The 54838-nt window shown below is 58.7% G+C and carries 60 protein-coding genes and 2 pseudogenes (2 of these 62 cut by a window edge); 33 read left to right on the top strand and 29 right to left on the bottom strand.

Going from position 1 to position 54838, the window contains the following annotated elements:
* A protein-coding gene (locus ACR0MV_RS05040; protein ID WP_480701165.1) for a cobyric acid synthase crosses the window boundary here: on the bottom strand, window positions 1–995 show its 5' portion. 463 nt of this gene lie to the left of the window's left edge; only the first 995 of its 1458 coding nucleotides appear in the window; it begins with the start codon at window positions 993–995; its stop codon lies off the left edge, out of view.
* A 60-nt stretch (window positions 996–1055) separates the two neighbouring features.
* Between ACR0MV_RS05040 and ACR0MV_RS05035 the strand changes: the two genes are divergently transcribed.
* Window positions 1056–1625, top strand: a complete 570-nt coding sequence (locus ACR0MV_RS05035) for a cobalamin biosynthesis protein CobQ (protein WP_480701164.1) — start codon at window positions 1056–1058, stop codon at window positions 1623–1625.
* 67 nt (window positions 1626–1692) lie between these two features.
* Here ACR0MV_RS05035 and ACR0MV_RS05030 read toward each other — a convergent pair whose 3' ends face one another.
* Window positions 1693–2013 carry a DUF6280 family protein gene (locus ACR0MV_RS05030; RefSeq protein WP_037310273.1) on the bottom strand — a complete coding sequence of 107 codons (321 nt, stop codon included), beginning with the start codon at window positions 2011–2013 and terminating at the stop codon, window positions 1693–1695.
* Between the two features lie 218 nt (window positions 2014–2231).
* On the opposite strand from ACR0MV_RS05030, the gene efp reads away from it, so the two are divergent.
* Window positions 2232–2795 (top strand): elongation factor P, encoded by a 564-nt coding sequence (efp, locus tag ACR0MV_RS05025; RefSeq protein ID WP_170426521.1) that lies wholly within the window; start codon window positions 2232–2234, stop codon window positions 2793–2795.
* Window positions 2796–2849: 54 nt separating this feature from the next.
* Here efp and ACR0MV_RS05020 read toward each other — a convergent pair whose 3' ends face one another.
* Together ACR0MV_RS05020 and ygfZ are read right to left on the bottom strand one after the other, a co-directional pair.
* Window positions 2850–3794, bottom strand: coding sequence for an ABC transporter transmembrane domain-containing protein (locus ACR0MV_RS05020; RefSeq protein WP_170426520.1), 945 nt, complete (start codon window positions 3792–3794; stop codon window positions 2850–2852).
* Window positions 3795–3901: 107 nt separating this feature from the next.
* Complete coding sequence (ygfZ, locus tag ACR0MV_RS05015) at window positions 3902–4639, bottom strand: CAF17-like 4Fe-4S cluster assembly/insertion protein YgfZ (RefSeq protein ID WP_170426519.1); 738 nt, start codon at window positions 4637–4639, stop codon at window positions 3902–3904.
* A gap of 74 nt (window positions 4640–4713) precedes the next feature.
* On the opposite strand from ygfZ, the gene ACR0MV_RS05010 reads away from it, so the two are divergent.
* Window positions 4714–5388, top strand: a complete 675-nt coding sequence (locus ACR0MV_RS05010; protein ID WP_170426518.1) for a TIGR04283 family arsenosugar biosynthesis glycosyltransferase — start codon at window positions 4714–4716, stop codon at window positions 5386–5388.
* Between the two features lie 7 nt (window positions 5389–5395).
* Here ACR0MV_RS05010 and ACR0MV_RS05005 read toward each other — a convergent pair.
* Together ACR0MV_RS05005 and ACR0MV_RS05000 are read right to left on the bottom strand one after the other, a co-directional pair.
* A pseudogene (locus tag ACR0MV_RS05005) lies at window positions 5396–6142 on the bottom strand (hypothetical protein); the annotation flags it as partial.
* A 77-nt stretch (window positions 6143–6219) separates the two neighbouring features.
* Window positions 6220–7089 carry a MurR/RpiR family transcriptional regulator gene (locus ACR0MV_RS05000; RefSeq protein ID WP_475202285.1) on the bottom strand — a complete coding sequence of 290 codons (870 nt, stop codon included), beginning with the start codon at window positions 7087–7089 and terminating at the stop codon, window positions 6220–6222.
* A gap of 123 nt (window positions 7090–7212) precedes the next feature.
* Here ACR0MV_RS05000 and ACR0MV_RS04995 point away from each other — a divergent pair.
* The 10 genes and pseudogenes from ACR0MV_RS04995 to ACR0MV_RS04950 form a co-directional block, all read left to right on the top strand.
* Window positions 7213–7278: pseudogene (locus ACR0MV_RS04995) on the top strand (hypothetical protein); the annotation flags it as partial.
* Window positions 7275–8000: an N-formylglutamate amidohydrolase gene (locus tag ACR0MV_RS04990; protein WP_480701252.1), complete on the top strand. Its 726-nt coding sequence runs from the start codon at window positions 7275–7277 to the stop codon at window positions 7998–8000. The pseudogene ACR0MV_RS04995 and the gene ACR0MV_RS04990, both read left to right, overlap by 4 nt.
* Window positions 7997–8581: a TRAP transporter small permease subunit gene (locus tag ACR0MV_RS04985; RefSeq protein ID WP_367647683.1), complete on the top strand. Its 585-nt coding sequence runs from the start codon at window positions 7997–7999 to the stop codon at window positions 8579–8581. Before ACR0MV_RS04990 ends, ACR0MV_RS04985 begins: the two co-directional genes overlap by 4 nt.
* Window positions 8578–9897 carry a TRAP transporter large permease gene (locus ACR0MV_RS04980; RefSeq protein WP_170465188.1) on the top strand — a complete coding sequence of 440 codons (1320 nt, stop codon included), beginning with the start codon at window positions 8578–8580 and terminating at the stop codon, window positions 9895–9897. Before ACR0MV_RS04985 ends, ACR0MV_RS04980 begins: the two co-directional genes overlap by 4 nt.
* Window positions 9898–9948: 51 nt before the next feature.
* On the top strand, window positions 9949–10983 hold the full coding sequence (locus tag ACR0MV_RS04975) for a TRAP transporter substrate-binding protein (protein WP_170426514.1): 1035 nt from the start codon (window positions 9949–9951) through the stop codon (window positions 10981–10983).
* Window positions 10984–11074: 91 nt separating this feature from the next.
* Window positions 11075–12427 carry a glutamine synthetase family protein gene (locus tag ACR0MV_RS04970; RefSeq protein ID WP_170426513.1) on the top strand — a complete coding sequence of 451 codons (1353 nt, stop codon included), beginning with the start codon at window positions 11075–11077 and terminating at the stop codon, window positions 12425–12427.
* Between the two features lie 96 nt (window positions 12428–12523).
* Entirely contained in the window at window positions 12524–13906 is a 1383-nt protein-coding gene (locus ACR0MV_RS04965) for an aldehyde dehydrogenase family protein (protein ID WP_480701163.1), read from the top strand.
* 66 nt (window positions 13907–13972) lie between these two features.
* A complete protein-coding gene (locus ACR0MV_RS04960) occupies window positions 13973–15118 on the top strand; it encodes an iron-containing alcohol dehydrogenase (protein WP_480701162.1) in 1146 nt (381 codons plus the stop codon).
* 74 nt (window positions 15119–15192) lie between these two features.
* The gene (locus ACR0MV_RS04955) at window positions 15193–16032 is read left to right on the top strand and encodes an EamA family transporter (RefSeq protein WP_480701161.1); all 840 of its coding nucleotides are present in this window, start codon (window positions 15193–15195) and stop codon (window positions 16030–16032) included.
* A 68-nt stretch (window positions 16033–16100) separates the two neighbouring features.
* On the top strand, window positions 16101–16871 hold the full coding sequence (locus ACR0MV_RS04950) for an alpha/beta hydrolase (protein ID WP_480701160.1): 771 nt from the start codon (window positions 16101–16103) through the stop codon (window positions 16869–16871).
* An 18-nt stretch (window positions 16872–16889) separates the two neighbouring features.
* On the opposite strand, the gene ACR0MV_RS04945 is transcribed toward ACR0MV_RS04950, so the two are convergent.
* Complete coding sequence (locus ACR0MV_RS04945; RefSeq protein ID WP_480701159.1) at window positions 16890–17171, bottom strand: hypothetical protein; 282 nt, start codon at window positions 17169–17171, stop codon at window positions 16890–16892.
* 422 nt (window positions 17172–17593) lie between these two features.
* On the opposite strand from ACR0MV_RS04945, the gene ACR0MV_RS04940 reads away from it, so the two are divergent.
* Window positions 17594–18106 (top strand): hypothetical protein, encoded by a 513-nt coding sequence (locus tag ACR0MV_RS04940; protein ID WP_480701158.1) that lies wholly within the window; start codon window positions 17594–17596, stop codon window positions 18104–18106.
* 241 nt (window positions 18107–18347) lie between these two features.
* Here ACR0MV_RS04940 and parE read toward each other — a convergent pair whose 3' ends face one another.
* Window positions 18348–20306 (bottom strand): DNA topoisomerase IV subunit B, encoded by a 1959-nt coding sequence (gene parE / locus ACR0MV_RS04935; protein WP_480701157.1) that lies wholly within the window; start codon window positions 20304–20306, stop codon window positions 18348–18350.
* Between the two features lie 111 nt (window positions 20307–20417).
* Complete coding sequence (locus ACR0MV_RS04930) at window positions 20418–21257, bottom strand: 5'-methylthioadenosine/S-adenosylhomocysteine nucleosidase (RefSeq protein ID WP_480701156.1); 840 nt, start codon at window positions 21255–21257, stop codon at window positions 20418–20420.
* Window positions 21258–21403: 146 nt separating this feature from the next.
* Here ACR0MV_RS04930 and ACR0MV_RS04925 point away from each other — a divergent pair, with 146 nt between their 5' ends.
* A complete protein-coding gene (locus tag ACR0MV_RS04925; RefSeq protein WP_170465171.1) occupies window positions 21404–22012 on the top strand; it encodes a carboxymuconolactone decarboxylase family protein in 609 nt (202 codons plus the stop codon).
* 2 nt (window positions 22013–22014) lie between these two features.
* Here ACR0MV_RS04925 and ACR0MV_RS04920 read toward each other — a convergent pair whose 3' ends face one another.
* Window positions 22015–22890, bottom strand: a complete 876-nt coding sequence (locus ACR0MV_RS04920; RefSeq protein WP_480701155.1) for an alpha/beta fold hydrolase — start codon at window positions 22888–22890, stop codon at window positions 22015–22017.
* 180 nt (window positions 22891–23070) lie between these two features.
* On the opposite strand from ACR0MV_RS04920, the gene ppk2 reads away from it, so the two are divergent.
* The gene (ppk2, locus tag ACR0MV_RS04915; RefSeq protein WP_480701250.1) at window positions 23071–23940 is read left to right on the top strand and encodes a polyphosphate kinase 2; all 870 of its coding nucleotides are present in this window, start codon (window positions 23071–23073) and stop codon (window positions 23938–23940) included.
* Window positions 23941–24055: 115 nt separating this feature from the next.
* Entirely contained in the window at window positions 24056–25420 is a 1365-nt protein-coding gene (locus tag ACR0MV_RS04910) for an MATE family efflux transporter (RefSeq protein WP_475205589.1), read from the top strand.
* Here the strand turns inward: ACR0MV_RS04910 and ACR0MV_RS04905 are convergent, their stop codons facing one another.
* Window positions 25421–25822, bottom strand: coding sequence for a hypothetical protein (locus ACR0MV_RS04905; RefSeq protein ID WP_480701154.1), 402 nt, complete (start codon window positions 25820–25822; stop codon window positions 25421–25423).
* A 12-nt stretch (window positions 25823–25834) separates the two neighbouring features.
* Window positions 25835–27037 carry a pyridoxal phosphate-dependent aminotransferase gene (locus ACR0MV_RS04900; protein WP_480701153.1) on the bottom strand — a complete coding sequence of 401 codons (1203 nt, stop codon included), beginning with the start codon at window positions 27035–27037 and terminating at the stop codon, window positions 25835–25837.
* Between the two features lie 91 nt (window positions 27038–27128).
* On the opposite strand from ACR0MV_RS04900, the gene ACR0MV_RS04895 reads away from it, so the two are divergent.
* The 3 genes from ACR0MV_RS04895 (at window position 27129) to ACR0MV_RS04885 (ending at window position 28351) form a co-directional block, all read left to right on the top strand.
* A complete protein-coding gene (locus ACR0MV_RS04895; protein WP_170426499.1) occupies window positions 27129–27521 on the top strand; it encodes a helix-turn-helix domain-containing protein in 393 nt (130 codons plus the stop codon).
* The gene (locus tag ACR0MV_RS04890) at window positions 27518–27775 is read left to right on the top strand and encodes a succinate dehydrogenase assembly factor 2 (RefSeq protein ID WP_170426498.1); all 258 of its coding nucleotides are present in this window, start codon (window positions 27518–27520) and stop codon (window positions 27773–27775) included. The genes ACR0MV_RS04895 and ACR0MV_RS04890 overlap by 4 nt, the downstream gene beginning before the upstream one ends.
* A 78-nt stretch (window positions 27776–27853) precedes the next feature.
* A complete protein-coding gene (locus ACR0MV_RS04885; protein WP_170426497.1) occupies window positions 27854–28351 on the top strand; it encodes a MarR family winged helix-turn-helix transcriptional regulator in 498 nt (165 codons plus the stop codon).
* Here ACR0MV_RS04885 and ACR0MV_RS04880 read toward each other — a convergent pair.
* From ACR0MV_RS04880 to ACR0MV_RS04870, 3 genes are read right to left on the bottom strand one after another with little or no spacing between them, the layout of a single operon-like run.
* Window positions 28345–29073, bottom strand: coding sequence for a DUF1194 domain-containing protein (locus ACR0MV_RS04880; RefSeq protein ID WP_480701152.1), 729 nt, complete (start codon window positions 29071–29073; stop codon window positions 28345–28347). The genes ACR0MV_RS04885 and ACR0MV_RS04880 overlap by 7 nt on opposite strands.
* A complete protein-coding gene (locus ACR0MV_RS04875; protein ID WP_480701151.1) occupies window positions 29070–29774 on the bottom strand; it encodes a DUF1194 domain-containing protein in 705 nt (234 codons plus the stop codon). Before ACR0MV_RS04875 ends, ACR0MV_RS04880 begins: the two co-directional genes overlap by 4 nt.
* Window positions 29771–30199 carry a VOC family protein gene (locus ACR0MV_RS04870; RefSeq protein ID WP_170426495.1) on the bottom strand — a complete coding sequence of 143 codons (429 nt, stop codon included), beginning with the start codon at window positions 30197–30199 and terminating at the stop codon, window positions 29771–29773. Before ACR0MV_RS04870 ends, ACR0MV_RS04875 begins: the two co-directional genes overlap by 4 nt.
* Window positions 30200–30375: 176 nt before the next feature.
* On the opposite strand from ACR0MV_RS04870, the gene thyX reads away from it, so the two are divergent.
* Window positions 30376–31287, top strand: coding sequence for an FAD-dependent thymidylate synthase (gene thyX / locus ACR0MV_RS04865; RefSeq protein ID WP_170465153.1), 912 nt, complete (start codon window positions 30376–30378; stop codon window positions 31285–31287).
* A gap of 60 nt (window positions 31288–31347) precedes the next feature.
* Window positions 31348–31659 carry a hypothetical protein gene (locus tag ACR0MV_RS04860; protein ID WP_480701150.1) on the top strand — a complete coding sequence of 104 codons (312 nt, stop codon included), beginning with the start codon at window positions 31348–31350 and terminating at the stop codon, window positions 31657–31659.
* An 82-nt stretch (window positions 31660–31741) separates the two neighbouring features.
* On the opposite strand, the gene ACR0MV_RS04855 is transcribed toward ACR0MV_RS04860, so the two are convergent.
* A complete protein-coding gene (locus ACR0MV_RS04855) occupies window positions 31742–31948 on the bottom strand; it encodes a cold-shock protein (protein ID WP_138839651.1) in 207 nt (68 codons plus the stop codon).
* A gap of 216 nt (window positions 31949–32164) precedes the next feature.
* Between ACR0MV_RS04855 and ACR0MV_RS04850 the strand changes: the two genes are divergently transcribed.
* On the top strand, window positions 32165–32482 hold the full coding sequence (locus ACR0MV_RS04850; RefSeq protein WP_480701248.1) for an ArsC/Spx/MgsR family protein: 318 nt from the start codon (window positions 32165–32167) through the stop codon (window positions 32480–32482).
* Window positions 32483–32521: 39 nt separating this feature from the next.
* Window positions 32522–32890, top strand: coding sequence for a hypothetical protein (locus ACR0MV_RS04845; RefSeq protein WP_480701149.1), 369 nt, complete (start codon window positions 32522–32524; stop codon window positions 32888–32890).
* A gap of 1 nt (window position 32891) precedes the next feature.
* On the opposite strand, the gene ACR0MV_RS04840 is transcribed toward ACR0MV_RS04845, so the two are convergent.
* The 5 genes from ACR0MV_RS04840 to thrS form a co-directional block, all read right to left on the bottom strand.
* Window positions 32892–33419, bottom strand: coding sequence for a DoxX family protein (locus tag ACR0MV_RS04840; protein ID WP_170426491.1), 528 nt, complete (start codon window positions 33417–33419; stop codon window positions 32892–32894).
* A complete protein-coding gene (locus ACR0MV_RS04835) occupies window positions 33416–34177 on the bottom strand; it encodes an HvfC/BufC family peptide modification chaperone (protein WP_480701148.1) in 762 nt (253 codons plus the stop codon). The genes ACR0MV_RS04840 and ACR0MV_RS04835 overlap by 4 nt, the downstream gene beginning before the upstream one ends.
* Window positions 34174–35031 (bottom strand): MNIO family bufferin maturase, encoded by an 858-nt coding sequence (gene bufB / locus ACR0MV_RS04830; RefSeq protein ID WP_480701147.1) that lies wholly within the window; start codon window positions 35029–35031, stop codon window positions 34174–34176. Before bufB ends, ACR0MV_RS04835 begins: the two co-directional genes overlap by 4 nt.
* 70 nt (window positions 35032–35101) lie before the next feature.
* Window positions 35102–35389 carry a BufA1 family periplasmic bufferin-type metallophore gene (locus tag ACR0MV_RS04825; protein WP_170426488.1) on the bottom strand — a complete coding sequence of 96 codons (288 nt, stop codon included), beginning with the start codon at window positions 35387–35389 and terminating at the stop codon, window positions 35102–35104.
* A gap of 221 nt (window positions 35390–35610) precedes the next feature.
* Window positions 35611–37569 carry a threonine--tRNA ligase gene (gene thrS, locus ACR0MV_RS04820; RefSeq protein WP_170426487.1) on the bottom strand — a complete coding sequence of 653 codons (1959 nt, stop codon included), beginning with the start codon at window positions 37567–37569 and terminating at the stop codon, window positions 35611–35613.
* A 195-nt stretch (window positions 37570–37764) separates the two neighbouring features.
* On the opposite strand from thrS, the gene ACR0MV_RS04815 reads away from it, so the two are divergent.
* The 5 genes from ACR0MV_RS04815 to ACR0MV_RS04795 all read left to right on the top strand — a co-directional run bounded on the left by ACR0MV_RS04815 (window position 37765) and on the right by ACR0MV_RS04795 (window position 41366).
* Entirely contained in the window at window positions 37765–38514 is a 750-nt protein-coding gene (locus tag ACR0MV_RS04815; RefSeq protein ID WP_170426850.1) for an alpha/beta fold hydrolase, read from the top strand.
* Window positions 38511–39506: an alpha/beta hydrolase gene (locus ACR0MV_RS04810; RefSeq protein WP_480701146.1), complete on the top strand. Its 996-nt coding sequence runs from the start codon at window positions 38511–38513 to the stop codon at window positions 39504–39506. Before ACR0MV_RS04815 ends, ACR0MV_RS04810 begins: the two co-directional genes overlap by 4 nt.
* Window positions 39506–39934 (top strand): VOC family protein, encoded by a 429-nt coding sequence (locus tag ACR0MV_RS04805; protein WP_480701145.1) that lies wholly within the window; start codon window positions 39506–39508, stop codon window positions 39932–39934. The genes ACR0MV_RS04810 and ACR0MV_RS04805 overlap by 1 nt, the downstream gene beginning before the upstream one ends.
* Before the next feature lie 17 nt (window positions 39935–39951).
* Entirely contained in the window at window positions 39952–40566 is a 615-nt protein-coding gene (locus tag ACR0MV_RS04800) for a hypothetical protein (RefSeq protein ID WP_170426848.1), read from the top strand.
* A gap of 83 nt (window positions 40567–40649) precedes the next feature.
* Window positions 40650–41366 carry an alpha/beta fold hydrolase gene (locus tag ACR0MV_RS04795; protein ID WP_170426485.1) on the top strand — a complete coding sequence of 239 codons (717 nt, stop codon included), beginning with the start codon at window positions 40650–40652 and terminating at the stop codon, window positions 41364–41366.
* Here the strand turns inward: ACR0MV_RS04795 and ACR0MV_RS04790 are convergent.
* On the bottom strand, window positions 41357–41941 hold the full coding sequence (locus ACR0MV_RS04790; RefSeq protein ID WP_480701144.1) for a DUF6151 family protein: 585 nt from the start codon (window positions 41939–41941) through the stop codon (window positions 41357–41359). The two genes, ACR0MV_RS04795 and ACR0MV_RS04790, sit on opposite strands and share 10 nt — an antisense overlap.
* A 6-nt stretch (window positions 41942–41947) precedes the next feature.
* Window positions 41948–43219 (bottom strand): polyhydroxyalkanoate depolymerase, encoded by a 1272-nt coding sequence (gene phaZ / locus ACR0MV_RS04785; protein ID WP_170426483.1) that lies wholly within the window; start codon window positions 43217–43219, stop codon window positions 41948–41950.
* A gap of 110 nt (window positions 43220–43329) precedes the next feature.
* Between phaZ and ACR0MV_RS04780 the strand changes: the two genes are divergently transcribed.
* From ACR0MV_RS04780 to ACR0MV_RS04765, 4 genes are all read left to right on the top strand, one after another.
* Window positions 43330–45132 (top strand): PHA/PHB synthase family protein, encoded by a 1803-nt coding sequence (locus ACR0MV_RS04780; protein ID WP_170426482.1) that lies wholly within the window; start codon window positions 43330–43332, stop codon window positions 45130–45132.
* A gap of 130 nt (window positions 45133–45262) precedes the next feature.
* Window positions 45263–45709, top strand: a complete 447-nt coding sequence (locus ACR0MV_RS04775; RefSeq protein WP_170426456.1) for a phasin family protein — start codon at window positions 45263–45265, stop codon at window positions 45707–45709.
* A gap of 135 nt (window positions 45710–45844) precedes the next feature.
* The gene (gene phaR, locus ACR0MV_RS04770; RefSeq protein WP_170465129.1) at window positions 45845–46399 is read left to right on the top strand and encodes a polyhydroxyalkanoate synthesis repressor PhaR; all 555 of its coding nucleotides are present in this window, start codon (window positions 45845–45847) and stop codon (window positions 46397–46399) included.
* Window positions 46400–46410: 11 nt separating this feature from the next.
* Window positions 46411–47172, top strand: coding sequence for a trypsin-like serine peptidase (locus ACR0MV_RS04765; RefSeq protein ID WP_480701143.1), 762 nt, complete (start codon window positions 46411–46413; stop codon window positions 47170–47172).
* A gap of 1 nt (window position 47173) precedes the next feature.
* On the opposite strand, the gene ACR0MV_RS04760 is transcribed toward ACR0MV_RS04765, so the two are convergent.
* From ACR0MV_RS04760 to ACR0MV_RS04735, 6 genes are all read right to left on the bottom strand, one after another.
* Window positions 47174–48388 (bottom strand): DegT/DnrJ/EryC1/StrS family aminotransferase, encoded by a 1215-nt coding sequence (locus tag ACR0MV_RS04760; RefSeq protein WP_480701142.1) that lies wholly within the window; start codon window positions 48386–48388, stop codon window positions 47174–47176.
* 115 nt (window positions 48389–48503) lie between these two features.
* Window positions 48504–49808: an NAD(P)/FAD-dependent oxidoreductase gene (locus ACR0MV_RS04755; RefSeq protein WP_480701141.1), complete on the bottom strand. Its 1305-nt coding sequence runs from the start codon at window positions 49806–49808 to the stop codon at window positions 48504–48506.
* 8 nt (window positions 49809–49816) lie between these two features.
* On the bottom strand, window positions 49817–51175 hold the full coding sequence (locus ACR0MV_RS04750; RefSeq protein ID WP_475202344.1) for a glutamine synthetase family protein: 1359 nt from the start codon (window positions 51173–51175) through the stop codon (window positions 49817–49819).
* On the bottom strand, window positions 51175–51855 hold the full coding sequence (locus ACR0MV_RS04745; protein WP_480701140.1) for a type 1 glutamine amidotransferase: 681 nt from the start codon (window positions 51853–51855) through the stop codon (window positions 51175–51177). The genes ACR0MV_RS04750 and ACR0MV_RS04745 overlap by 1 nt, the downstream gene beginning before the upstream one ends.
* Before the next feature lie 59 nt (window positions 51856–51914).
* A complete protein-coding gene (locus tag ACR0MV_RS04740) occupies window positions 51915–53234 on the bottom strand; it encodes a glutamine synthetase family protein (protein ID WP_480701139.1) in 1320 nt (439 codons plus the stop codon).
* A gap of 130 nt (window positions 53235–53364) precedes the next feature.
* Window positions 53365–54838, bottom strand: partial view of a xanthine dehydrogenase family protein molybdopterin-binding subunit gene (locus ACR0MV_RS04735; RefSeq protein WP_480701138.1) — the 3' portion only. It continues 713 nt past the right edge of the window; only the last 1474 of its 2187 coding nucleotides appear in the window; its start codon lies off the right edge, out of view; the stop codon is at window positions 53365–53367.

Raw genomic sequence — 54838 nt, 5'->3', positions numbered from 1 at the left:
CCGCCGCACAGGCCCAGGACGTGGCCGCCACGCCGAACATGCGCATACAGATCGACATCCCAACCTTGAGCGCGGAAATAGGTCAGGTCGCCGATCGTTGACTTGCTGCCCGGCAGCAGAACCAGATCCGCATCGCCGGGCAGGGCGCGACCTGCCGGGACAATCTCGACCGTGACGCCCGGTTCAGCAGACAGAGGGTCCAAGTCGTCGAAATTCGCCATCCGCTCAAGCTGCGGCACGACCACCTTGCAGCCGCCGCCAGAATGCGAACGGATATCCATCATATCCTCAGCCGGAAGCTTCCACGCGTCGTTAAACCACGGGACAACGCCCAAACAAGGCCACCCGGTACGCGCGGCGATGTCGTCGCGACCGTCGTCAAACAAGGATACGTCCCCCTTGAACCGGTTGACGGCAAATCCCCGGATCATCTTCAGGTCCTCCGCATCCAGAACCGCCTGAGTTCCGACGATCTGCGCAATCACTCCGCCGCGGTGGATGTCGCCCACCAGAACGACCGGCACACCAGCCGCGCAGGCAAAGCCCATATTCGCGATGTCGCCCTTGCGCAGGTTGGTTTCGGCCGGGCTGCCAGCGCCTTCGATCAGCACAAGATCCGCGTCGCTGCACAGTCTGTCAAAGCTCTCCAGCGCTGCGCCCAGCAGTTTGGATTTGTCTTTGCGGTAGTCACCGGCCTTCATGGTGCCCGCCCGCTGGCCTTGCACGATGATCTGGGCACCGGTATCGGTTTCCGGCTTCAAGAGGATCGGGTTCATGTCCGTATGTGTCGCGCGCCGCGCTGCACGCGCCTGCAACGCTTGTGCGCGACCAATCTCGCCGCCGTTTTCGGTGACGGCAGCGTTATTCGACATGTTCTGCGGTTTGAACGGCGCAACGCGCAACCCGCGCCGGGTAAAGGCCCGCGCAAGACCGGCCACGAGAACCGATTTCCCGACATTGCTGCCGGTGCCCTGAATCATGATGGACCGAACCATGGCCTGTCTCCTATGCTCTGGCGCAGATGACCTGATTTGCAGGCAAAGGAAAAGCCCCAGTTGAATACGCCCGCGCATCTTTTGATCGGAGCTGCCGCCTTTGCCCGCCCGCCCCATGGGCGTATCCTTTGGGCAGCCCTTCTGGGTTCATTATTGCCGGACCTGTCGCTTTATGTGATGGCGGGAACTTCGCTCTTCGTTCTGGGTATTCCGCCAAGCGTTGTTTTCGACCAGCTGTATTTCTCGGACAGTTGGCAGACAGTGTTTGCGATCGACAATTCCTTTGTCATTTGGGGAATCGCTCTTTTTGTCGGGATGTGGAGAAAGTGGCGGGTCCTGACAGTTGCAGCATCCGCCGGGTTGCTGCACCTGGCAATGGATTTCCTGCTTCATGCCGGGGACGGGCGGCCACAGTTCTGGCCGATCAGCGATTGGGTGTTTCATAGCCCGGTCAGCTATTGGGACAGCAATCACCACGCCCTATGGGTCGCGCCTGTGTCTGCTGCGATCTGTATCGCGTGCTATGTGGTGCTTTGGCGTCGCGGTATGCCGATTTTTGCCAAACTGTTCTTTGGCGCGTTGCTGATGGCCGAGTTGTGGGTCGCGCGACAATGGTTTTTGTTCTTTTGACTCCCGCCAAAAGAAAAGCGCGCCCCAGTTATGGGAGCGCGCTTTTTCATGCGAAAGTCGCGTTGGATCAGGCGGCTTCAGCTTGCTGAGCGGCGTTGCGGCGTTCGCTTTCTTCACGCGACAGCGCGACCGAGGTGCGGACACCACGACCAACGAATTCCATCAGACCGCTGACAACCCGTTCATTGGGGTCGATACCGGCGCAGGAAAGCACTTCGCGGCCATCGCGCGAGCGTGCCCAACGGGCGATTTGTTCGGGGCCATTGCCGTATTTCTTGTCATCGGCGATAGCGTCATCCAGTGCAGCCAACACAACGGCCGCGAAAAGTTTGCGTGCACGATTGCCTTGCTCATTGTTAAAGGCAGTGCCGTCAACGAAATCTCTCATCTCGTCTTCCTTGTTGTTCTTGCTCTTGCATTTTCGGCGTGAGGGTCCTTATGACCTATTAGGTGCGATTCGGATACAGCTAAAATGCATAGTTGCGTTGCGTCACTCGCATAGCTTGCTGCAAGTGCAGCACTAGGTTTCGTTATCTTGTCAGGTGTGATCCCGCCAGATATAGGGACGGGAACTGACGCATCAACCGTTTGTGAAGGATTTATGTCATGCCCAAGATAAATGGGAACGAAATTCGCCCCGGCAACGTGCTTGAGCATAACGACGGGCTGTGGGCGGCGGTCAAGGTTGACCACGTAAAGCCCGGTAAAGGCGGCGCTTTTGCGCAGGTCGAGCTGCGCAACCTGCGGAACGGATCGAAGTTGAACGAACGCTTCCGGTCTGCGGACAAAGTTGAGCGCGTGCGCCTGGAACAGAAAGATCAGCAGTTCCTGTACGAATCCGACGGCATGTTGGTGTTCATGGACTCCGAGACTTACGAGCAGATCGAACTGCCCGCAGAATTGTTGGGTGACCGTCGCCCGTTTCTGCAGGACGGCATGACAATCGTTGTCGAGTTTTACGAAAGCGAAGCGCTGAACGCCACGCTGCCCCAAAAGGTCACCTGCAAGATCGTCGAGACCGAGCCGGTGGTCAAAGGCCAGACTGCTGCGAACTCGTTCAAACCAGCCGTTCTGGACAACGGCGTCAAAGTCATGGTGCCGCCCTTCATCGGCCAGGATGAGATGATCGTCGTGAACACCGAATCCATGGAATATTCCGAGCGCGCATAATCCCGCGCTCACTGGAACAATGAAAAGCCGCGCGGACAGGTGCCGCGCGGTTTTTTATTGCCTGCGTTTGATGTGACGATACTGTTCGGGGTTCGGGCCGAATAGCTCAAGCATGAGCTCGTATTTGATGCGATTTGCGCTGACCTGCCGGTAAAAGGCGATCAGGAAGGCTGTGGGGCCCTGAATGCGGCTAAGCCCGCTGGTGGCCGCGACAACCGTGCCGACATCCGTTTTCCCGTTCAGAACAAGGTAACCGCCCAGCATCAGAACACCCACGGTTCCGGCACCGTTGATCACACTCAGCATAAACTTGGCCGAGAGCTTCCAGATGAACATTTTGCGTCGGGTTTCGTAGATGTCGTCGAACTGTGCTTCGACCTCGCGCGCGATGTCATTGATCTGTTCAACGTTCAGTTTGTCGGTGGCGCCGCGCAGAATTCGGACACGTTCGGCGACGAAAACGTTCACTTTGCGCTGTGATATCAGGACAATGACAATCTGTGGCACGATCATCGAGAACGCGATCATGCCCAATCCGGGTTGGGTGGACGAAATATAGCCGATGACGCTAATCAAGGTGCCGATCTGGACGACCGGGTCTGAAAACGCGCCTCCTGCGAATTTTCCCAGTTCTTCCGCTTCGGCCGAGATCGCCGTGGTCATCGTGCCTTGGCGCACTGTTTCGCCAGAACCATTCAAATCTTCGGCCCTGCGCAGCAACCTTTGGCGGATCATGCGGATCAGGTCCTCGCCCAAAGTCCCGGCGCGGTATCCCAGCAACCATTTCAGGGCAAGGCTCAGCAGGATGACGGATATCATACCTGTGCCAAGATAGATCAGCTTGTCAGTGCTGACGTCATCCGAGGTCAGGTGGTTGATGATATCGCGCTGAAACTCGAGCGGGACCGCAGCCAGACCCGCAATGGCAATGGACAAAACAATGAGAATGATCTGCCGGCCGGCGCTGGCGCGCCAAATCGCTCTGTATAACTGGAACATGAGTCAATCCGGATTGCTGAACTCAACCCAGTGTGACAGGGCGCGTCGCTTTGTTCAAACCTGACGGGGCAGGGCGACGGCGTCGCCGTGCCGGTTTGGCAACAAATTTAGGGGATTAGCCGAACGATGGCCCCATCGGCCTGCATATCATCCCCAACGCGGTCGAGGCGCAGGTAGGCGATCCCTCGGCCATTGGATTGGGTGAACAGTGTCCCCGCCGGTTTTCCACCCGATGTGATGGCCGTCCCAACCGGAGCGGCCCCATCGACAGCAACACTGCGCAGGCCTTTGCGCAATTCGGTCTTGTGCTTCATCCGTGCGGTGACTTCCTGCCCTACGTAGCAGCCCTTCTTGAAATCCACGCCGTTGAGCACTTCGAACCCTGCCTCCAGGATGTAACTGTCGGGGGTCAGTTCGATCCCGGTTTCGGGGATGCAATGGCCCACGCGGATCGCGTCCCAGTCGGTGCCGTCGTCGTTTTCTTCCTGCGCGGTATAGGCCCGCCAGCCCATGTCCGGGTGACGTGGGTCGGGCAGGGCACCATCCGGTGCCGGTCCGGTGCCGCGTTGCAGGTTCAGACCGCTGTCCTCGATCGCGACATCCGCGCGAAGCTTGTACATGCCCAACCGTTTGACCAAGCCATCGGCAAGGTCTTCGGCCACGTCCAGCAACACAGTTTCACCATCGCGTTTCAGGAAAAAATCGGCCAGATACTTGCCCTGAGGCGTCAGCATGGCGGTATAGACCAGCCCGGTATCCAACCCCGCGATATCGTTGGTCACCAGTCCTTGCAGAAAGCTGTCGGTGTCCGAGCCGCTGAGGCGCAAAATACGGCGGTTGGGCATCTGAGTTGTCCTCGTCTTTTCCTCGGGCCTCGTGATATAGGAGTTTCCGCCGTCATGACCAGAGGGTTTCCGCCGTGCCTGCACCGATTAGCATTGTTATCCCGACCCTGAACGCTGGCGATAGCCTTCCGGCGACCCTTGGGGCGTTGATGGAAGGGCTGCATGCGGGGCTGATCCGCGAGTTGATCGTCTCGGATGGCGGATCGACCGATCAAACTGTTGAGATTGCAGACGAGGCCGGGGCCGAGATCGTGACGGGACCGCCTTCGCGCGGCGGGCAATTGGCGCAAGGATGTGCGGCGGCCAAGGGTGAGTGGTTGCTGGTTCTGCACGCCGACACAGTGTTGCAGGAAGGATGGAGCAAATCTGTGGGCGATCATCTGAGTACCGGGGCACCGGCGGCATTCCGATTGTCATTCAGGGCTTCGGGCTTTGCGCCGGCATGGGTCGCGGGCTGGGCCAATCTGCGCAGCCGTCTGTTCGGTTTGCCCTATGGGGATCAAGGCCTGCTGATCCCGCGCGCAATGTATCAAAAGGTTGGTGGTTACCGCGATCAACCATTGATGGAGGACGTCGCGCTTGTGCGCCGCCTGCGCGGCATCACCTTGCTGCCCAGCCGAGCTTTTACGAGCGCGGACCGCTATCAGAGGGCGGGATGGCTGCGTCGAGGGGCGCGGAACTTGTGGACTCTGACGCGGTATTTTCTGGGGGCAGATCCGGAACGGCTGGCTCAGGCGTATCGTCGTTGACGGTGGCGCGCAGCTCGACGATGGATTTTCCAAGGCGGAAGGGGGCTGCGAAGCTGACGAGGCACAGGGCGACGATCTGCAAGACCAGAATATGCGCGTTGGCCTGCAGATATTCCCATTCGTCCTTCAGTTTGCCGACCTGTTCCACCAGATCGTCGTAACTCTGCGCCAGGATCAGATAGTCCCCGGCGATCGCAGGCACCTTGCGACGCATGTTGTCGATGGCGGTCTGCGTTGCGTCGTCCAGTGTCGTGAAGACAAGGAACTGGTCGATGTCGAACGCATCAGCCTTGGCGGCCATTTCGTCCATCTCATCCTTTTCCTGCCGCCCGAACAGGAAATGCAGCCCTTGCAAGGGGGCGACTTCGTTCGTGACGGCGATGAACAAGGGCAGGTCGGCATTGCTGGCGGTTGAGGCAGACAGGAACTCGACCCGGTCGCACAAAACAGCGGTATCGGGGTCGAAGGCCGGATCGCAAAAGCGCAGCCGGAACCGCGCTGCATCCCGGTCAAAGGCCAGCGTAGCGGCATAGGCTACGTCGATTTGCCGGTCCAGTCGCGAACTGTCTGAGGAATACAGCCCCGCCAGAACCGCGACCAGTGCACCAACCCCGCCCAGCACGACCCAGACCAGATCGGCCAGTTTCCAGGCCCGGTGCCCCGCAGGTTTGCGAAACAGAAACGCTGTGCCAACCGATCCGATCAGAAAGAACAGGATCAGCAGCGGCAATTGGTTCTCGGTCACGAAACTCATGAGTTCAAAGTGACCGCCCGCCCTTCGGCTGGCAACACTCATCACGCGCAGTTGTTCCGCTTGAAAGGGAAAAGGCGTTACGAACCCGCGCTTTGGCCAAACTTTCGGAACAGCTTGGTGCGGTCGAAGGCTTGTTCCAGCTCGTCAGTTCTTTCTTTGACCGAATCCCACAGACGCTCTTGCACCTCGGCAATGACGCATTCCATCAGGACCAGGATAGCAGCCATAGAATCCCAGGCCGAGGGCACCGCGATTCGGGCAGCAAAGGTGTGCTTGGCCAGCCTGTGAATGGGCGATCGCCATTGATCCGTGAACAGGATGATCTCGGCCTCGCGCTCGTGGCAGAGTTGGCCGATCAACAGCGAAGAATTCTCGTATCGGCGAACATCCAGCGCCACCAGGACATCCCCTTTGCGGACGTCCAATAGATCATGTGTCCACGATGCCGCAACGGGCAGCAGGCGCACGTCAGGGCGGATCATCTGCAGATGCAGGTACAGATACTGCGCCAGCGTGCCGGTGATGCGACCGCCGGTGATAAAGATGCGCCGTTCGGGGTCACAAAGCAGGTTGCAAAAACTGTCGAATTCTTCCGGGTCGACCTCATCAATCGTGCGCTTTTGGTTGGCGAGCGTTTGCTGAGAATAGCGGTTCAGGATGTGCTCTTCGGGCAGGTCGTTCTGCCAAAGGTCGCGTTTGGCGACCGGCCCCGAGATCATCTCTTTCACCTCGCCGCGCAAGGCGGCCTGAAACTGGGGATAGCCATCAAAACCGGTTTTCTGAAGCATTCTCGCGACGGTCGTGGTCGAGACCGAGGCCGTGCTGGCCAGTTCCGTGATGCTCCCCAGGCCAGCCATTGGGTAGTCGTCCAGCAGGACACTGACCAATTGCCGCTCGGATGGGGTCATCTTGTCTTTGTGGGCCAGAAGCCTGTCTGTCACCCGCACGCGGTGCTCCTCCTGCATTCGTTACGGTCTAGTGTGAATAATTTTTCAGCAAGTTCAAGAGTGGTGAATTTTGTACAGGAAAATTATTGACAGGTTAAGGTCTCATGTGGAAATTTTTCCACACTCGGTCTTACTAGGAATCGCAGGGCAGTAACTTGGACTTTGGAACAGTCGTTCACACGGACATGACGGATGGCCCATTTTCGGTGGTGCTGGTCTGCGAGCACGCGTCCAATCGCGTCCCCGAATTTCTAGGGGATATGGGGCTGTCCGAGGATGCGCTGCGCAGCCATATCGCGTGGGATCCAGGGGCGCTGGCCGTGGCGCAGGCGATGGCCAAACGACTGTCGGCCCCGTTGGTACATGGCGGTGTGTCGCGGCTGGTTTATGACTGCAATCGCCCGCCCGAGGCGCCCGGAGCAATGCCAGAACGTAGCGAGGACTATCGGATTCCCGCCAACATCGGGCTGTCCGAACAGGATCGTCGGCAGAGGATCGAGGGTATCTACCGGCCTTTCTGCAAAGCACTGTCTGATCTGATTGCCGAAAACCGTGCGGCTCTGAACCTTATGGTAACGATTCACAGCTTCACGCCTGTGTATCATGGCCAAAAGCGTGAGGTTGAACTGGGCGTGCTGCACGGTGCCGATGACCAGTTCGCGCGGGCCATGATGGCGGCGGCGCCACTGGATCAGCCCTTTGTGATCCGTTTGAACGAGCCGTATTCGGCAGCAGATGGAGTCGCCCACACTATGGACGCGCAGGCCGTATCCCAGAAACTGCCGAACGTCATGATCGAGATACGCAACGACCTGATCCAGACCCCCCAACAGCAAGAGGCGATGGCCGACTACTTGGTGCCCTGGATCCAGCAAAGCCTCGTAGAGTTTCAAAAAGGGGGCGCGGCGTGATCAAAGCAATGGCGGCATATGTTCGGATCGTCGACGCAGTGAATTACCGGATTGGCCGGGTTATGATGTGGGGTCTGTTCGTGATGATGGGCATCCTGCTGTGGTCCTCGATCTCGAAAACCTTCTTTCTCCCTTCGCTCTGGACGCTGGAAATGGCGCAGTTCGCGATGGTGACCTATTACATCCTGGGCGGCCCGTACTCGGTACAGGCAGGGGAAAGCGTGCGGATGGACCTGTTCTATCACAACTGGAGCCCGCACCGGAAAGCCTGGTTCGATGCGATCACGGTTCTGCTGCTGATCTTCTATCTGGGCGTGCTGTTCTACGGAGGCCTTGGGTCGACCGCCTATAGCCTTGGCTACTGGGGGGACGAGCCGGTTTCCTACTTTGTCGGCCTGCTGACCGGCAGCGAAGAGATCGGCCGGCTTGAACGTTCGTCGACCGCCTGGAGGCCCTACATCTGGCCGATCAAGGCCATCATGGTGTTCGGCTTTTTCCTGATGCTGCTGCAGGCGATATCAGAATTCTTCAAAGACATAGCCCGGATCAACGGGCAGGAAATCGGGGTCTCACGGGCATGAGCCAGGAATATATCGCCATCTTCATGTTCGCATTGATGATGCTGATGCTGTTTACAGGTCAGCGCGTCTTTGGCGCGATTGGTGCTGTGGCCACAATTGCCGCGTTGGCGCTGTGGGGCACTGGTGGGCAGGACATCACTTTCTCGGCCGCAATGAAGCTGATGAAATGGTATCCGTTGCTGACGCTGCCAATGTTCATTTTCATGGGATATGTCCTCAGCGAGAGTCGCCTTGCAGATGACCTTTATCGGATGTTCCACGTCTGGATGGGGCCGATCAATGGTGGGTTGGCCATCGGTACGATCGGGCTGATGGTGCTTGTGTCCGCGATGAATGGCCTCAGCGTTGCGGGCATGGCCATCGGTGCAACCATTGCTCTGCCCGAACTGCTGCGTCGTGGCTATGACAAAACCATGGTGACTGGCGTCATTCAGGCCGGGTCCAGTTTGGGAATCCTTGTGCCGCCGTCCGTGGTTCTCGTGCTATACGCGATGATCGCGCGTCAGCCCGTTGGACAGCTCTGGTTGGCCGGTATCGTTCCGGGTTTGATGATGGCCGCTTTGTTCATCCTATACATCTGGATCCGCTGCCGCATCCAGCCCCAGCTTGGCCCCGCCATGGAAGACGCGCACGAAGTGCCACGGGCCGAGAAAATCCGTCTGTTGGGGGCAGGTGTACTGCCGCTGATCATCTTTGCGGCCATGATGGTGCCCTTTGTGAACGGCTGGACCTCGCTCGTGGAAAGCTCGGCCATCGGAGCTTTGACCGCCTTGTTCGTCTCGGTCGTAAAGCGGCGGATGACGTGGAAGATCTTTGAGGACTGCACAAAGCAGACGCTGATGATCTCATGCATGTTCATGTGGATCATTCTGGCCGCGCTGGGCTTTGGGGCCGTGTTTGACGGGTTAGGGGCCGTGAAGGCCATCGAGAACCTGTTCACGGACCAACTGGGCCTGTCGCCCTGGATGATCCTGATCCTCATGCAGCTCAGCTTTATCGTGATGGGCACGTTTCTGGACGACACCGCCATGCTGGTGATCGTGGCACCGCTTTATGTCCCCTTGGTGGGCGAGCTGGGCTTTGATCTGATCTGGTATGGTGTGCTGTACACGATCACGACCCAGATCGCCTATATGACGCCGCCGTTCGGCTATAACCTGTTCTTGATGCGCGCGATGGCACCGCCCGAGATCGGGCTGAAGGACATCTACACCTCGATTTTCCCCTTTGTCGCGGTGATGGTGCTGGCACTGACGATCGTCATGATTTTCCCGGAAATCGCACTGTGGCTGCCCGGATATGTCTATGGAAATTAACAAGAATGTCCGGCGAACGGGCACCGAAACTTTAACGGAGAGGAAATTGACATGACAACAAGACGTAAGTTTCTGAAAACCGCCGGGGTTGGCGTTGCAGCGGCCCCGCTGGCAACGCCCGCGCTGGCGCAGAACACGATCACATGGCGGATGCAGACTTATGCGGGCCCGGCGCTGGCCGAGCACGTGATTGATCCCGCGATCAAGATGTTCAACCAGATCGCAGGCGACCGCATGCAGATCGAGCTGTTCTATGCCGACCAACTGGTCCCCACAGGCGAGCTGTTCCGGGCCATGCAGAAGGGCACGATCGACGCTGTGCAATCGGATGACGACTCGATGGCGTCGCCGACCGAAGTCACGGTGTTCGGCGGGTACTTCCCGTTTGCGTCACGCTATTCGCTGGATGTGCCGGTTCTGTTCAACCAATACGGCCTGAACGAGATCTGGGACGAGGAATATTCAAAGGTTGGCGTCAAGCATATCAGCGCCGGTGCATGGGACCCCTGCCATTTCGCCACCAAAGACCCGATCAACAGCCTGGCGGACTTGCAAGGCAAGCGCGTCTTTACCTTCCCAACCGCGGGCCGTTTCCTGACGCAGTTCGGCGTTGTTCCCGTGACCCTGCCGTGGGAGGACATCGAGGTCGCAGTTCAAACCGGCGAACTGGACGGTATCGCGTGGTCCGGTATCACCGAAGACTATACCGTCGGTTGGGCGGACGTGACGAATTACTTCCTGACCAACAACATCTCGGGCGCATGGGCCGGTTCGTTCTTTGCCAATATGGACCGTTGGAACGAGCTGCCCGAAGACCTGCAAACCTTGTTCCGCGTCTGCTGTGACCAGTCGCACTACTATCGTCAGTGGTGGTATTGGGGCGGTGAAGCCAGCCTGCGCGTCAACGGTGACAAGATGCAGCTGACCTCGATCCCGGATGAAGAATGGGCACAGGTTGAAGAGGCCGCCGTGGTGTTCTGGGACGAGATCGCAGCCGAGTCCGAAACCAAGGCGAAAGTTGTTGAAATCTTCAAGCGCTACAACGCCGATATGCTCAAGGCCGGACGGCCCTATCGCTACGGCTAATACGATTAGAACCGGCCCGTCTTTGGCGGGCCGGTCCCTACACGGACTTAGAGTTTTCGATGAAAATTCTTGCACTTGCCAGAGGTAACTCATGCTGACACTGGAGCATCTAAAAACACAGGTTTCTGCCGGGGAAATCGACACCGTGCTTGTCTGCATGGTCGATATGCAGGGGCGCTTGATGGGCAAACGGTTCCATGCCGGTCATTTTGTTGCCGGTGCCTGGGAAGAGACCCATTGCTGCAACTATCTTCTGGCCACGGATTTAGAAATGGCCACGCCGGACGGGTATGCGGCAACCAGTTGGGAGCGCGGCTATGGCGACTACGTCATGAAGCCCGACCTGAGCACCCTGCGCCCGGTGCCCTGGCTGGAGGGCACAGCCATGGTCATGTGTGACGTGCTGGACCATCACACGCATGAAGAGGTGCCGCACGCCCCGCGCTCCATTCTGAAAAAGCAGGTGAACCGTCTGAAAGCCATGGGCTATGACGCCATGTGCGCGACCGAGCTGGAGTTTTTTCTGTTCGAAAAGAGCTTTGATCAGATCCGCAAGGAGGGCTTCCGCGATCTGGAACCGATCTCGGGCTATAACGAAGACTATCATATCCTGCAGACCACCAAGGAAGAGCATGTAATGCGCCCGATCCGCAACCATCTGTGGAATGCGGGGATACCGGTTGAGAACTCGAAAGGCGAGGCCGAGACCGGGCAGGAAGAGCTGAATATCAAATACGCGCCCGCCATGGACACCGCCGAGTATCATTCAATCGCCAAAAACGCGGTGAAAGAGATCGCCTGGCAGCATGGCCACGCGGCGACCTTCCTGCCGAAATGGCACCACGACAAGGTGGGCAGTTCTTCGCATGTGCATCAGTCGCTGTGGAAAGATGGGCAACCTGCATTTTATGACAAGTCGGATGATCTGGGCATGTCGGCGCTGATGAAAAGCTACATGGCCGGGTTACTGAAATACGCCGCTGATTACACCTATTTCATGGCCCCTTATATCAACAGTTACAAGCGGTTCATGAAGGGTACTTTTGCGCCCACGCGGATCATCTGGTCGGTGGACAATCGGACCGCCGGGTACCGTCTGTGTGGCGACGGCACCAAGGCTGTGCGGGTGGAATGCCGTATCCCGGGCTCGGACATGAACCCCTACCTGGCGATGGCCGGAATGCTGGCCGCCGGGATTGCGGGGATCGAGGAAGGGCTGGATTTGCAAGCGCCGACCAAGGGCGATGTGTATCAGGGCGAAACGGGCATGATTCCTGCGAACCTGCGCGCTGCTCGGGATGCGCTGAATGGGTCGGCGATGTTGCGTGGGGCAATGGGCGACGAAGTTGTCGACCACTACGCCCGTGCGGCCGAGGTCGAGATCGAGGAATTCGAACGTGTGGTGACCGATTGGGAAGTTGCCCGCGGGTTCGAGCGGGCTTGAGAAGGAGTAAGGCTGGGGGCTTTGCCCCCAGACCCCCGAGGTGTTTTTGGCCAGATGAAGCAGTGATTCTGCGTTCTTTCGGAAAATGGAGTGACAATGGGGCAGATGTTGAAATGTGTCTCGCCGATTGATGGGTCGGTTTTTGCAGAACGGGAGGTGTCGTCTCGGGATGCGGCGTTTGACGTGGCTGCTCGGTCGCGGGCGGCGCAGGCGGGCTGGGCGGCGCGGCCGTTGCAGGAGCGTATTGATCTGGTGATGGCGGGCGTGGCTGCTGTCGGCGCGATGAATGATGAGATCGTGACCGAACTGGCGCATATGATGGGGCGTCCGGTGCGCTATGGCGGTGAGTTCGGCGGATTTAACGAGCGCGCCAGCCATATGGCTGAGATTGCCGAGACGTCCCTGGCCGATATCGCTGTGGGTGAGGACGAGACCTTCAAGCGTTACATCAAGCGTATCCCGCATGGCGTCGTGTTCGTGGTCGCACCCTGGAACTACCCTTATATGACGGCGATCAATACGGTGGCTCCGGCGCTGATCGCGGGGAATACTGTGGTCCTGAAGCATGCCACACAAACGCTGCTTGTCGGTGAGCGGATGGCCAGGGCCTTCCACTCGGCCGGCGTGCCGGAGGATGTGTTTCAGAACGTGTTCCTGAGCCATGACGTGACCAACGATCTGATAGCGGGCAACGCGTTTGATTTTGTGAACTTCACCGGCTCGGTCGGTGGCGGTCAGGCGATGGAGCGCGCCGCGGCGGGGACGTTCACCGGCGTAGGCACGGAACTAGGCGGCAAAGACCCCGGTTATGTCATGGAGGATGCTGATCTGGATGCTGCCGTCGATACTCTGATCGACGGAGCCATGTTCAACTCGGGTCAGTGCTGCTGTGGGATTGAGCGGATCTACGTCCATGAAAGCCTGTATGACGCGTTCGTCGCTAAGGCGGTTGAGGTTGTGAAGGGTTACAAATTGGGTAACCCGCTGGATTCCGAGACCACTATTGGGCCGATGGCCAATGTGCGGTTTGCCGATGAGGTGCGCGCTCAGATCGCCGAAGCGGTTGAGGCGGGTGCCGTTGCTCATATTGAAACCTTTCCCGAGGATGATGGAGGCGCGTATCTGACGCCGCAAATCCTGACCAATGTTACCCATGACATGCGCGTGATGCGCGATGAAAGCTTTGGGCCGGTTGTTGGTATCATGAAGGTGTCTTCGGATGACGAGGCCATCGCGTTGATGAACGACAGTGAGTTCGGCTTGACCGCCAGTTTGTGGACTCGTGACGTGGAACGCGCGGCCAAAGTGGGTGACCGGATTGAAACCGGTACTGTTTTCATGAACCGGGCCGACTATCTGGACCCCGGCCTGTGCTGGACCGGGTGCAAGAACACCGGGCGCGGCGGCGGCCTTTCGGTTATCGGCTACCACAACCTGACACGTCCCAAATCCTACCACCTCAAGAAGGTCACAGGCTAAGGACACCGGCCTGCTCTGGTCCTCCCCCTCGCCAGAGCAGGCATCAATCAACAAAGGAAACCTGACATGTCACTTGTTGGAAACTGGTCGTACCCGACCGCAATCAAATTCGGGGCAGGGCGCATCAAGGAATTGCCCGAGGCCTGTGCGGCGGCTGGAATGAAGCGGCCCCTGTTGGTCACCGACAAGGGATTGGCCGATCTGCCGATCACCACGGCCACTCTGGATATCATGGAGGCGGCTGGCTTGGGCCGGGGCCTGTTCAGCGACGTCGACCCGAACCCGAACGAAATGAACCTTGAGGCCGGTGTCGCAGCCTATAACGCGGGTGGCCATGATGGGGTGATCGCCTTTGGCGGCGGCTCGGGTCTGGATCTGGGCAAGATGGTGGCCTTTATGGCCGGACAGACGCGCCCCGTTTGGGATTTCGAGGATATCGGCGATTGGTGGACCCGCGCCGATGCGGATGTCATCGCTCCGATTATCGCGGTGCCGACGACTGCGGGCACGGGGTCAGAGGTTGGCCGGGCCAGCGTCATCACCAATTCCGAGACGCACGCGAAAAAGATAATCTTCCACCCCAAGGTTCTGCCGACCGTGGTGATCTGCGACCCGGAGCTGACCGTTGGCATGCCCAAATTCATTACGGCTGGCACGGGTCTGGATGCCTTCGCACATTGCGTCGAGGCCTATTCCAGCCCGCATTTCCACCCGATGAGCCAGGGTATCGCGCTGGAAGGCATGCGTTTGGTCAAGGACTACCTGCCGCGCGCTTACGCCGACGGCACCGATATCGAAGCACGCGCTCAGATGATGAGTGCGGCCGCAATGGGAGCCACCGCGTTCCAAAAAGGCCTTGGCGCAATCCATGCGATGAGCCATCCAGTTGGTGCGGTGTTCAACACCCACCACGGCACGACCAATGCGGTTTGTATGCCCGCTGTACTGGACTTTAACGCGTCTGCTATCGCGGATCGCTTTCAGGTCGCAGCGGCCTATCTGGGTATCGATGGCGGATTTGACGGCTTCCGCGCCTTTGTGCAGGAGTTCAATGATGCGCTGAGCATTCCACGGCGACTGTCCGATCTGGGTGTCACCGAAGCCGCGATCCCGGAATTGGTCCAAGGTGCGATCATTGATCCATCCTGTGGCGGCAACCCGATCGAACTGAATGAGGCCAATCTGACAGACCTGTTCAAAGCCGCGTTGTGATTGACCCAAGGTTATGCAACTAAAGGGGCCGGTCCGGTTCTCGGGCCGGCTTTTTCTATGCGAAAGGTTCGGATGTGACCCCGTTTGTCATTGCCATCATTCTGACGGCAGCGCTGCTGCATGCGGTTTGGAACGCAATTGTTAAAACCGCGGCTGACCGAACAACGACTCTGGGTCTGGTCGCGTTCGGGCATGTCATTCCGGCGACGGTGATGGTTCTGCTTTTGCCGCTGCCCAGTGCAGAGAGCTTTCCGTACATCCTGATCTCGACCGTCGTGCATTTCGGCTATTACTACATGCTGGGCAAAGCCTATCAGCATGGCGATCTCAGCGTCGTCTACCCCATCGCACGCGGTATTGTACCCGCGCTGGTCGCGCTTTGGGCGATGATACTGGTGGGCGAGGTTCTGCCGCTGCAGGCGTGGAGTGGCATCGCTCTGATCGCGCTGGGCATCCAGCTGAGCAGCTGGAGCGCTCTGCGCTCGGGCGTTGGCCGTTGGGCTTTGGGGTTCGCGCTGGGTACAGGGTTTTGCATTTCGATCTATTCGGTCGTTGACGGCATTGGTGTGCGGCTCTCGGGCAATACGCTCAGCTACTGGGCCTGGGGCGCATTCCTGCACTTGTTCATCGCGGGGTTCGTGGGGATCAAAAAGCGCAACACGCTGGCTGGCCTTCCGCCCAAGACATGGATGATCGGTATTCTGGGCGGATTGGTGTCGATGGCGGCCTATGGGCTGGTGCTCTACGCCAAGAACTTCGCACCGTTGGGCGCGGTTTCCGCGCTGCGCGAAACCTCAGTGATCTTCGCGGCGCTAATCGGGTTCGTCTTCCTGCACGAGGGCAACTGGATGCGCCGTCTGGGGGCTGCGGTTCTGATGGCCGTAGGCGTCGCGTTGATCGGTATGGCGGTCTGATCCCGACGCTCTTGCCGTTTGCGCCCAGTCTCTCTCATACTGAGGGCAAGCGATGACGGAGCGTTTTGATGACCAAAGAGATTGTTCTGATCCACGGGGCCTTTGCCGGGCCGTGGTGCATGAAAGACTACGCCGACTTCTTCACTGCGCGGGGCTGGACAGTACATACGCCCGCGCTGCGCTATCACGGCGGAGACCCCAAGGCCGAACCCGACCCGCGCCTGACCGATACCAGCGTTATGGACTATGCCGATGACATCGCGGCCTTCGTGCAGGGGCTGGACAGCAAACCCGTGCTGCTGGGCCACGCAATTGCGGGCGTTGTGGCACAGCAGGTGGCCTCGCGCGGATTGGCCAGCGCCATCGTCCTGATCAACCCGAACGCCGCGTGGGGGACGCTGCCCGAAACCGACGACGAGCGCGCCATCCCGCGCGCGCTGATGGAAGGCGGGGCGTTCTGGAAACAGCCCATGCGAGTGGAGTTCGACCTGATGGCCCCCTTCGCGCTGAACAAAATGCCCGAGGCGCAGCAGCATGAGGTCTTCGACCAGCTGGGCGCAGAAAGCGGACGGGTGATGTTCGAGATGTTCTTCTGGATGTTCGACGACAACCACGCGATGAAGGTCGATATCGACAAGGTCGACTGCCCGGTGCTGATCGTCTCGGGTACCGAGGACCGGGCCGTGAACCCCGACACCTGTCGTGCGCTGGCCGACCTGTACGGAGACCGCGCAACGTTCCTGCCCGTGGAAAACCACGCGCATTTCCTGTTCATGGAACCCGACTGGCAAGGCCCGGCCGGACAGATCGCAGACTGGCTGGAGGGGAAGCCGGGCTAATGCGCCCGGCTATTGGGTTCAGCGATTGATGTTAATACCGCTCTCCGGTTGCCACCTCATGAGGCCGTCGCTCCCTTTTCTGCAACGCAAAAGGTGTTCTTCACGCGTATTGGACGTTTCGGTCACGGTGTTTTTGCCAGAGATCACGACATAGGCGTCCACCGAATACGCCAAGCCATTGTAATAGCAGAACCGCAACTCTGCCCCGACTGGAATAGGCGATGCGCCGATCAGCGACTGCTGCGCGCTTGCCTGGCTGGCCAGCAGGGCCAGAGCTACTCCTAAGGTCAGTGTTTTCATGTCGTCCTCCCGTTCGAAAATTTGTTCGTTGAAATTGGGTCTTGGACGCTCGGAACCTCAAATATCGTTCTTCTGTGACGGATTGCGCGCGAGTGTGAACGGGATCAACGGGTTAGGCAAGGGGGGTGTTTCAGGGGTTGATAGTGAGGACGTTCAGCGTCGTTCAACCGTTGCTTGATGCAAATCAAGTAGCACGCGCCCGACACGCCCCCATGGGCGGGCGCGAGGGTTGTGGCAAAGTAGAATGGGTGTCTACATCCATCTCGATGCCGGAATTTGATGGGCGCGAACACTCATTCTACGCTTGCTAGTTCAGCCTATCTTGCATCGCTCCTTGCCGCAGGTTGTGGATGTATATTTGTCCCTTGAGGCACTTGAGTTTTGGCGTTACGCAACAAGCATAAGTTGAAAAGAGAGGGATTATGAAGAGACTATCTCATCACGAAGGAAGTTGGCGTGATTTGCAGGATAACTGGGCTAAGCAATGTCATGACTTTGAAGAAGACTTCGTTTCTTATGTACCAACTACCATGCCAATGCTTGGCGAACAGATCGTTGATTGTGAGAATGACAAATGGAGCGGAGTTTACGCTGTCACGAACGAGGAAAATGAGTACGAAGCGATTTGCTTTCTAAATGGTGCCTTCATTCCAAAGTTCACAGGAAGGGTGCTACGAGTCAGACATCTCATTCTGGCACCAAAATACGATTTTGGTGACTACAGCGAAGATCAATATGCGCGGCTGCTGGCAAATGTTTTTGAAAGCGTTCTGAACATTTCTGATTCGGAATTGAACTGTCCGCACGTTAAAGTTCACTTCCGTAGCCCTGCTGACGTTGCGATTTTTCGTGATTTTGCCACGAAATTGAACAAACTGAGTCACTTTTCGTCTGTTAAAATGGTGGGGTCATGGCTATTTGTAAGCAAGGCGTAACCTATGCATGGTATCGTGTTACGTGGAAACATTGGAGAGGCTGCTATGAATGCTAACCAACGGAAGGCGCAACTTTACAGCGCATTCCTTCAGTCCATTAAATCCGCAGGAATAGAGAATTTTAAGAAAACCACTCTGTTCATTCGCAATGTGGATCGAGACGAGCAAGTAGATCAGAAAGCGGCCTGAAACTCTATATCAGGCTAAACGAAAGGCTCAGCAGTTGCTGAGCCTTTTACGTTCAAACATCTAGCTCCTCCACAAACCGCGCGTTCTCCTGAATGTACTGGAACCGCAGTTCGGGTTTTTTGCCCATCAGGCGCTCGACCAGATCACCGGTCTCGCCGGGTTCGTCCTCGTCGATGGTGACGCGGATCAATTTGCGGGATGCCGGGTCCATCGTGGTCTCTTTCAGGTCCTTGGCGTCCATTTCGCCCAGACCCTTGAAGCGTGAGACGTCGATCTTGCCCTTGCCGCCCAGACCTTTCTCTAACCACTCGTCGCGCTCTGCCTCGTCCAGGCAATAGACGCGCTTGGCGCCTTGGGTCAGGCGATAGAGGGGCGGGCAGGCGAGGTACAGGTGGCCCGCGTCGATCATGGGCCGCATCTGGGTAAAGAAGAACGTCATCAGCAGCGAGGCGATATGCGCCCCGTCCACATCCGCGTCGGTCATGATGATGATCTTGTCATAGCGCAGGTCGTCGACGTTGAACTTGGTACCAAGGCCCACACCCAGCGCTTGGGTCAGGTCGTTGATCTCGGCATTGGTGCCCAGTTTCGAACTCGCCGCGCCCAGTACGTTCAGGATCTTACCGCGCAGCGGCAACAGGGCCTGCGTCTTGCGGTCGCGACCCATTTTTGCGGAACCGCCCGCCGAGTCGCCCTCGACAATGAATAATTCCGTGCCGTCGCGTGTTGAACTAGAGCAGTCCACCAGCTTGCCGGGAAGACGAAGTTTCTTAGTGGCGGACTTGCGTTGTGTTTCCTTCTCGGCCCGTCGGCGCAGGCGTTCTTCGGCCCTCAGAATGAGGAAGTCGAGGATCGCGCCGGCAGATTTCGTGTCCGCGGCCAGCCAGTTATCGAAATGGTCGCGGACCGAATTTTCAACCAATCGTTGCGCTTCGACCGTGGCCAGACGGTCTTTGGTCTGGCCCACGAATTCGGGTTCGCGGATGAAACAGCTGACCAGTGCGCAGCCGCCGGTAATCAGATCATCACGAGTGATCTGCGCGGCTTTCTTGTTGTTGATCAGCTCACCGTACGCCTTGATCCCTTTGAGGATCGCGGCCCAGAAGCCCGCCACATGGGTGCCGCCTTCGGGTGTGGGGACGGTGTTACAGTAGGACTGGATGAACCCGTCGCGTGAGGGCGTCCAGTTGATCGCCCATTCGACCTTGCCGGGGGTTCCGAATTTTTCGTTGAAGTCCACGGTGCCAGCGAATGGTTGCTCAGCATAGGTGGACGATCCATTCATCGTCTCCTTCAGGTAATCCGACAGGCCGCCGGGGAAGTGGAACGTCGCCTCGGTCGGGGTTTCGCCGTCGTCGATGGCGGATTTCCAGCGGATTTCGACCCCCGAGAACAGGTAGGCCTTGGAGCGGATGGATTTGAACAGGCGGGCGGGTTTGAATTTGTGATGGCCGAAGATGTCTGCGTCTGCGTGGAAGGTCACAGTGGTGCCGCGCCGGTTGGGGGCCGCGCCGACTTTTTCGACCGGACCCAGCGGAATTCCGCGGGAGAACCGTTGTTCGAACAGCGTCTTGTCCCGCGCCACCTGTACCACCATCGAATCCGACAGGGCGTTGACCACCGACGCGCCCACGCCGTGCAGGCCGCCCGAGGTTTGGTAGGCTTTACCCGAGAATTTACCGCCCGCATGCAGGGTACACAGGATCACTTCCAGCGCGGATTTCTCAGGGAATTTGGGATGCGGGTCGATCGGAATACCACGCCCGTTGTCGCGCACCGTCAGGGCATAGTCGGCGTGCAGTTCAACCTCGATCCGGTTGGCGTGACCGGCGACCGCTTCGTCCATCGAGTTGTCGAGGATTTCGGCCACCATATGGTGCAGCGCGCGTTCATCCGTGCCGCCAATATACATGCCCGGTCGTTTGCGAACCGGTTCCAGACCTTCAAGCACCTCGATGGACGAGGCGTCATAAGTTGCGGTCGCTTCTGGCGTCAACAGATCGTCGGGCATGGGTGCTGCTCTTGTTTTTCGGTTTGGTCCCATTATGGCAGGTGATGTGTCCGGGGGAAAGAGGGGCGCGAGGTGTTGTGGGTAAATGGGGGGTGCGGGAATTTTGGCCGCTCAATCAAGCTCTTTCAGGAAGGCTTCGACCATGTCGGCCAGATTGCCGCCGGCCAGGGACATGAAGATTTCAAACTGGTTTGACCCAGACTCTGCGCCAGCCAGGTCAGAAAGCGCGCGGAATGCCAGGAAGGGAATGTCGTGCACATCGGCAACCTGAGCGATTGCAGCCGTTTCCATGTCCATCACCCGAGCATGGAAGGTCGTATGCGCCCATTCCCGAAACTTGGCGTTGTCGACAAAGGCAGTACCCGAAACACCACCCCCACCGACATGGATTTGTGGCGCGTGGGCCAGGTGCTGACCATCTGGTGCTGCGGTGGACAGCGTCAGTTTACCGGCCGCAGCTTTGGCCGCAGCGAGAAAATCCGCGTCCGCCGGAAACCAAAAACGGCTGGTGCCATGTCCGGCGAGTTCTTCGAACACGCCCAGGTTAATGGTGTGCATCATGCCGAAACTTGCGAAGTCAGAGGATAGAAATGGCGGCAACTCGTAACCGCTGTCGGTTTCGCGGGCAAAGGCCATCTCCATGTACTGGCCCCACTGAACCGGAACGGCGATATCACCGATAGATAGCTCCGGATCCGCGCCACCCGCGACTCCAGAAACGACGATACCTTTGATGTTGAAGTGATCCACCGCAAGCTGCGTTGTCATCGCTGCATTTACCATCGACACGCCCGAGGAAAACACGACGACCGGGTGCCCGGCCAAGTTTCCAAGCACAAAGTCGGTCTTTGAGTGTCTTACGACTTGGGCATCCTGAATTCTGCCGCGCAGGATTTCGATCTCGGGCTCGAAGGCCGAGATAAGGGCAATTCGGGCGGTCTGATCGGTCATGGGCATCCTGCACTGTATTTGGGGTGTCAGGCGAAGCTTGGCACCTGTGTGTCTGGGCCGCAAGTGTGGCAGTCACTGTCGGCTCGCGCATTACGAACGGCCGGATTAAGGTGCTGAGACTCATCACGAATAGGGCAGGAGGGATCATGAGCTGGATTAAGACGGTGCCGTTCGAACAGGCCTCGGGCAAGCTGCGAAAGCTGTACGACCGGGTCACCGGGCCGGGCAATAATGTGGACAACATCATGATGGTGCATTCCTTGCGGCCCCATTCCATGGAAGGCCATATGGCGCTGTACAAGAACGTTCTGCACCATTCGGCCAACACGATCCCGAAGTGGTTTCTTGAAGTGCTGGGTGTGTGGGTCAGCGCGTTGAACAAGTGCGCGTATTGCGTCGAACATCACTACAGCGGCCTGCAGCGCCTTTTGGAAGACCCGGAACGCAGTCAGGCAATCCGCGCGGCCGTTGAGGCGGGCACGCCCGAGACCGCGCCGCTGGATGCTGCTCAAATCGCTGCCATGTACTATGCGCGCAAACTGACCGAAGCCCCGGCCGAGATGACTGAGCACGACATCGCGGCGTTGCGCGCGGTGGGTTGGGACGACGGAGAGATCCTCGAAATCAATCAGGTCTGCGCCTATTTCGCCTATGCAAACCGGACGGTACTTGGACTGGGGTGCTCGACCGACGGGGATATTCTGGGGTTGTCGCCGAACAATTCGGATGACCCCGCGGACTGGGGGCATCGCTAAATTTAACGCGCCATCCAGTCCATGATCGCCTGCGCCACCGCTTGTGGCTGTTGGTGGTGCAGCCAGTGATCTGCATTCGGGATGTCGACGCGTGTCAGGTCTGGCGCGAACTCTTCCAAGCCCTCGGTCGACTCTGGCAGCAGGGCCTTGTCTTCGCGCCCCCACAGCAGCAGATGGGGACAACGCACCATAAGGCGATCTTTCGGAAGCTGGGGTACATCGGTTCGCGGGACGCCGGGCTTGGCGACCACCAACGGTGAGGCGCGATACCAGTTCAGCATCGCCTCAAGCCGCCCGGGCCGCGCCCATTCTGCGCGGTAGTCCTGCATTTGTGCGTCCGACAGCCAGTCGGTGCCCATGCCAAATCGAAAGAACTTCTCAAGCTTGGCAAAGTCATCCGCCGCCAAATGCGCGGCTGAGTCAGGTGCGCGCAGGGCGTCGATGTATTGCGACGCCTCGGATTGCGCACCCCCGGCGGCCATGGCGCGTTGGAAGGGTGCAGGGTGCACACCATTTGCGATGATCAATCGGCTGACCAGTTCCGGGCGAAACATGGCCAACCCATAGGCGACCGAAGCCCCCCAGTCGTGACCCAGCACGGTAACGGGACGGCCCAGCCCGTCGATCAACGCGGCCATATCGGCAACCAGTTGAGACAGGGCATAGTTCCCGACACCTTCAGGGGCCCAGCTCTGTCCATACCCACGTTGATCGGGGGCGATACAATGAAAGGCCGAGCTCAGATACGGGGCCAGATCGCGCCACGCACCACCGTATTCCGGGAACCCGTGCAGCATCAAAAGGGGCGGCAGGTCGGTGTCACCCCAACAGCGCAGAAGAAACCTTTGGCCGTTGAGATCAGTGAAGTTGCTTTCCATGCTCTAAGCCCTGTTTTGATCCTACAAAAATGCGTTTGAAAGATGCAGCAGTTTGACACCAATCAAAGCGTGTTTTCCGCCATTGTGCTAGCCGTTTTCCCGGACCGTGAAACAAGGAGAACCTGAATGGAAACAGTGGTGCAGATTGATAAGGCCCAGGCCACGGCAACCCTTGCGCCGATGGCTGAGGCCAAGCCAGCCGAGCCCAGCCCGGAACGAATCCGTCAGGCCTTTGAAAGCGGCAAGTATCCCTATGGCCGCAAGATGGCGCGCAAAACCTATGAGACGGAAAAGGCGCAGCTGCAGGCGGAGTTGCTCAAGGTGCAGCTGTGGGCGCAAGAAACCGGCCAGCGGTTTGTCCTGTTGTTCGAAGGCCGCGACGCCGCGGGTAAGGGCGGCACGATCAAACGGTTCATGGAGCATCTCAACCCAAGGCAGGCGCGCGTCGTCGCGTTGAACAAGCCAACGTGGGAAGAGAAGGGCCAGTGGTATTATCAGCGCTACATTCAGGAACTGCCCACCGTCGGAGAAATGGTCTTCTACGACCGGTCTTGGTACAACCGCGCCGGTGTTGAACGCGTGATGGGCTTCTGCTCGCCCAACGAATACCTCGAGTTCATGCGTCAGACGCCCGAATTGGAGCGGATGTTGGTGCGCTCGGGAATCCAGCTTTACAAGTACTGGTTCTCGGTTACGCAACCCGAACAGCAACGCCGTTTCAAAAGCCGCGAAACCGATCCGCTGAAACAGTGGAAGCTGTCACCGATCGACAAAGCCAGCCTGGACAAGTGGGAAGACTACACCGAGGCGAAAGAGGCGATGTTCTTCTATACCGACACCGCTGACGCCCCGTGGACCATTATCAAGTCGAACGACAAGAAGCGCGCCCGTCTGAACACGATGCGCCATTTCCTGTCGACGCTGGACTATCCGGACAAGAATCACGACGTCGTCGGTGCCCCGGACCCGCTGATCGTCGGGCAGGCGCATCATGTGATCCATCGCTCGGAACATATCCTGGGGAATTCACTGCATCCAGAAACGCCCTGATGCAAAGGCCCGCTACATCCCAGTAAGGGTTTCGGAACTGGACTTTAGAGTCTCGATTTGAAATTTCATCGATCCCCTCTTGTCCCGGCCTCGGGCCGGGCATATGGCTGATGCGATGAACAAGGTGATGACATATGGCGGCCACTTCAAGGCCATTGCCGTGCTGGGCTTGCCGCTGGTCGGCGGGCATCTGGCCCAATTTGCGATTGGGCTGACGGATACAATTATGCTGGGCTGGTACGGGGTCGAGGCGCTAGCCGCCGTGACGCTGGCCAGCAGCTATTTCTTTGTTCTGTTCCTGTTTGGTGCGGGCTTCGGCTGGGCGGTGATGCCCATGGTGGCGACTGCAGCTGCGGAAGAGGATGAAACCAGCATTCGCCGATCCACCCGGATGGGGCTGTGGCTGTCGCTGATCTACACCGCCGTGATGATGCCCATGCTGTGGTGGTCCTATCCCATTTTCCTGTTGCTCAAACAGGATCCGCAGGTGGCCGCGACCGCTGCCGAGTACCTGCGCGTAGCGGGATGGGGGTTGTTCCCCGCGCTGTTCGTGATGGTGTTGAAATCCTATCTGGCCGCGTTGGAGCGTACCCAGATCGTGCTTTGGATCACTGTGCTGGCGGCCGTGGTGAATGCGCTGACGAACTATGCGCTGATCTTCGGCAATTGGGGGGCACCTGAGCTGGGCGTGATGGGTGCGGCCATCGCATCCGTCGTCACGCAGTTGGTGTCCCTGATCTGCGTGGTGATCTACGCGGTGCGCGTGCTGCCCGAACACGGCCTGTTCCAACGCTTCTGGCGACCCGATTGGGAGATGTTCTTTAGCGTCCTTCGCCTGGGTGTGCCGATTGGCCTGACAACTTTGTCCGAGGTCAGCCTGTTCGCCATGTCGGCCATCATGATGGGCTGGCTAGGTCAGGTACCGCTGGCGGCGCACGGGATTGCGCTGAACCTCGCCTCTGCGACGTTCATGGTGCATCTGGGCTTGTCCAATGCGGCAACGATCCGAGCGGGGAACGCGCTGGGACGCAAGGACCGCCCGCATCTTGAGCGTGGAGCGATTGCGGTGACCGGAATGTCCTTGGTGGTCTCGGTCTTTACAGTGATCCTGTTCCTGACCTGTGCCGAGCCTTTGATCTCTCTGTTCATGGAGCCCGATGATCCGCAGCGATCAGAGATTCTGGCGATCGGTACTGGCCTTTTGGCGATGGCCGCACTGTTCCAATTGGTGGACGGAGCGCAGGTGATTGCCCTTGGTTTGTTGCGCGGTCTGCAGGATGCCAAGATCCCGATGGTCATGGCCGCGCTCAGCTATTGGGGCGTGGGGATCACGTCCTCTTACTATTTCGGTTTTGTGCGCGGGATGGACGGCGTCGGCGTTTGGCTTGGCCTGGTGCTGGGCCTTGCCTGTGCAGCGGTTCTTTTGATGGCCCGTTTCTGGATGCGTTCGGTGCGTGCGGTTGGAGTACCCGCTGAGTAGTCAGCCTTTGCTGAACCGATCGGCTTTTTTGCGCACCAGAACGGTGCGCAGATCGTGCATAGCCATCAGCAACCTGTCCGTTACGTCCTCCAGCTGTTCATCTGTCGCCTTGGACTGCGCCCATTGCGTGGTCAGGTTCAGGTAGTCGACCGCACGGTGAATGTCATCGATGTCGCGCTGGGCCAACAGTGCCTTGCGCTCCTCCATCCAGCGGGCGATTTCGGCATTGTCGGCGTCGGACAAGGTCCGCTGCCCCTGAGGCTTCACCTCGCCATTGCGGATGTTGATGACCGCGATCTGGTCCATCTCGATCCGGCGTTGGCGGTTTTCAGTGTCGATTTTGAAAACCGCCGCTCCGTTTTCACGGACGCGAAAATAGTACTCGGGCAGGTCCGCTGTCATAGGCGCCTCCGATCAGGTCAGGGCCGCGCAGAATTTCTGAATGCGCGTGCAGGCTTCGGTCAGAGCTTCGTCCGAGGTCGCGTAGCTGACCCGGAAGTTCGGCGACAGGCCAAAGGCCGCGCCGAAGACAACGGCGACATCGGCCTCTTCAAGTAATGCCGTGGCAAAAGCTTCGTCCGAGTCGATCACGGTGCCTGCGGGTGTGGTCTTGCCCATCAGCCCGGCGATCGAGGGATAGACGTAAAACGCGCCTTCGGGTGTCGGGCAGGTGATACCGTCGACCTCGTTCAGCATGCGAACCACCAGATCCCGGCGGCGTTTGAATGTCTCATTGTTCGGGGCCAGAAAGGCCTGTGTGCCGTTCAGCGCTTCGACCGCCGCCCACTGGCTGACCGAGCAAGGGTTCGAGGTCGACTGCGACTGGATCTTGCGCATCGCGGCAATGATCTCGACCGGGCCGGCCGCATAACCGATGCGCCAGCCGGTCATGGCATAGGCCTTGGATACGCCGTTGCAGGTCAACGTTCGATCATAGAGGCCTGGTTCGACCTCGGCCGGGGTGCAGAATTCGAACCCGTCATAGGCCAGATGCTCGTACATGTCGTCCGACATGATCCAGACCTGCGGGTGGCGCATAAGAACATCGGTTAACGCCTTTAGTTCCTCGCGGCTGTACCCTGCGCCGGTCGGGTTGGACGGAGAGTTAAAGATGAACCACTTGGTTTTTGGTGTAATCGCGGCCTCAAGCTGATCGGCCGTCAGCTTAAAGCTGTTCTCCAGCGTCGTTTCGACCACGACCGGAGTCCCCCCGGCCAGCAGCACCATATCGGGATAGCTGACCCAATAGGGGGCAGGGATGATGACCTCGTCGCCTTCGTTCATCGTGGCCATCAGCGCGTTGTACAAAGTCTGCTTGCCACCGGTTCCAACTGAGATCTGCGCGGGCGTGTAGTCCAGCCCGTGATCGCGCTTCATCTTGGCGCAAGCGGCCTGTTTCAACTCGGGGATGCCGTCCGGCGCGGTGTATTTCGTCTTGCCCGCGGCGATGGCCGCGACCGCTGCGTCCTTGATGTTCTGCGGGGTGTCGAAATCCGGCTCACCTGCGCTCAGGCCGATGACATCGCGTCCGGCGGCTTTCAGCTCGGCCGCTTTTGCCGTCATTGCAATGGTGGGCGATGGCTTCACGCGTGACAGTGTCGCAGAAAGGAAACTCATTGTCGGCCTCGGTTTGTATGTTCAGCTTGACTGTCATAGGGTGCGCCCGAATGACGATCAAGCAGTATGAATGTAAGAGCTGGAGACCCCGATGAACGACGACAACGACTGGTATGGGCCGGACGCAGCGACATTCGGGGACAGGCTTGCCGGCGCACGCGAAGCGGCAGGGATGACGCAGGCCCAGATGGCGCGCCGGTTGGGCGTCAAAAAGACTACCATCGCGGCCTGGGAAAACGATCTGTCCGAGCCGCGTGCAAACCGTTTGTCGATGATGGCGGGTATGGTTAACGTGTCGATCATGTGGTTGCTGACAGGCGAAGGTGAGGGCATGGATGCCCCGGACGAGGCCGTAGAGGGCGCGCCCGAATTGGCTGAAGTCGTGGCCGAGTTGCGCGCAATCCGTAGTGAAATGCGCGCCAGCGCCGAACGGGCGGCCAAGTTGGAAAAACGTCTGCGTCTTATGTTGGAGCAGGGCCGGTGAGCGAACCTCGGGACATTCGTATCAAACGTCTGAAGATGCGCTCGATGCGGCGTGGGATCAAGGAGATGGATTTGATCCTGTCGGTCTATGCGGATCAGAACCTAACGGCGATGGATGCCTTGGGTCTGGATGTGTATGACGCGTTGCTGCACGAAAACGACCAGGACCTGTATCAGTGGGTCACGGGACAGGTTCAACCGCCTGAGACCTATATCGACCTGATTTCTGACATCGCGCAAACCTTTCAAAAATAACAGAAAGTCTGGCTTAACCGATTTTTCGGGATTTCGATTCATTCTGCCTGAAACAGTGCGACTGAATCGGAGGGTCGGATGAGTATGGAAATGCAGGTCTCCGCGCCGGGAACCAAGGGGTTCATGACCAGCTACCTTGAGGCGCTTGCCCTGGTGGAACGGCTGCACCGTCTGCTTTTGGACGTGATCAAGGATGAGTTCGAGCGGGTGGGCGTGTTGGAAATCAATGCCGTTCAGGCCTTGTTGTTGTTCAATATCGGTGATCACGAAGTGACCGCCGGCGAGTTGAAAAGCCGCGGGTATTATCAGGGCAGTAACGTTAGTTACAACCTAAAGAAGCTGGTTGAAATGGGCTATATGCACCATCAGCGGTGCGAGATCGACCGGCGGTCGGTGCGTGTGCGCCTGACACCCCGAGGGCGCGAAATTCGTGACATCGTATCCGAGCTGTTCTCGCGCCATGCCGAAGGGTTGCAAACGCGCGGTGTGTTGGGCCTGGAAGGCATTGACGACATCACCACCTCGCTTCGGCGGGTCGAGCGTTACTGGACGGATCAAATCCGCTATATCTACTGATCAATGCGCAGGGCTTCTGAGGCGTCGGAGACTGTCAGGCCTTGCAGCTCACGGATCAGTTTTCGGGTCATTGCGTCTTCGTAGGCTTCAAAGCCCAAGGCAACCTCGACAAAAGCACCGGGACCAAGAACGACCCACGTGTTGTAGTAAGCGGACAGCTCGCCAACCTGGACGTAGCGCTTGTCACCGTGGCTTGGATCATCGGCACCGATCACCAACCCGTTGATCGTGATACCACTGTTTTCGAGTTGCTTTTTCACGCCGCTCGGATGGGGTCCAAGGTTATGTTTGCCGTCGCCAGACAGATCCAGCGTCCGTTTCCAACAGTCTTTTTGTTGCGACAACAGATCGGCACCGAGCTGCATCGCGGACCCAACGGCGGTTCCGCGGGGGGCGGTGCCTCGGGTGACCGAATTCAACAGGGTCGTGACATCCGCAAGATCTTGTGCAGTTCGGATTTCAGTCCAGCCCAGGAGTATCCGTTGGTAGTGCGTTTCGCTCCACTCAAAGATCGCAAGCCGAACGGGCGCACCGATATCAGACAGCATCAGTTGAACCACTTCAGGGCGTTGCAATGCTGCGGCCAGGCCATCTGTCTGCAGACGGTACTCATGGCTGTCGACCGAGGCCGAGACGTCCAGTCCCAACGCCAGGGCTTGCCGACACTCTGACGCTGCAGGGCTGGCCAGAATCGTCAGAACAACGGCTAAAGCCCGGATCATCGGAACTCGCCTTCCTGAACAGCGCCGATCTGCTGGCCGCTCAGTTCTCGTTCCAACTTGCGGCGCATGGCGCGTTCGAAATCCTCGAATCCCTGTGCAATCTCAAGAAACGCTCCGGGGCCGTGTAGTACATTGTTCTCAAAGAAGGGGATCAGAAAAAGCTCGCCTTCGAAATCGGCGGCATTAATCACCAGACCGTTCACCACGATATTTGCGAACGCGGCGCGTTCGTAAGCCCTGTGCGGGCCATACCCGTCATTGTTGGACCCGTCCCCAGACAGATCAATGACCTGAAACAGGCAGGACGGTGCCCTTTGCATCATGGCCGCCCCAAAGGTTAGAGCGTGCCCCATCGACGTTGCCGAGCCTTGATGTGACCGGGCTGAGCGCTGGACCGTGGATGATGCGCTCAGCAAATCCGCCTGCGTTTCGATCAGGGTCCAATCCAGAATGATGCTTTGTGTGGTGCGGCCGCTCCATTCATACACCGCCAGCGCAACGGGCAGGGGGGAGGAGAAAAACGCCTCGACCACCTCGGGGGCCAAAAGGGCTGAGGCCAGACCCTGCCGCTGCAGCGCGTCCTCTGCCTCGTCCACCGAGGCCGAGATGTCCATTGCAAGGACCAACGCAAGACGGCAGGGCTCGGCCCGAAGGGGGCTGGCCAGTACGGCCAGACCCAATGCTATCAACCAGCGGATCACCAGTGGCCGGTGCTTTCCATGCTGGCCCAAGGCTCTGCCGGTTCCAGCGCCTCGCCGTTCTGCAGCAACTCGACCGAGATGTTGTCGGGCGAGCGTACAAAGGCCATGCGACCGTCGCGTGGCGGGCGGTTGATGACGACGCCATTGTCCTGCAGGTGCTGGCAAACCTCATAAATATTGTCGACCCCATAGGCGAGGTGCCCGAAGTGACGGCTGTCGCTTGGCAGAGCGTCATCGCCGTCCCAGTTGTGGGTCAGTTCGATCGGCCGGTCTTCTTGCCCCGGAGGTGCCATGAAGATCAGCGAAAAACGGCCGTTTTCGCTGTCATACCGGCGGGTTTCCTTGAGGCCCAGCAGCTCATAAAACGCCATCGATTTTTCCAGATCCTTCACGCGGACCATGGTGTGAAGATATGTCAGCCCCATTTGCGGCGTCCTTTCTATTCAGGTGATGCACAGCACCTTAGTGCGCGGGTCATTGGTGTCGAGGGGCAACCGGGACACATTTTGAGATAACCGGAATTGAGCGCACATATGGCGGTTCCTGTCTGAGAATTGCCGAGATATAGTGGTGGGCGACTCATTGCTGGAAAGGAAATTTCATGCCGCTCTCCTCTGACCAACTGGCCGAGATCGAAGCGCAGCGGGCGCAATCGCATCCAACACGCCGCGTTGTGGCTGAGGGTATGGAAGACCACCTCTATACCGCGCATCAGGTGCTGGACCACGGCTTTGTGCGCGTCATTGACTATATGGGGGACGACGCTGCGATTTGTCAGGCAGCGCGGGTATCTTACGGCAAGGGCACCAAGTCGGTGCAGAACGATGAGGGTCTGATCCGCTATCTTATGCGGCACTGGCACTCGACCCCGTTTGAAATGTGCGAGATCAAGCTGCACGTCAAACTACCGGTGTTCGTTGCCCGCCAGTGGATCCGCCACCGGACGGCAAATGTGAACGAATACTCAGCGCGTTATTCGATTTTGGACCGCGAGTTCTACATCCCGGCACCGGATCACGTCGCCGCCCAGTCCGAGGTGAACAACCAGGGCCGGGGCGATGCGCTGCAGGGGGAAGAGGCGGCACGTGTGCTGGAGATACTGAAGGCAGACAGCGCACGTTGCTATGACAATTACGAGGCGATGATCAGCCAGGATGGACAGCAGGGACTGGCGCGCGAACTGGCCCGAATGAACCTGCCCGCGAACATCTACACCCAGTGGTACTGGAAGGTGGACCTGCACAATCTGTTCCACTTCTTGCGCCTGCGCGCTGATCCGCATGCCCAGTACGAAATCCGAGTCTATGCAGACACCATGTGCAAGATCGTCGCCGACTGGGTGCCCTTCGCCTACAAAGCGTTCGAGGACTACCGTCTGGGCGCGGTGAACCTGTCGGCGCAGATGGTCGACAGCTTGCGGCGCATGCTGGCCGGTGAAACGGTGACACAGGAAAGCTCGGGCATGACCGCGCGTGAATGGCGTGAGTTCGAGGCGATTATTCGCGAGGGCTGATGCCGCTGAAGGCATAGCGGTTGTCTATACATAGTGTCATGAAACTGTTACGATCATTTCATGACATTTGCCAAACACATCTTGTTTCTGGGCGCTGCTCTGGGTTTGTCGGTGCAGCCTGCGCTGGCCAAATCGCCTATTGCCGAGGTGCTGTGCGAGCCGACGCCAAGGTTGCACGAAAAGCTGAAACGCCAGTTCGGTTCAAAACGCGCCGCCACAGGATTGCGGGGACCGGAGCAAATGATGGAGGTCTGGACCAGCGACTCGGGCGACTGGACGATGGTTGTGACATACGCGACTGGCACGTCCTGCATCGTTGCGATGGGCCAAGACTGGTACACTCATGCCGAGGCAAAGCCGGCGCGAGGGTAAGGTTTTCACACCCGGTGAAATTGGACAACGGCCGGAAATTGGCCGTTGGCCTGTTTTTAGTACCCGCAGATGACGGGGGACCTTACAGTGGCTTCAAATCAGAGGCCATTTGGCGGCCGTCGCGTCCGTCTTGCAACTCGTACGAGACTTTCTGATTGTCAGCGAGCCCGGTCAGACCGGACCGTTCAACGGCCGAGATATGAACAAAAACGTCCTTGCCACCTTCGTCAGGGGCAATAAACCCATAGCCTTTCGTGGTATTAAACCATTTCACGGTGCCAGTTGGCATTTCCCGTGTCTCCTTCTACTTACACGTTGTCCCACAAAATTGGTGGGGGCAGTGGTTGACGCGACCGCAAACCATCACCGCTTCGCCCACACGACGCGGCCCGGATTGCGTGTTTCGTCTTTTTCAACATTGCACGGTGAAGTAAAAAATCAAGAATTACCGGAACAAGCAGGCAAAAATGCTAAAAATTCATACAAATACAGGAGCAGCCCCAAAATGCGTCTTTATGGCCTGAAAAACTGCGATACGTGCCGCAAGGCATTGAAAACACTCCCAGAAGCCGAGTTTGTGGATGTCCGATCCCAAGGCGTTCCGGCTGAGGTGCTATCAAAGGCGCTGGACGCGTTCGGCGAAGCTTTGCTCAACACCCGGTCGACAACCTGGCGTGGATTGGACGAAACACAGCGTGCACAACCACCGCTGGAGTTGCTCAAGGAACACCCAACCCTGATTAAGCGCCCACTGATCGAAAATGACGGTACGTTGTTGTTGGGCTGGACCGTAGAAACCAAGGCCAGCCTTGGCGTTGCCTGATCGGGCGCTTATGTGTCTGACGCAAAGATGAGGGTTTAAATGCGCAACGCATCCATGATTTTAGGCGTCATTGCCGGGTTGATCGGAATGATCGTCGGCTTTTTTGGCTATGGCTATATCGAGTTCATAGACGCTTATGGCGAAATCGAAGGGCTGGCCGAGCAGGTGAACAACGCTCAGTTCATTCAGGCCGCTTCCATTATTGCTCCACTGTTGGCCATAGCCGGAGGTGCGATGGCCCACGCGCGAGCGTTGATTGGTGGCATCTTGCTGCTGATCTCTGCCGTTGGGATGTATTTCGCGTTCGGCTTCAACGCCTTCACAATGTTCCCGGTGGCCTTTGCCGCAGTGGCGGGTATCCTTGGGCTGGCCGCGGGTAAACCGGACGAGCCCAAGGCACATTTCTAATTCACTTGATACGCAGGATCCGGTCCACCGACAGTGGGCCGGCACCGTTGATCACGATCACCAGCAGAACAAAGGTCCAAAGCGTGCGCTGATCCAGCACGTTCGGCGCAGCGGTAAGATAGCTGCCAAGCGCCGCACCGTGACCGGTGACGTCCACGATGGTTTGAACCCAGACAAAAGCGATCATGCCGAGGGCCGCAAAGCGCGACAGCAGGCCAATCACGATCAGCGCGGGCAGCAGGAACTCAGCCCATGTGCCCGCAACCGCGACGGCCCAGTGGAAAATGCCCAGTTGCGAGCTGTCGTAGCTGACCGCTTCCATCGCTTTGGGAAAGATTTGAACATACGCCCCGTCCGACGGGAACAGGAACCCAAAAAAGCCGCTGCCCAGTTTGGTCATGGCCGAGTTCCAGTAATAAACCAGCAATGTCCCAATAAAGACCAAACGCGCCAGGGTCGGTGTCAACCAGCCAGAGGTCACGTCCAACCGTCCCAGGGTATTGTTGTGCAATGAGATCAGGGCAGTCATGTTGCCAGCCTTTCGATAGTCACAGAAGTTATCGCGCCGCCTTGCAAAAGCAGCGCCAGAGTGGCCCCAAGGTCAAATTCGGGGAATTCGGTCGAGGTCTGTTCGAACGCCTCGCCAATGGTGTGTCCGGCCTGAACATACGCGATCCAGTCCGCTCCGCCTTTGGGCAGCAGGTGCGGGGCGGGGTCATAGTCGGGCCGCGTGATCAACACGTCCTCGGCCCCCGGCACGGGTTTTGGCGCATCTGCTTCCGAGTTAAAGCGCCAGATCGAGAACAAAGGCCAGTCAGATCGCACCACCTGCATTGATGGCGCGAATTCCAGTTTCGCCAGAACAATTTCCTCCGGGGGCAGGGCCAGTGCGTCAGGCGCTGCTGCCTGGCTGTCCGCCGCGTGGTAGGATCGGCGCAGCGCCAGTTCCAGTCGCGCCACATCTGCGAGGTAGCCAAGATGGGACAGTTGCTCCATCCCGGCAAGAAACTCGGGGAACTCCTCGCCATAGAACATCATGAGCGGCGATGAAGGCGGATGTTTGCGCAGGAAAATCCCGGCCAGCCCATCCATGTTCTGCGGTCCCAGAAGGCGCGTGATCACCGGAAAGGCTTGATGCATGGCCTCGGTCAGCGACACGGCAACATTGTTGCGATAGACGCTGAACCGGCGTCTCGCTGGACGATCCTCGGCATCCAGCAACCCGTCCGGCACGGCTGCCGACGGGTCCAGCAGGGCCGCGTGGAAGGTCGTCTGCGACACGCTCATGCCGGGATGCGGTCCAGGGCCGCCTGCGCACGCTCGGCTTCGGCCCGCAAAATGGGCCACTCGGGAACATCCGTGTCCCATTCAATCAGGACAGGTTTGGGGCCTGAGCGCTCAAGAACATAATCCAGCAGCGCCCAGACCGGATCGACAACCGCGCGCCCGTGACTGTCAATCAGCAGGGGGCGACCGTGATCATCCTCGTCCTCATCATGGCCGCCAAGGTGGATTTCATGGACGTTATCCAGCGGGTAGGCGTCGATGTAACCCTGCGGCGAGAATTCCAGATTGGTGGCCGAGACAAAGACGTTGTTTACGTCCAGCAGCAGGCCACAGCCCGTCCGTCGCGCGATTTCCCGCAGGAAGTCAGGCTCGGACCATGTGCTTTCCTCAAACGCCAGATAGCTGGAGGGGTTCTCCAGCAACATCTGCCGTCCAACGGTTTCCTGCACCTGATCGATATGTTCACAGACCCGGGCCAGTGTTTCATCGGTGTTGGGCAGGGGCAGAAGATCGTTCAGAAAGTGACTGTCATGGGTCGACCAGGCCAGATGCTCGGAAAAGCTGGCCGGGTTCAGCCAGCCAACCAAGTGTTTCAGGCGGGAAAGATGATCGGGGTCCAGCGGGCCTTCTCCGCCAATAGAGAGGCCGACGCCGTGGACCGAGATCGGAAACTGTTCAGAAAGGTGGCGCAGCTGTGCAAGCGGCCGGCCGCCGTCACCCATATAGTTCTCGGCGTGGATTTCCAGCCAGCCAACGGGATGTGCGTGATCCAGAATCTGGTCAAAATGCTGCGGTTTGTACCCAACCCCCGGTGCGGCGGGCAATCTGTTCGATCGAAGTGAACTATCCAGCATGTGCAAATCCTCCGGTCACGAAAAGGGGCGGGCGATAGGGCCCGCCCCTCCGAGTCTCAGATACTTGGGCTTATGCCGGCAGGTCGCGGTCCAGCGGCTCGAGCGAGCCTTTGCGGTTGTCCGGCAGTTCGATATCGGCGCAGGTGCCAGCGTCGACCAGAGTCCAGGCGTTGCCCTGATAATCTACGGTCGAGGTGCCCGCGCATGTGGTGCCGGGGCCGGCGGCACAGTCGTTCTGACCGGCCAGCGAAACGCCATAGCACTTTTCTTTGGCTTGTGCAGATGCGGTGGTTGCAACGCCGGAAACGGCTGCTGCGACTGCGCTTGCGATGACCAGGGATTTTGCGGTTTTCGACATCTCGGTAATCCTTTTGATAACTGCGTATGTCTGCTTGTGACATTGACAAAGGTAGTCGCTTAACCGGGGCAGGTGAATTCACGAGCCCGTGTCTCACAACCCCGTCAAAGAGCGTAATGCCCTCTTGAAGGTTAACAAATTGTTTTTGAATTGAAAAATGGAAAATGTTTCAATCCGGCCCCGTTTTGGGGGCCGGATTTACGGCGATATACTGCCGAATGTTACAGAAGGTCCGGTGGCGTCGCGGCCTGGGCCAGCTCATTTGTTACAGCCTCAAGCGATTGAACCTGCGTCTGTTTTTCGCCAAGGCGGCGGACGCTGACAGTACGCTCGTCAACTTCGCGGTGACCGACGGCCAGAATGACCGGCACTTTGCCGACCGAGTGTTCACGGACTTTGTAGTTGATCTTCTCGTTGCGGATATCCGCTTCTGCGCGCACCCCGGCAGCCTTGAGAGTTTCAACAACTTCCAGCACATAGTCGTCCGCCTCGGAGGTGATCGACGCCACAACGACCTGACGTGGGGCCAGCCAGAAAGGCAGCTTGCCGGCGTGTTCTTCGATCAGGATACCGATAAAGCGTTCGAACGAGCCAAGCGTTGCACGGTGCAGCATGAACGGGCGGTGTTTCGCACCATCGGCACCGATAAAGCTGGCGTCCAGACGCTCGGGCAGGTTGGGGTCAACCTGCAAGGTGCCGCACTGCCACGTCCGACCGATCGCGTCAGTCAGAGTGAATTCTAACTTGGGACCGTAGAACGCGCCTTCACCTTCGAGGATCTCGTACTCGTAGCCGGCTGCCTTACAGGCATCGCCAAGGGCCTTCTCGACCAGATCCCAGCTTTCGTCAGAACCGATCCGTTTTTCCGGGCGCGTGGACAACTTGATCGTCCAGTCGTGGAACCCGAGGTCGGCATAGACCTTGGACAGGAAGGAAATGAACTTTGCGGTTTCGGATTCGATCTGATCCTCGGCGCAGAAGATATGCCCATCGTCCTGAGTGAACCCGCGCACCCGCATGATACCGTGCAAAGCTCCCGATGGTTCGTACCGCGCGCAGGATCCGAATTCGGCCATGCGCAGGGGCAGGTCGCGATAGGATTTCAGTCCCTGATTGAACACCTGCACGTGGCAGGGGCAGTTCATCGGCTTCAGCGCGTTGATTGCCTTTTCGCGGGCATGCTCTTCGTCGACTTCGACGATGAACATGTTTTCCTGATACTTGTCCCAGTGACCCGAGGCTTCCCACAGTTTCCGGTCGACGACCTGAGGGGTGTTGACCTCAACGTAACCGTCCCGTTCCTGCATCCGGCGCATATAGTCCTGCAGGGTGGTGTAGATTTTCCAGCCGTTCGGATGCCAGAAAATCTGACCCGGGGCCTCTTCCTGCATATGGAACAGGTCCATCTCACGGCCCAGCTTGCGGTGGTCGCGTTTGGCCGCCTCTTCCAGCATGTGCAGGTGGGCTTTCAGCTTTTCCTTGCCGGTGAATGCCACGCCATAGATGCGCTGCAGCATCGGACGGTCGCTATCGCCACGCCAATAGGCGCCTGCAATGCTCATCAACTTGAAGGCGTCGCCCGGCAGTTGGCCGGTGTGCTGCAGGTGCGGACCGCGGCACAGGTCCTGCCAGTGGCCATGCCAATACATGCGCAGCGGCTCATCGCCCGGAATGGCTTCGATCAGCTCGACCTTGTAGGGCTCGTTATTGGCCTTGTAGAACTCGATCGCGCGCTCGCGGTCCCAGACCTCGGTGGTGACCGGGTCGCGCTTGTTGATGATCTCTTTCATCTTTTTCTCGATGAGGCCGAGATCTTCGGGCGTGAACGGTTCCGCGCGGTCGAAGTCATAGTACCAGCCATTGTCGATGACCGGGCCGATGGTGACCTTGGTCGCGGGCCAGATTTCCTGTACCGCGCGGGCCATGACATGCGCCAGGTCGTGGCGGATCAGCTCATTGGCCTGCTCTTCATCCTTCATGGTGTGGATGGCGATCTGCGCGTCAGTCTCAATGGGCCATTGCAGGTCCCAATGCTTGCCGTCCACAGTGGCCGAAATGGCCTTTTTGGCCAGCGAAGTTGAAATATCGGCAGCCACCTGCGCGGGCGTGACGCCTGCGTCATAGGATCGGGAATTGCCATCGGGAAAGGTGAGTGAGACGGATTGTGAATCCAGGGCCATATCGGCTCTCCTCGTCGGTTTGGCGCCCACTGAACGCCCGGTTGCGGGTTATTTGCGTTCGGTCCATGTGGCAGGTGCAGCATGACCTGTCAAGCGTTGAAGGTCGCATGGCGTTACGCAGCGAGAGGTTCAAATTCAGGAATTGCGGCCTGTGGGCAGCCGTGCATGATGATCCCCAAAGAGAAAGAGGGTTTCATGGCAGCGACGGATTTTCTGAACACGGCCCAGGGGCGGCAGTTGGCGTATCACAAGACGGACGGGACCGGGCCGACCCTTGTGTTTCTGGGCGGGCTCAAGTCCGACATGGAAGGTACGAAAGCCGTGCATCTTGAGGCCTGGGCAAAGGCGCGCGGGCAGGCCTTCTTGCGGTTTGACTATTCCGGGCACGGGGAAAGCTCGGGTAAGTTCGAGGACGGCTGCATAGGAGACTGGCATCAGGACACTGTCGCAGCTGTTGCTGCCCTGACCGAAGGGCCGCTGATCGTTGTCGGCTCGTCCATGGGTGGTTGGCAGGCATTATTGCTGGCCAAGGCTATGCCCGAGCGGATCGCGGGCATGGTAACCATCGCCGCCGCACCGGATTTTACCGAGGACGGCTATTGGGCGTCGTTTTCAGATGCGCAGAAGCAGGTGTTGGAAACCGAGGGATATGTCGAGCTGCCATCCGATTACATGGAGCCCTACATCATCACGAAGCGTATGATTGAGGACGGCAGACAGCAGCTTGTGTTGCGCGACGCAATGAATCTTCCGTTCCCGGTCCGTTTTCTGCAAGGAACTGCGGACACTGCCGTATCTACTGCAACATCTGTTCGCCTTTTGGAGCATGCCACAGGCCCGGACATGCGCCTGCTTTTGGTCAAGGATGCCGATCATAGGTTCTCTGACGGGCCCTGCCTGCAAATCATTGAAAACGCGGTGCTTGAAGTGATGGGTGCGCAATGATCCGGGTGCTCGGCAAGTTTATCGGCCGCGTTCTGCTGCTTCTGGTGGCCGTCGGTGCCCTGATCTACTGGTTCGGACCGCGCGAAGAGGTCAACCTGACCCCGACATTTGAGCCGCGCAAATTCGGCGAAGGGGTGCAGGTCTATTTCGAAAGCGTTGAATCAGGGTTTGATGATATCACCCCCGGCGTCGAGAAACGCGTGATCTGGCAGGACGGGTTCAAAGAGCAGCGTACGCCTGTTTCCATTCTCTATGTGCATGGGTTTTCAGCGACTTCCGAGGAAATTCGTCCGGTCCCCGACGAAGTAGCCCGGGCGCTGGGGGCCAATCTGGTTTACACCCGCCTGCAAGGTCATGGCCGCAGCGGGGATGCAATGGCTGAAGGCACTGCATCGGGCTGGATGCAGGATCTGGCCGAGGGCTTGGCGGCTGCGCGTGCCGTTGGCGATCTGGTTGTGGTGATTTCGACGTCGACCGGTGGAACTCTGGCGGCGGCAGCCGCCCTGGATGAAGGTTTGATGGAAAATGTCGCCGGGCTGGTCTTTGTCTCTCCAAATTTTGGGGTAAATGCGCCGGGTTCGTGGATACCCGGCCTGCCATGGGCGCGGTCATGGCTGCCTCTGCTCATGGGGCCAGAGCGTGATGTGTCGGGCCCGGATCCCGAGAAGAACAAGTATTGGACCTCTGTGTATCCATGGGAGGCCGTCGTGCCGATGACCGTTCTGGTCGAAGTGGTCTATGGCCTAGATTTCTCGCAAGCCCGGGTTCCTGCACTGTTTTGGTTCTCGGATGACGATCAGGTTGTTCGCCCGGACCTGACCCACAAAGTGGCAGAGGCTTGGGGCGGGCCCGCGCAAGTGCAGACGGTTACGATGGGGCCGGGCGATGATCCGGCGTCCCATGTGATCGCGGGGCGATTGATGTCGCCGGGGCAGACGGATGCGGCGGTTGCGGGGATTCTGACCTGGCTGAAAGAGCAGGGGATCGAGTGATGGAACAGCGTGTCAGTCTGATAACCGTCGGGGTCGAGGACCCCGAAGCTGCCGCCGCCTTCTATGAAAAGATCGGCTGGACACGGGTCGCAAGCCCGGACGGCGTGATCGCATTCGATCTGATCGGGCAAACACTGGGTCTTTACCCGCTGCCTGCGCTTGCGGATGAGATCGGCGTGGATGTCGGCACCTTGGGCAAAGGGGCGCTGACACTCAGCTACAACTGCCGAACCAAGGATGAGGTCGCGCAGGTCCTCGGCAACGTACAGGACGCGGGGGCAGAGGTGCTGAAGCCGGCTTCGGACGTATTCTGGGGCGGTCATCACGGCTATTTCCGCGCGCCGGACGGCACGATCTGGGAGGTTGCGTTCAACCCGTTCTCACCGCTTGCACCTGATGGCGCGTTTCGTTGGAACGGGTACGGGTGATGCGCAAGCCGGGCAGCATGTGGAGCCTTGAAACGCTTGGCCGCGTGCGCCTGTCCCGGCATTTTTTCATGCGGGATTTTCTGTATTCAGAAATCGGAAATTTTCATGAAAAACAGAATCTTCCCGACGATCCCGACCTTGCCATAGAAACCGGCCGAGCCCTGTGTCAGACGCTGTTGGACCCGTTAGAGGAAACGTTTGGGCGAGTCGCCGTGCGGTCAGGCTATCGGTCACCGTCGCTTAACCGGTTCGGGAATCAAAACCGGTTGAACTGCGCGCGTAACGATAACCCGCTGGAATGCCATATCTGGGACCGCGGAACCGGCAAGGATCGGATTGCTGGCGCGTCGATCGTGATCCCTTGGTTCGCCGACCGCTATGCGGAAGGGCGGGACTGGCGGGATCTGGCGTGGTGGATGCACGATCATCTGGACTATTCCGAGATCTGGTTCTTTCCCAAACTCTGCGCCTTTAATCTGGTGTGGCGGCCCAACCCTCTGCGCCGGATCGACAGCTATATCGTCCCGCGCGGGTGCCTGCTGCGCGCAGGGGAAGAACCGGGAGAAGATCGGCAAACCCGGCAGAAGCGGTATGCCGATTTTCCGCCATTCCGTGGTATTGCCTACCCGTGAAGTTTGACTTGCCCGCGCTGGCAAAACCTCTCATCCTGACGGCAACGACGCCGTTCAAGCGGCCGAGACGAAGGAGGCCACGTGTGATCGAGCCGCTGGTTCTACTGCCCGGATTGATGTGTGATGCACGGGTGTTTGCCCCGCAGGTCGCCCATTTTTCCCGTCAGCGCGCGGTCACGGTTGCGCCTGTATCACTGGGCGAGCGGATTGAAGAGATCGCCTCGGGCCTGTTGGATCAGCTTCCGCACCGCTTTGCACTGGCCGGGTTGAGTATGGGTGGTGTTGTTGCGCTGGAACTGGTCCGGCGCGCGCCTGATCGTGTCTCGCGCCTATGTTTGATGTCTACCGATGCGCAGGCGGATACCCCCCAAATCGCCGCGGCGCGGGAAGAGCATCTGGTCGGCGCAAAAGCCGGTCGGCTTGAGGACGTGATGCGCAGGATTCTGGGCTCGGATTCGCTGGCTCCGGGACCGCGAAGGGTGCCCATTCTGAATGACGTGATTTCCATGGCTCTGGATTTGGGCGCAGATGTGTTCGAGCGTCAGATCAGGGCGCTGCAACGCCGCCCGGATCAGCAAGGGGCGCTGCGGATGATCAAGACACCGACGCTAGTGGTGTGTGGTGCGCATGACCGGCTGACGCCCGCGCGCAAACACGCCTTCATGGCGGATCTGATCCCGGGGGCAGAGCTAAAGGTGATCGATGACGCAGGGCATCTGCCCACGCTTGAAACGCCGCAGGCCGTCAACGAGGCGTTGGAAAACTGGCTGACAGCGTCGTCGCGTGTGGTTTACGGATAGAGGGCCGCCCGCTCTGATTTGCTAAGGATTAAGGGCACGACGACAGGTTCCGAGGTTGCGGGATCAAAGAAGGGCGAGCGCTTCCAGCTTCCGGACAGACGGGATTTCGCGACTCGGGTCAGCAGACCGTAGGCAGCAGGCCCGAGCCTTTCATGGGTTTGCTTGCCATGCCCCGTTGGAACAAACCCGCGCGTGGTGACTGGTGCTAGCCCGCTTGGGTCGGGAATACGGTGAACGATAAAGCCCACAAACGGGAACTTCGGCGTTCGTGACGTGGTTGCGATGGGTGCGTTGCAGCAACTGGCATACCAGCGCAGCATGCCTTTCGGGCTGAGCTGCATCAGGGCCAGATGTTCGGTACCACCGTCAAAAATGATTTCTTCAGGGAGAGTCTGCAAGACCTCAACCGGGCCGGGGGCCGGGTCAGGTTGACTGAAATACAACTGAGCGGCACGGCAATCGTGGCAATAGCACACCACATGGGTGCCTCGTTTGATACCTTCGGCGGTGATGCGCCCGTGCAGGGTGCCGCATGAGCAGGAGAAAGGGGTATCAGTCGCCGCTTTCCTGCCCATATCCCTTTAGGCCACTCTGTTCTTGTTTGCGGCCTGACGTTTGGGCTTGCGTGTGTTTGCGTTCATGAAATCGATCACCAGCGGGCGGATATTGTCACGCCAGCTGCGGCCCGCGAAGATGCCGTAGTGACCCGCGCCAGGCTCGACGTGGCTGGCCTTTTTCGAGGCCGGCAAACCGGTGCACAGGTCCAGCGCCGCAATGCACTGACCCGGGGCCGAAATGTCGTCATTCGCGCCCTCGACCGTTTTGACCGCAACATCGGTGATCTTACCGATATCGACCTTGTGGCCAGCAACGACAAATTCGTTGCGCGCGATCTCGCGGTTTTTGAACACCCGCTCGACCGTGGACAGATAGAACTCTGCCGTCATGTCCATCACGGCCAGGTATTCGTCGTAGAAACGGTTGTGGGCGTCGTGGTCCGAAGCCTCGCCGCGCATGACGCGCTGGATCTGATCCGAAAAGGCCTTGGAGTGGCGTTCGGCGTTCATCGACATAAAGGAGCTTAGCTGCAGCAGGCCCGGATATACCATGCGGCCTACGCCCTTGTACTTGAAGCCGACGCGCTGGATCATTGTCTCTTCCAGCTGACCCATAGTTACACGGCGACCGAAATCGGTCACATCCGTTGGTGTCGCATCGGGATCAACCGGCCCGCCGATCAGGGTCAGCGTGTTGGGTTGCGCCTTGGGTTCGACCTCGGCCAGATAGGCGGTTGCAGCCAGCGTTAGTGGGGCGGGTTGGCAAACGGCCACAACATGCGTGTCCGGGCCAAGCTCTTTCATAAAATCGACAAGGTAGAGCGTGTAGTCCTCGACGTCGAACTTGCCTTCGGAAACAGGAATGTCACGCGCATTATGCCAGTCAGTAACGTAGACCTCGCAATTGACCAGCAGGCTTTTGACGGTAGATCGCAGCAATGTTGCGTAATGCCCCGACATGGGCGCAACCAGCAGCACTTTGCGGGGTTGTTCTTCGCGACCATTGACGCGAATATGTATCAGGTCGCCAAACGGGCGCTCGAGAACGGGAACAATATCAACAAGGTGGTCTTTGCCATCCTCACACGTAAACGTACGAATACCCCAGTCCGGCTTAACGATCATGCGCTGAAAAGTGCGTTCGGTCACTTCGCCCCAGGCTGCCATCATACTGAACGCCGGGTTCGGTATCATGGAAAACAGTGGGTAAGACGCCATTGCGCTGGCGGTCGCGCCCATCCACTGGTTCGTATTGCGCATCGTTTCCATCAGATCATAGGTGATCATATAGCGCATGTTGGGGGCCTCCTGGCTTCCGGTGTGAGTATCGGACTATTCGTCGCTTTGCTCCCCAGGCCCACGACGATTATTCTGCGTAGCAGCGAGGTTAAGGGGGAATTGTTAAAATGACAACAAGTGAAGACCAATCACCGGAATTGTCCCCGGAACACCTTGAACGCCTTAAGGAAAATATGGGCAAAGTCGAAGAACTGTCCAAACGGCTTGTCGAAGTCATGGCCGGAAAAAAAGGTCACAACCCGGCTTTGGACGGCCCGAATCAAGAGCTTTATGCAAAAGCAGCATCGGCATATTGGGCCGAGGCGATGCAAAACCCCTCCAAGCTGCTGGAACAGCAGATTGAGTTCTGGGGCAAGTCGGTTCTGAACTTTGCCGAGGCGCAGCAGGCGCTGGTTGGCAAGGAAACAAGCGACACCAAACCCGGTCCCGTAGACAAGCGGTTTTCCAACCCTCTTTGGGAGACCAACCCCTATTTCCGCCTGATCCGACAGCAGTATCAGACAAATGCCGAGGCCATTTCGCAGGCCGTCGCGTCGGTTGAGGATCTGGATACAAAAGACAAACAGCGCCTCAAGTTCTTCTCGCAGCAGATCATCGATATGATGTCGCCCACGAATTTCCTGGCGACCAACCCCGACGCGCTGGAAAAGGCGGTCGAGACGGAAGGCCAGTCGCTGATCAAAGGCTTGGAAAACCTTGTGGCTGATCTCGAGGCCAATGATGGCGAGATGGTGGTCAAGCTGGCCGATGACAGCGCGTTTGAAATCGGCGGAAACATCGCAACGACGCCCGGGGACGTGGTCTATCGCAACCGGTTGATGGAGCTGATCCAGTACAAACCAGTGACCGAAACGGTGCACGAAACGCCTTTGGTACTGTTCCCGCCCTGGATCAACAAATTCTATATTCTGGACCTCAAAGCGCAGAACAGCCTGATCAAATGGGTGACCGAGCAAGGCTATACCCTGTTCGTGGTCAGCTGGGTGAACGCCAACGAAGCCCACGCCGATATCGGGATGGAAGACTATATTCAGGAAGGATTCCTGACTGCGATCGAAGAGGCCAAGGCGATCTGCAAGGTCAAGCAGGTCAATACCGTGGGCTATTGTATTGCGGGCACAACGCTGAGCCTGACACTTTCGTTGCTCAAGCAGCGTGGTGATAAATCGGTCAAGTCGGCCACGTTCTTTACGGCCCTGACCGATTTCGGCGATCAGGGAGAGTTCACGCCGTTCCTGCAGAACGATTTTGTCGATGGCATCGAAGATCAAATCTCGAAGGACGGCGTGCTCAAGGCCTGGGTGGTCGGACGAACGATGTCTTTCCTGCGGTCAAAGGACCTGATCTACGGGCCCGCGATCCGCAGCTATATGATGGGCGAAACGCCGCCGGCATTTGATCTGCTGTTTTGGAACGGGGACGGGGCAAACTTGCCGGGACGTATGGCGGTCCAGTACCTGCGGGGCCTGTGTCAGAGCAACGACTTCGTCACGGATGGGTTCGAACTGCTGGGCCATAAACTGCACGTTCGCGACGTAGACGTGCCGCTCATGGCCATCACCTGCGAGACGGATCACATCGCGGCGTGGAAGGCGTGTTATCGCGGTGTTCAGCAGATGGGATCGCGGTCAAAGACCTTTGTCGTTTCCGAGTCCGGGCATATCGCTGGTATCGTGAATCCGCCCAGCAAGAAGAAATACGGCCATTACACAAATACCGACCTGAAGGTCGACGCCGACACCTGGCTGAAAGAGGCGACGTTCCACGAAGGCTCATGGTGGCCCCGTTGGGAGGCCTGGCTCAAGAAGCGGTCCGGGAAACAGATACCGGCGCGCGAAACGGGCGATTCGAAACATCCGTCCTTGGCCCCGGCGCCCGGAACCTATGTGCGCGTGAAGGCAAGTCATTGATTTAACTTGGTGCGGCAAGGTTTTTCTGCATTGCAGCAAAAAAACCTTGCAATGCTGCATTGCGGCATCCATATTGTCCTTACGCTGAGGAAAGCCGGGGTGGGCCCGGTTCGGCAAAAGGATTTGTAAAATGGCAAAGACGCAAGATTTCACTGCGACCCTGAAAGACATGATGGGCGCGTTCCCCGTTGACACCACCGCTCTGGAAGGTGCCTTCAAGTCGACCGCGACGCTGAACGAAAAGCTGTCGGGTGTTGCTCTGGAAGCGGCTGAAAAGTCGGCCGAGATCTCGAACAAATGGACCAAGGACACCCTGGCCAAACTGAGCGAGATGTCGAAAGCCAAAGCAGAGCCTGCAGACTACGCCAAAGCGGCCACCGATTTCGCCAGCGCATCGGCTGAAGTTGCTGCAGAAAACATGGCCGCCTTCGCTGAGATCGCGAAAAAGGTTCAGACCGAAACCGTTGAGCTGCTGATGGCGGCTGGCAAAGACGCAGCCGAAGACGCAACCGCGGCCGTCAAGAAAGCCACCAACGACGTGACCGCAGCTGCCAAGAAAGCCGCTGCTGCCAAGTAAGCAAATGCCGCGAGGCGCACCCGTTCCTCCCATCCGGTGCAATCGCGTAGGGCAGGTCGAAAGACCTGCCCTTTCTTTTTGTTCTGCGCTCGCATAATCTCTGCTGCAATGCATCATCCTCGGGGAGGGAAATCGGTGTCGGAAGAAGAAAAACCACTGTTGATCAAACGTTATGCCAGCCGTCGGCTGTATAACACCGAGACCAGCGACTACGTCACACTAGAAGATATCGCGTCGTTTATTCGGGACGGGCGCGAAGTGCAGATTATCGACCTGAAAACAGGCGATGATCTGACACGGCAATACCTGCTGCAGATCATCGCAGAACACGAAAGCCGGGGTGAAAACGTGCTGCCGGTCAATGTGCTGAACGATCTGGTGCGCAGCTACATGCTGCCGGGCGGGGGCATGATGCCGCAATTCCTGCAAAGCTCGTTCGATATGCTGCGGGAAAACCAATCCAAGATGATGGAAAACATGAATGCCATGAACCCAATGTCTCAGATGCCTGGGTTCGAAGCGCTGCAGGCGCAGCAGCAGGCATTTCTGAAGGCCATGACGGGCGGTTTGTCTGGCAAATGGTCAGGCCCGGACAAAGAAGATGAGGCCAAATCCGAGCCCAAAGAAGACTTGGACGACATCAAGAAACAACTGGCAGAACTGCAGCAAAAGCTCTCCAAGTTGAATTGACACCGCACGGGATGCGCTGGCTGGTCCTGAGTTTCTCACTGCTTTGGGCGCAGCCTGCGCTGTCTCAGGGCGTCTACTCGGATCAGTATTCTCAGATTTGTACACTTGGGACGCGGTCCGAGGCAGGGTGCGACGCCATCCGTGCCCGAGCGGTGTTAGAGGCCGATCAGCCCCCATGGCGCGCAATCGGGCGCATTAACTTTGCCAGCCGCGCTCAACGATCCCATTGCACCGGCGTTCTAATTTCGGACGTTCTTGTCCTGACCGCAGCGCATTGCCTTTACAATTCTGCGCGTCAAAAGTGGTTGCCTCTGGCAAGTATCCGATTTGCTGCCGGGTATCAGCGCAGCACAGCTGCCGCAGTGTCTGTTGTGAAAGCGTACCGACTGCATCCGGAACAAGGGATAGACGGTCGGTTTGACGATCGCACCGGTCTGGATTGGGCGGTTCTGGAGCTCGAAACCCCGATTGGGGAACAGGTGGGGTTCCTGCCGTTGGCCGAGGGATTGGACGCGGCGACCTTTGTAACCGGATACCCCGGTATCCGTCCTCATGTACTTAGCCGAACAGGGCTTTGCCCGCCGCGCCGTCACGCAGGTGGTGTTTTGTTAGCCAATTGTCCAGTGATGATGGGGGATTCCGGCGCGCCGTTGTTGGTGGATACGCCGAGTGGACCGCAGGTCCTTGCGATATTATCCCGCGTTGCCGCAACCCCCGAAGGGGTCACAGCCTTGTTTCTATCAACGGATTTGTTTGATCTGGACCCGGACTGAGTCAGGTTCCGTAGACCGGGACCGGGCCAGTGACCTCGCCGACAGAAGCCAGCAAAATGTCCGAGATCACATCAAGCTCTTCTCGGGTCAGGCGTACCGGCAGCCGCACGTCGCAAGCCTTCATCAGCATCGCACGGGTTTGCGGCAGCTCGAATTTCTCGGGCAGGAATTGCCAGTTCCAGAACGCGCGGGCGTTGTCCTGGCTCAGCCCAAAGACCTGAACCTTCACACCGCGCGCTTCGGCAGCGGCGGCAAAGGCACGAATGTCGTCGTCGCCCATGTCCACCAGATTGAACTGAATGGAATCCGGGGCGCGCTGTTCGGGGGCCAGTGGGGCAGGGACATGGATATAGGGCGATGTATTCAACCGGTCGGCGACGTAGTCGTGGTTGGACAGACCATCGCGGACACGGCGTGCCAGTTCCGGGATTTGCGGCCGGATCACAGCCGCGCTCAGGTTGCTCATCCGCAGGTTATAAAGCGGCAGTTTGTTCTGCCAGCGCGCAAAGGCTTGCTCCAACTCGGGTGAGTTGTCGCCGTGCGGGCCTTTGTGTTTCTTCCAGTTATGCTCGTAAGCGCCCGACATGATGACGGCTTGTGCCACCAGATCAGCGTCATCGGTGATCAGAATGCCACCTTCGCCCGCGTTGATCATCTTGTAGGACTGGAACGAGAAACATCCGATCTTGCCGATCGTTCCGATATTGCGCCCGTGCCAGGTTGTGCCCAGCGAATGCGCGGCGTCTTCGATCACCGGGATGTCGCGGGCGTCGCACAGCGCCATGATGGCATCCATGTCCGAGGTGTGGCCGCGCATGTGGCTGATGATGACGGCTTGGACGCCGTCCAGCTTGGCCTCGAAATCGGCCATGTCGATGCGATAGTTGTCGCCCACTTCGCACAGAACCGGAATGCAATCCGCATGCACAACCGAGGAAGGGACGGCCGCAAAGGTGAAGCCGGGGATCAGAACCCGCGCATCCCTAGGCAGGCCCAGTGCTTTCAGCGACAGGAACAACGCGGCTGAGCATGATGACACGGCCAGCGCATACTTGCTGCCCAACAGCTCTGCAAACTCAGATTCCAGCAATGCAACCGGTGCATCCTGCGGCGCGGTATAGCGGAACAGGTCACCTGATTGCATCAGGGCATCAATGGCGTCTCGTGCTGCTGAGGGGATGGGTTCGGCGTCATGAACGTTTGGAGGAAGCGTCATATTTGGTTTTCCCGAATTCTATCTTTGGGAAAGATAAAGCTAATACTCAATCAATCCAACCCTTCATTTTCACCCACGGCGAAAATTCACCAATTTGTCGAAATTTCGGATTGGGTCAAAAACCCAGCCGGTCCCGCAACCCAAACCATGTCATCGCCAGCACCAGAAGAGGGCTGCGCAGGGCGGATCCGCCGGGGAACGGCAGGGCAGGGACGCGGGCCATGGTGTCGAACCCTTCGGCTTGCCCCTGAATGGCAAGTGCCATCAATTGACCCGCATGGGTCGCCGTCCCGACGCCGTGGCCGGAATAGCCCGAGGCCGACAGGATGTTGGGCGCCACCCGCGCAAGATAAGGCATCCGGCGCATGGTGATGGCCAGTGTGCCGCCCCATGCATAGTCGATCTTTACATCGCGCAGATGCGGGAAGATCTCGGTCATGGGTTTGCGCACTTTCGTGGCGATGTCGGCGGGAAAACGGTAGCCGTAGCTTTCGCCGCCGCCAAACAGCAGCCGTCCATCAGCGCTGAGGCGGAAATAGTTCACCACGAACTTGGTGTCGGCCACGGCGACGTCACGGGTCAGTACACGAGCGGCGTCGGTCCCCAGGGGCTCGGTCGCGGCGATGAAGTTGTTGATCGGCATGACCTTGGCGGCAACATTTCGGTTCAGGTCACCCAGATAGCCGTTGCAGGCCAGAATGATATGGTCGGCGGTCACATTGCCTTGCGAGGTGCGAACCATCGCGGGGGAGGCGTCCTCTACCCCCAAAACCTCGGTGCCTTCAAAAATGCGGACGCCGGCCTTGGCTGCAGCCCGCGCCAAACCCAAAGCATAGTTCAGCGGGTGCAGGTGAGCCGCGCCCATATCCAGATAGCCACCGCGATAGGTGGGTGAGGGGCACAGCGCGTGGCCCGCGCCTTCGTCCAAGATCTCCATCTGGTCATAGCCATAGCGGTCAGACAGATGTGCCGCGTGCTCATGCAACTCTTGCTGCTCGCCCGCGCTGAGGCCCAGAACGGCAACGCCCGGTTTCAGGTCACAGTCGATCTGGTGTTTGGCGATCAGGGATTTGACCAGGTCCTTGGCGTCTTCGGCCAAATCCCAAAGCTTGGCAGCATCGTCATCGCCAACCAGACGTTCCAGATCTTCCTGATCCATCCGCTGCGCGCTGCCCAGCTGCCCGCCGTTGCGACCGGATGCGCCAAATCCCACGCGATGCGCCTCAAGCAGCACAACGTCGAACCCGGCTTCTGCCAGATGCAGGGCCGCGGACAGACCGGTATAGCCGCCACCCACAACACAGACATCAGCCTTCACATCAGCTGAGAGTGCAGGAAACCGGTCGATCGGGTTGGCCGTCGCAGCATACCAGCTGGCCGGGTATTCGGCCTTGCGGTCATTGGCATAAAGCAGATTCATTGCGCGCCTCAGACGTTCATCAGCAGATGCTCACGCTCCCACGGAGAGATGACCTGCAGGAATTCCTCATACTCGGCTCGTTTTACGATGCTGTAGACGCGGGCGAATTCGGGTCCCAGGACCTCGTGCAGTGCAGTTGCTCCATCGAATAGGTCCAGTGCGCTGCCCATGACCTGCGGGATGTCGCCTTCGCCCTCGTAAGCATCGCCATAGAATTGGCGGCGCGGGCGTTCCTGCTGAGTCAGGCCCAGATAGCCACAGGCCAGCGACAGTGCGATCCCCAGATACGGGTTGCAATCCATACCCGCGATGCGGTTTTCGACGCGGCGGGCCTCGGGGCCGGACAGGGGCACTCGGATGCCCGTGGTGCGATTGTCGCGCGCCCATTCCAGATTGATCGGTGCCGCGTGATCTTTCACATAACGACGGTAAGAGTTCACATAGGGCGCCATTACGGCAAGACCGGCAGGCAGGTGGTTCTGCAGCCCCGCGATAAAGTGATAAAACGCGTCCGTCTCGCCGCCTTGCGGACCGGAGAAGATGTTCTGGCCCGTCTCGAGATCAATGATCGAATGGTGGATGTGCATGGCCGAGCCTGGCTCATCTTCGATCGGTTTGGCCATAAAGGTGGCAAAGCAGTTATGGCGCAGCGCGGCCTCGCGGATCAGGCGTTTGAAATAGAACACCTCGTCAGCCAGTTTGACCGGATCACCGTGGCGCAGGTTGATTTCCAACTGACCTGCACCGCCTTCTTGTGTGATGCCGTCGATCTCGAACCCCTGATGCTCGGCAAAGTCGTAGATGTCGTCGATCACCGGGCCGAACTCGTCCACGGCAGTCATCGAATAAGCTTGTCGGGCAGCCGCCGGGCGACCTGAGCGGCCCATCATCGGCTTGATCCCATGCGCAGGGTCGACGTTGGGCGCGACCAGAAAGAACTCCATCTCCGGCGCGACAACTGGTTTCCAGCCCTTGGCGCGATACATCTCGACCACGCGTTTCAGCACGTTTCGCGGGCTGAAAGGGATCGGGTTGTTGTCCCGATCATAGGCGTCGTGGATGACTTGCAAGGTCCAGTCCCCGGTCCACGGCGCGGCAGATGCCGTCGAGAAATCGGGTTTCAGGATCATGTCGCGTTCGATGAACCCGTCCTCGCCAGCGGCCTCACCCCAGTCGCCGGTGATGGTCTGGTAAAAGATGCTGTCGGGCAGGTGGAAATAATCCTGCTTGGCGAATTTGCTGGCAGGCACGGCCTTGCCGCGTGCGATACCGGGCAGGTCCGAGATGATGCATTCGACCTCATCCAGTCGTTGGCCTGCAAAATAGGCGCGTGCTGCTTCGGGCAGCTGTTCGGTCCAGTCGGCCATCAGGCCCTCTCTTTCTTCAGAAAATCTGCCATGAACTGTCCGATTTTCGCGTTGTCATCGGCGCTCGGCAGTCGGTTGGCAGCGGCGGTCATCAGATCATCGGGAACAACGCCTTTGCCGCGCGTCTCCATCAGGCCCTGTATGAATGCGTCGCCGTATTCCGGGTGGGCCTGCACCGTCCAGATCGTGTCGCCATAGCTGACCATCGCGTTGCGGCAAAAGGCGTTGGTGCCGGTCACCTTCGCGCCTTCGGGCAGGGCGACCACCTGATCCTGATGCCAGGCGTTCAACGTCACGGTCTGGCCACCAAAGTCATAGTCGGTGCGCCCGACAGACCAGCCGCCTGTGAACTTTTCAACCTTGCCGCCAAGGGCTTGGGCGATGATTTGGTGACCAAAACACACGCCGATCAGCGGGGTGCCACTGCCGTGAATAGCGCGGATCAGGTCCTCGAGCGGCGGTATCCATGGATGATCTTCGTAGGCACCATGGCGCGAGCCGGTGATGATCCAGCCATCGGCCTGATCAGCGTCCTGCGGGAACTGGCCGTCCACAACTGCAAAGGTTTCGTATGTAAAGCCGTTGCCATCCAGCAGCGCGGCAAACATCGCGTCATATTCGCTGAATTGTCCCTGCAACTCGTCAGGGGGATGGCCGGTCAAGAGGATGCCGATTTTCATAGGTCACCAAATTTGATCAAATTTATTCTAGCCCAGAGGCTACGGGCGGGCAAGAGGGGTCAGACGGCTTCGATGTAACTTAGCCAATGATCCTCGGGCGGGCGTTCCCCAAACCGCCTGATTTCCTGTCGCTTGGTCATGGCAAAGTACCGGATCAGGTCAGCGGGAAAGATGCGCGCAACGCTTGGGTCGGTTTCGAACGCAGCGATGGCCGCAGGCCAGTCAGGTGCCAATTGCGGAAGCCCCTCAATGTCATAGGCGTTGCCAGAGATCGGGGCGGGCGGGACCGACTGATCTTCGATACCGTTCAGGGCGGCACCCAGGACGGCGGCCAGCATCAGATAGGGGTTGATGTCCCCACCGGCGACGCGGTGTTCGATGCGGCGTGCGGCAGGGGCTCCACCGGGAACACGCAGAGCGGCAGTGCGGTTTTCATAGGCCCAACTGGCCCCGGTCGGGGCGTGCGCGCCCGGAACAAGGCGGGTATAAGAGTTTCCGTGCGGTGCAAAAACAAGCGTGCTGCCGGGCATCGCCGTCAGGCATCCCGCTATGGCCCAGCGCAGCAGATCGGTGCCTTCGGGCCCTCCATCGTCGAACACGTTCTGTCCCTGTTGATCGACCACTGAGAAATGCACATGCATTCCGTTACCCGCATCATCGGCATAAGGCTTGGCCATGAAGGTCGCTGTGAAACCGTGTTTGCGGGCAAGGCCGCGGGTCAACGCCTTGAAAAGCCAAGTATCATCAGCGCAGCGCATGGCCTCCTGATGGTTCAGGTTGATTTCGAACTGACCAATGCCGCTTTCCGAGATCGCCGTTTGGGCAGGAATGCCCATCGCGGCACAGCCGTCGTAAAGCTCGGTGAAGAAGGTGTCGAACGCGTCCATCTCTGCCATGGACAGAACAGCCTCATCCGCCAGCCGTCGTTGGGTCACCGGGTTGATCGGCGGTTGCGGTTGCCCACCAGAACTGTCGAGCAGGGTGAATTCCAGCTCGGTTGCGGCAATCACGGACCATCCGCGCTGAGCATAACGTTCAAGGACCGCAGCCAAGGCATGTCGTGGGTCGCCAGCAAAGGGGGTGCCCGCGTCGTTGTACAGGCTCATCGGAACTAAAGCGGTGTCTGTGGCCAGCCAAGGCACAGGAACCGGACCGCGATCGGTCGGCAACAGAACCCCATCGGCGTCGCCTGACTCGAATACAAGCGGGCTGCCATCGATATCCGCACCCCAAAGGTCGACATTCAGGGCCGAAAACGGCATGCGCACTGCCCCTTTGTCCAGTTTGCCCGCGTAAGAGGGCGGCACGCGCTTGCCGCGCATCTGACCGTTCAGGTCACAGGCGGCGACGCGAAAACTGTGCAGGCTGCTCAGGTCCATCGGTGACTCCATTCCTCTGGTTCCTCGAGGTGTACTGGAGCCGTGGCTGGTTGTCACGAAATTTGATCAAATTAATTTTGGCAAGAGAAAACCCGCGCCTATCGGTCAGGACAGGCGCGGGCTGTGATGTTTAGACGAAGCTGACGCCGTTTTCGGCCATCGGCAGTGTCGTGACTTTGACGCCCGACAGGGCCCGGATCGCGTTAGCCAGGGCAGGGGCCGAGGGAGGCGTGCCCGGTTCGCCCACGCCGGTCGGAGCTTCGGCGGACGGTACGATATGGACGTCAATCGCCGCGATATCGCCAATGCGCAGGGGCTCGTAGTCCGGGAAGTTGAACTGGTCCACAGCGCCGCTGGTCAGGGTGATCTGGTCGCGCATCACATGCCCGATTCCATAACCCACCCCGCCTTCGATCTGCGCCCGGATCACATCCGGGTTCACTGCAATACCGCAATCGACGGCACAGGTGACCTTTTCGATCTTGATGCCGTCATCGACATTGCCCGAAACCTCAACCACTTCGGCGACATAGGAACCAAAGGACTTGTGCACGGCGACACCCTGCGCGCGACCGGCGGGAACATTGCCCCAATCGGCCTTTTCCATCGCCAGTTTCAGCACACCCGCCTTGCGCGCCTGATCCGCGTTGGAAGCGTCGGTCAGATGGGCCATGCGGAACTCGACCGGATCGCGACCAGCGGCCTCGGCGGCTTTGTCCATCATGGTTTCCATAACGTAGGCGGTGTGGGTGTGACCAACCGAGCGCCACCACAACAGGGTCGTCGCCTTGGGGGTATCGGTCAGGCCCAGCGACATGCCGGGGATGGCATAAGGGCTGTCGGCGATACCTTCGACCGAGCTGTGGTCGACGCCGTCATGAACCAGCACCGACTCGAACGGGGTTCCCTTCATGATCGACTGACCGGCAACCTGGTGCTGCCATCCGACGATATTGCCCTGAGCGTCCAGACCGACGCGCACTTTGTGGCCGAAAGCCGGGCGATAGTAACCGCTGCGGATGTCATCTTCGCGCGTCCAGACCAGTTTGACCGGGCGCGACCGGTCGGTCAGGGCAAAGGCCAGCGCGGCCTCGACCTGATAGTCCGCATCCGGGGTTGCACGGCGACCGAACGAGCCACCGGCCAGCAGGGTCTTGATCTCGATCTTTTCGGGCGGCAGTTGGAAGATCTCGGCCAGCGCGAAATGCGTAATGGTCGGGATCTGAGCAGCGTCATGCAGCAGGATACCACCTTCAGCGGTTTGTTCGATGGTGCAGTTCATCGGCTCCATCGGGGCGTGTGCAAGCAGAGGGAAGTAGAATGTCTCCTCCAGCACGGTATCGGCCACGTCGACCGCTGCGGCCACCGCGGACATGTCCGCCTTGTTCACGTTGTACTGAGGCTCCGCGTTCAGAGCGGTGCGAATCTCGGCCTCGATGTCATCCGAGTTCCGGGTTTCGGCAGCCGAAGTGTCCCATTCGACCTCAAGCGCATCGCGTGCCTGAATCGCGGCCCAGGTGTTTTCGGCATAAACTGCCACGCCGGCCTGATTGGGCAGGGTGGCAGCGTTGATGAAGCCTTTGACCTCTTTCGAGGCGCTGTCA

The organism is Ruegeria sp. BC3, assembly GCF_056539265.1.
The sequence above is the reverse complement of the archived record's forward strand: the minus strand, read 5'-3'. Positions and strand labels throughout refer to the sequence as shown.

Bases quoted from the DNA above. Each gene is read 5' to 3' on its own strand.
- ACR0MV_RS04740 (WP_480701139.1), bottom strand. From the start codon at position 53,234: ATGGACCTGAGCAGCCTGCACAGTTTTCGCGTCGCCGCCTGTGACCTG.
- ygfZ (WP_170426519.1), bottom strand. From the start codon at position 4,639: ATGCCCAACCGCCGTATTTTGCGCCTCAGCGGCTCGGACACCGACAGC.
- ACR0MV_RS04885 (WP_170426497.1), top strand. From the start codon at position 27,854: ATGAGTATGGAAATGCAGGTCTCCGCGCCGGGAACCAAGGGGTTCATG.
- ACR0MV_RS04910 (WP_475205589.1), top strand. From the start codon at position 24,056: ATGAACAAGGTGATGACATATGGCGGCCACTTCAAGGCCATTGCCGTG.
- ACR0MV_RS04815 (WP_170426850.1), top strand. From the start codon at position 37,765: ATGGCAGCGACGGATTTTCTGAACACGGCCCAGGGGCGGCAGTTGGCG.
- ACR0MV_RS04920 (WP_480701155.1), bottom strand. From the start codon at position 22,890: ATGGAAAGCAACTTCACTGATCTCAACGGCCAAAGGTTTCTTCTGCGC.
- thyX (WP_170465153.1), top strand. From the start codon at position 30,376: ATGCCGCTCTCCTCTGACCAACTGGCCGAGATCGAAGCGCAGCGGGCG.
- ACR0MV_RS04855 (WP_138839651.1), bottom strand. From the start codon at position 31,948: ATGCCAACTGGCACCGTGAAATGGTTTAATACCACGAAAGGCTATGGG.
- ACR0MV_RS04970 (WP_170426513.1), top strand. From the start codon at position 11,075: ATGCTGACACTGGAGCATCTAAAAACACAGGTTTCTGCCGGGGAAATC.
- ACR0MV_RS04805 (WP_480701145.1), top strand. From the start codon at position 39,506: ATGGAACAGCGTGTCAGTCTGATAACCGTCGGGGTCGAGGACCCCGAA.
- ACR0MV_RS04880 (WP_480701152.1), bottom strand. From the start codon at position 29,073: ATGATCCGGGCTTTAGCCGTTGTTCTGACGATTCTGGCCAGCCCTGCA.
- ACR0MV_RS04895 (WP_170426499.1), top strand. From the start codon at position 27,129: ATGAACGACGACAACGACTGGTATGGGCCGGACGCAGCGACATTCGGG.
- ACR0MV_RS04750 (WP_475202344.1), bottom strand. From the start codon at position 51,175: ATGGCCGACTGGACCGAACAGCTGCCCGAAGCAGCACGCGCCTATTTT.
- ACR0MV_RS04975 (WP_170426514.1), top strand. From the start codon at position 9,949: ATGACAACAAGACGTAAGTTTCTGAAAACCGCCGGGGTTGGCGTTGCA.
- ACR0MV_RS04990 (WP_480701252.1), top strand. From the start codon at position 7,275: ATGACGGATGGCCCATTTTCGGTGGTGCTGGTCTGCGAGCACGCGTCC.
- ACR0MV_RS04845 (WP_480701149.1), top strand. From the start codon at position 32,522: ATGCGCAACGCATCCATGATTTTAGGCGTCATTGCCGGGTTGATCGGA.
- ppk2 (WP_480701250.1), top strand. From the start codon at position 23,071: ATGGCTGAGGCCAAGCCAGCCGAGCCCAGCCCGGAACGAATCCGTCAG.
- ACR0MV_RS05030 (WP_037310273.1), bottom strand. From the start codon at position 2,013: ATGAGAGATTTCGTTGACGGCACTGCCTTTAACAATGAGCAAGGCAAT.
- ACR0MV_RS04780 (WP_170426482.1), top strand. From the start codon at position 43,330: ATGACAACAAGTGAAGACCAATCACCGGAATTGTCCCCGGAACACCTT.
- ACR0MV_RS04765 (WP_480701143.1), top strand. From the start codon at position 46,411: ATGCGCTGGCTGGTCCTGAGTTTCTCACTGCTTTGGGCGCAGCCTGCG.
- ACR0MV_RS04760 (WP_480701142.1), bottom strand. From the start codon at position 48,388: ATGACGCTTCCTCCAAACGTTCATGACGCCGAACCCATCCCCTCAGCA.
- ACR0MV_RS04930 (WP_480701156.1), bottom strand. From the start codon at position 21,257: ATGACCGATCAGACCGCCCGAATTGCCCTTATCTCGGCCTTCGAGCCC.
- ACR0MV_RS04825 (WP_170426488.1), bottom strand. From the start codon at position 35,389: ATGTCGAAAACCGCAAAATCCCTGGTCATCGCAAGCGCAGTCGCAGCA.
- ACR0MV_RS04950 (WP_480701160.1), top strand. From the start codon at position 16,101: ATGACCAAAGAGATTGTTCTGATCCACGGGGCCTTTGCCGGGCCGTGG.
- ACR0MV_RS04840 (WP_170426491.1), bottom strand. From the start codon at position 33,419: ATGACTGCCCTGATCTCATTGCACAACAATACCCTGGGACGGTTGGAC.
- ACR0MV_RS04775 (WP_170426456.1), top strand. From the start codon at position 45,263: ATGGCAAAGACGCAAGATTTCACTGCGACCCTGAAAGACATGATGGGC.
- ACR0MV_RS04850 (WP_480701248.1), top strand. From the start codon at position 32,165: ATGCGTCTTTATGGCCTGAAAAACTGCGATACGTGCCGCAAGGCATTG.
- ACR0MV_RS04755 (WP_480701141.1), bottom strand. From the start codon at position 49,808: ATGAATCTGCTTTATGCCAATGACCGCAAGGCCGAATACCCGGCCAGC.
- thrS (WP_170426487.1), bottom strand. From the start codon at position 37,569: ATGGCCCTGGATTCACAATCCGTCTCACTCACCTTTCCCGATGGCAAT.
- efp (WP_170426521.1), top strand. From the start codon at position 2,232: ATGCCCAAGATAAATGGGAACGAAATTCGCCCCGGCAACGTGCTTGAG.
- ACR0MV_RS05020 (WP_170426520.1), bottom strand. From the start codon at position 3,794: ATGTTCCAGTTATACAGAGCGATTTGGCGCGCCAGCGCCGGCCGGCAG.
- ACR0MV_RS04870 (WP_170426495.1), bottom strand. From the start codon at position 30,199: ATGGGGCTGACATATCTTCACACCATGGTCCGCGTGAAGGATCTGGAA.
- ACR0MV_RS04790 (WP_480701144.1), bottom strand. From the start codon at position 41,941: ATGGGCAGGAAAGCGGCGACTGATACCCCTTTCTCCTGCTCATGCGGC.
- ACR0MV_RS04925 (WP_170465171.1), top strand. From the start codon at position 21,404: ATGAGCTGGATTAAGACGGTGCCGTTCGAACAGGCCTCGGGCAAGCTG.
- ACR0MV_RS04835 (WP_480701148.1), bottom strand. From the start codon at position 34,177: ATGAGCGTGTCGCAGACGACCTTCCACGCGGCCCTGCTGGACCCGTCG.
- phaZ (WP_170426483.1), bottom strand. From the start codon at position 43,219: ATGCGCTATATGATCACCTATGATCTGATGGAAACGATGCGCAATACG.
- bufB (WP_480701147.1), bottom strand. From the start codon at position 35,031: ATGCTGGATAGTTCACTTCGATCGAACAGATTGCCCGCCGCACCGGGG.
- ACR0MV_RS04745 (WP_480701140.1), bottom strand. From the start codon at position 51,855: ATGAAAATCGGCATCCTCTTGACCGGCCATCCCCCTGACGAGTTGCAG.
- ACR0MV_RS04905 (WP_480701154.1), bottom strand. From the start codon at position 25,822: ATGACAGCGGACCTGCCCGAGTACTATTTTCGCGTCCGTGAAAACGGA.
- ACR0MV_RS04980 (WP_170465188.1), top strand. From the start codon at position 8,578: ATGAGCCAGGAATATATCGCCATCTTCATGTTCGCATTGATGATGCTG.
- ACR0MV_RS04800 (WP_170426848.1), top strand. From the start codon at position 39,952: ATGTGGAGCCTTGAAACGCTTGGCCGCGTGCGCCTGTCCCGGCATTTT.
- ACR0MV_RS04960 (WP_480701162.1), top strand. From the start codon at position 13,973: ATGTCACTTGTTGGAAACTGGTCGTACCCGACCGCAATCAAATTCGGG.
- ACR0MV_RS04900 (WP_480701153.1), bottom strand. From the start codon at position 27,037: ATGAGTTTCCTTTCTGCGACACTGTCACGCGTGAAGCCATCGCCCACC.
- ACR0MV_RS04810 (WP_480701146.1), top strand. From the start codon at position 38,511: ATGATCCGGGTGCTCGGCAAGTTTATCGGCCGCGTTCTGCTGCTTCTG.
- ACR0MV_RS04965 (WP_480701163.1), top strand. From the start codon at position 12,524: ATGGGGCAGATGTTGAAATGTGTCTCGCCGATTGATGGGTCGGTTTTT.
- parE (WP_480701157.1), bottom strand. From the start codon at position 20,306: ATGCCCGACGATCTGTTGACGCCAGAAGCGACCGCAACTTATGACGCC.
- ACR0MV_RS04945 (WP_480701159.1), bottom strand. From the start codon at position 17,171: ATGAAAACACTGACCTTAGGAGTAGCTCTGGCCCTGCTGGCCAGCCAG.
- ACR0MV_RS04940 (WP_480701158.1), top strand. From the start codon at position 17,594: ATGAAGAGACTATCTCATCACGAAGGAAGTTGGCGTGATTTGCAGGAT.
- ACR0MV_RS04860 (WP_480701150.1), top strand. From the start codon at position 31,348: ATGACATTTGCCAAACACATCTTGTTTCTGGGCGCTGCTCTGGGTTTG.